At 60.1% G+C, this 53,760-nt stretch carries 64 protein-coding genes and 1 pseudogene (2 of these 65 only partly in view); 44 read left to right on the top strand and 21 right to left on the bottom strand.

Features of this window, described 5'->3' with window-relative positions; translation table 11 throughout:
• Positions 1-52, top strand: the 3' portion of a protein-coding gene (locus tag J2Z75_RS15995) for a universal stress protein (RefSeq protein ID WP_209853751.1). Its footprint begins 371 nt before the window's first position; the window shows 52 of its 423 coding nt (coding positions 372-423); its start codon lies beyond the left edge, outside the window; its stop codon occupies positions 50-52.
• Positions 53-175: 123 nt separating this feature from the next.
• Here the strand turns inward: J2Z75_RS15995 and J2Z75_RS16000 are convergent, their stop codons facing one another.
• Positions 176-1,558 carry an SEL1-like repeat protein gene (locus J2Z75_RS16000; protein ID WP_209853752.1) on the bottom strand — a complete coding sequence of 461 codons (1,383 nt, stop codon included), beginning with the start codon at positions 1,556-1,558 and terminating at the stop codon, positions 176-178.
• A 286-nt stretch (positions 1,559-1,844) separates the two neighbouring features.
• Between J2Z75_RS16000 and trhA the strand changes: the two genes are divergently transcribed.
• Entirely contained in the window at positions 1,845-2,504 is a 660-nt protein-coding gene (gene trhA, locus J2Z75_RS16005; RefSeq protein WP_209853753.1) for a PAQR family membrane homeostasis protein TrhA, read from the top strand.
• A 36-nt stretch (positions 2,505-2,540) separates the two neighbouring features.
• Here trhA and J2Z75_RS16010 read toward each other — a convergent pair whose 3' ends face one another.
• Positions 2,541-3,059, bottom strand: coding sequence for a hypothetical protein (locus J2Z75_RS16010; RefSeq protein ID WP_234937366.1), 519 nt, complete (start codon positions 3,057-3,059; stop codon positions 2,541-2,543).
• Positions 3,060-3,345: 286 nt separating this feature from the next.
• Here J2Z75_RS16010 and J2Z75_RS16015 point away from each other — a divergent pair, with 286 nt between their 5' ends.
• The 4 genes from J2Z75_RS16015 to J2Z75_RS16030 all read left to right on the top strand — a co-directional run bounded on the left by J2Z75_RS16015 (position 3,346) and on the right by J2Z75_RS16030 (position 6,528).
• Positions 3,346-3,870, top strand: coding sequence for a transporter suffix domain-containing protein (locus tag J2Z75_RS16015; protein ID WP_209853754.1), 525 nt, complete (start codon positions 3,346-3,348; stop codon positions 3,868-3,870).
• Between the two features lie 25 nt (positions 3,871-3,895).
• Positions 3,896-4,999: an HlyD family secretion protein gene (locus J2Z75_RS16020; protein ID WP_327791260.1), complete on the top strand. Its 1,104-nt coding sequence runs from the start codon at positions 3,896-3,898 to the stop codon at positions 4,997-4,999.
• On the top strand, positions 4,989-6,008 hold the full coding sequence (locus tag J2Z75_RS16025) for a DUF2955 domain-containing protein (protein WP_209853755.1): 1,020 nt from the start codon (positions 4,989-4,991) through the stop codon (positions 6,006-6,008). Before J2Z75_RS16020 ends, J2Z75_RS16025 begins: the two co-directional genes overlap by 11 nt.
• A 235-nt stretch (positions 6,009-6,243) precedes the next feature.
• Complete coding sequence (locus J2Z75_RS16030) at positions 6,244-6,528, top strand: hypothetical protein (RefSeq protein WP_209853756.1); 285 nt, start codon at positions 6,244-6,246, stop codon at positions 6,526-6,528.
• Positions 6,529-6,559: 31 nt separating this feature from the next.
• Here J2Z75_RS16030 and msrB read toward each other — a convergent pair whose 3' ends face one another.
• A complete protein-coding gene (gene msrB, locus J2Z75_RS16035) occupies positions 6,560-6,967 on the bottom strand; it encodes a peptide-methionine (R)-S-oxide reductase MsrB (RefSeq protein WP_209853757.1) in 408 nt (135 codons plus the stop codon).
• 255 nt (positions 6,968-7,222) lie between these two features.
• On the opposite strand from msrB, the gene J2Z75_RS16040 reads away from it, so the two are divergent.
• The 10 genes from J2Z75_RS16040 to J2Z75_RS16085 all read left to right on the top strand — a co-directional run bounded on the left by J2Z75_RS16040 (position 7,223) and on the right by J2Z75_RS16085 (position 15,998).
• On the top strand, positions 7,223-9,583 hold the full coding sequence (locus J2Z75_RS16040) for a putative monovalent cation/H+ antiporter subunit A (protein WP_209853758.1): 2,361 nt from the start codon (positions 7,223-7,225) through the stop codon (positions 9,581-9,583).
• Positions 9,580-9,999: a Na(+)/H(+) antiporter subunit B gene (locus J2Z75_RS16045; protein WP_209853759.1), complete on the top strand. Its 420-nt coding sequence runs from the start codon at positions 9,580-9,582 to the stop codon at positions 9,997-9,999. Before J2Z75_RS16040 ends, J2Z75_RS16045 begins: the two co-directional genes overlap by 4 nt.
• A complete protein-coding gene (locus J2Z75_RS16050) occupies positions 9,999-10,376 on the top strand; it encodes a Na+/H+ antiporter subunit C (RefSeq protein WP_209853760.1) in 378 nt (125 codons plus the stop codon). The genes J2Z75_RS16045 and J2Z75_RS16050 overlap by 1 nt, the downstream gene beginning before the upstream one ends.
• A 6-nt stretch (positions 10,377-10,382) precedes the next feature.
• Positions 10,383-11,942, top strand: coding sequence for a Na+/H+ antiporter subunit D (locus J2Z75_RS16055; protein ID WP_209853761.1), 1,560 nt, complete (start codon positions 10,383-10,385; stop codon positions 11,940-11,942).
• Positions 11,939-12,415, top strand: a complete 477-nt coding sequence (locus J2Z75_RS16060) for a Na+/H+ antiporter subunit E (RefSeq protein WP_209853762.1) — start codon at positions 11,939-11,941, stop codon at positions 12,413-12,415. The genes J2Z75_RS16055 and J2Z75_RS16060 overlap by 4 nt, the downstream gene beginning before the upstream one ends.
• A complete protein-coding gene (locus J2Z75_RS16065; RefSeq protein ID WP_209853763.1) occupies positions 12,412-12,786 on the top strand; it encodes a cation:proton antiporter in 375 nt (124 codons plus the stop codon). Before J2Z75_RS16060 ends, J2Z75_RS16065 begins: the two co-directional genes overlap by 4 nt.
• Positions 12,786-13,163: a monovalent cation/H(+) antiporter subunit G gene (mnhG, locus tag J2Z75_RS16070; protein ID WP_234937367.1), complete on the top strand. Its 378-nt coding sequence runs from the start codon at positions 12,786-12,788 to the stop codon at positions 13,161-13,163. The genes J2Z75_RS16065 and mnhG overlap by 1 nt, the downstream gene beginning before the upstream one ends.
• A 764-nt stretch (positions 13,164-13,927) precedes the next feature.
• Positions 13,928-14,362: a MucR family transcriptional regulator gene (locus J2Z75_RS16075; protein ID WP_209853764.1), complete on the top strand. Its 435-nt coding sequence runs from the start codon at positions 13,928-13,930 to the stop codon at positions 14,360-14,362.
• A 249-nt stretch (positions 14,363-14,611) separates the two neighbouring features.
• Positions 14,612-15,088: a helix-turn-helix domain-containing protein gene (locus J2Z75_RS29250; protein WP_234937368.1), complete on the top strand. Its 477-nt coding sequence runs from the start codon at positions 14,612-14,614 to the stop codon at positions 15,086-15,088.
• Positions 15,081-15,998 (top strand): DUF6456 domain-containing protein, encoded by a 918-nt coding sequence (locus J2Z75_RS16085; RefSeq protein ID WP_234937369.1) that lies wholly within the window; start codon positions 15,081-15,083, stop codon positions 15,996-15,998. The genes J2Z75_RS29250 and J2Z75_RS16085 overlap by 8 nt, the downstream gene beginning before the upstream one ends.
• Here J2Z75_RS16085 and J2Z75_RS16090 read toward each other — a convergent pair.
• The 5 genes from J2Z75_RS16090 to J2Z75_RS16110 form a co-directional block, all read right to left on the bottom strand.
• Complete coding sequence (locus tag J2Z75_RS16090; RefSeq protein WP_209853890.1) at positions 15,964-16,386, bottom strand: SufE family protein; 423 nt, start codon at positions 16,384-16,386, stop codon at positions 15,964-15,966. The genes J2Z75_RS16085 and J2Z75_RS16090 overlap by 35 nt on opposite strands.
• 648 nt (positions 16,387-17,034) lie before the next feature.
• Positions 17,035-17,412: a hypothetical protein gene (locus J2Z75_RS16095; RefSeq protein WP_209853765.1), complete on the bottom strand. Its 378-nt coding sequence runs from the start codon at positions 17,410-17,412 to the stop codon at positions 17,035-17,037.
• Positions 17,405-17,665 (bottom strand): hypothetical protein, encoded by a 261-nt coding sequence (locus J2Z75_RS16100; RefSeq protein WP_209853766.1) that lies wholly within the window; start codon positions 17,663-17,665, stop codon positions 17,405-17,407. Before J2Z75_RS16100 ends, J2Z75_RS16095 begins: the two co-directional genes overlap by 8 nt.
• A 32-nt stretch (positions 17,666-17,697) precedes the next feature.
• Complete coding sequence (locus J2Z75_RS16105) at positions 17,698-18,174, bottom strand: ribbon-helix-helix domain-containing protein (RefSeq protein WP_209853767.1); 477 nt, start codon at positions 18,172-18,174, stop codon at positions 17,698-17,700.
• 36 nt (positions 18,175-18,210) lie between these two features.
• Positions 18,211-18,645: a DUF5330 domain-containing protein gene (locus tag J2Z75_RS16110; protein WP_209853768.1), complete on the bottom strand. Its 435-nt coding sequence runs from the start codon at positions 18,643-18,645 to the stop codon at positions 18,211-18,213.
• 583 nt (positions 18,646-19,228) lie between these two features.
• Between J2Z75_RS16110 and J2Z75_RS16115 the strand changes: the two genes are divergently transcribed.
• The 3 genes from J2Z75_RS16115 to J2Z75_RS16125 all read left to right on the top strand — a co-directional run bounded on the left by J2Z75_RS16115 (position 19,229) and on the right by J2Z75_RS16125 (position 22,206).
• The gene (locus J2Z75_RS16115) at positions 19,229-20,803 is read left to right on the top strand and encodes a sensor histidine kinase (protein WP_209853891.1); all 1,575 of its coding nucleotides are present in this window, start codon (positions 19,229-19,231) and stop codon (positions 20,801-20,803) included.
• On the top strand, positions 20,775-21,764 hold the full coding sequence (locus J2Z75_RS16120; protein WP_209853769.1) for a peptidoglycan-binding domain-containing protein: 990 nt from the start codon (positions 20,775-20,777) through the stop codon (positions 21,762-21,764). Before J2Z75_RS16115 ends, J2Z75_RS16120 begins: the two co-directional genes overlap by 29 nt.
• A gap of 91 nt (positions 21,765-21,855) precedes the next feature.
• Positions 21,856-22,206 carry a DUF1491 family protein gene (locus tag J2Z75_RS16125; protein ID WP_209853770.1) on the top strand — a complete coding sequence of 117 codons (351 nt, stop codon included), beginning with the start codon at positions 21,856-21,858 and terminating at the stop codon, positions 22,204-22,206.
• 15 nt (positions 22,207-22,221) lie between these two features.
• Here the strand turns inward: J2Z75_RS16125 and J2Z75_RS16130 are convergent, their stop codons facing one another.
• Genes J2Z75_RS16130 through J2Z75_RS16140 form a run of 3 tightly spaced genes read right to left on the bottom strand, consistent with a single transcriptional unit; the run spans position 22,222 to position 24,439 of the window.
• Entirely contained in the window at positions 22,222-23,358 is a 1,137-nt protein-coding gene (locus J2Z75_RS16130) for a DUF2336 domain-containing protein (protein ID WP_209853771.1), read from the bottom strand.
• A gap of 7 nt (positions 23,359-23,365) precedes the next feature.
• Positions 23,366-23,611 carry a hypothetical protein gene (locus J2Z75_RS16135; RefSeq protein WP_209853772.1) on the bottom strand — a complete coding sequence of 82 codons (246 nt, stop codon included), beginning with the start codon at positions 23,609-23,611 and terminating at the stop codon, positions 23,366-23,368.
• Positions 23,612-23,623: 12 nt separating this feature from the next.
• Entirely contained in the window at positions 23,624-24,439 is an 816-nt protein-coding gene (locus J2Z75_RS16140; protein WP_209853773.1) for an SH3 domain-containing protein, read from the bottom strand.
• A gap of 284 nt (positions 24,440-24,723) precedes the next feature.
• On the opposite strand from J2Z75_RS16140, the gene J2Z75_RS16145 reads away from it, so the two are divergent.
• A complete protein-coding gene (locus tag J2Z75_RS16145; protein ID WP_209853774.1) occupies positions 24,724-24,999 on the top strand; it encodes a hypothetical protein in 276 nt (91 codons plus the stop codon).
• 440 nt (positions 25,000-25,439) lie between these two features.
• Positions 25,440-25,622: a hypothetical protein gene (locus J2Z75_RS16150; protein WP_209853775.1), complete on the top strand. Its 183-nt coding sequence runs from the start codon at positions 25,440-25,442 to the stop codon at positions 25,620-25,622.
• A 149-nt stretch (positions 25,623-25,771) separates the two neighbouring features.
• Here the strand turns inward: J2Z75_RS16150 and J2Z75_RS16155 are convergent, their stop codons facing one another.
• The 3 genes from J2Z75_RS16155 to J2Z75_RS16165 all read right to left on the bottom strand — a co-directional run bounded on the left by J2Z75_RS16155 (position 25,772) and on the right by J2Z75_RS16165 (position 29,287).
• Positions 25,772-26,317: a DUF1254 domain-containing protein gene (locus J2Z75_RS16155; RefSeq protein ID WP_209853776.1), complete on the bottom strand. Its 546-nt coding sequence runs from the start codon at positions 26,315-26,317 to the stop codon at positions 25,772-25,774.
• Positions 26,310-26,897 (bottom strand): DUF1214 domain-containing protein, encoded by a 588-nt coding sequence (locus tag J2Z75_RS16160; protein WP_209853777.1) that lies wholly within the window; start codon positions 26,895-26,897, stop codon positions 26,310-26,312. Before J2Z75_RS16160 ends, J2Z75_RS16155 begins: the two co-directional genes overlap by 8 nt.
• A gap of 143 nt (positions 26,898-27,040) precedes the next feature.
• Positions 27,041-29,287: a transglycosylase domain-containing protein gene (locus J2Z75_RS16165; protein WP_209853778.1), complete on the bottom strand. Its 2,247-nt coding sequence runs from the start codon at positions 29,285-29,287 to the stop codon at positions 27,041-27,043.
• Between the two features lie 149 nt (positions 29,288-29,436).
• Between J2Z75_RS16165 and J2Z75_RS16170 the strand changes: the two genes are divergently transcribed.
• Positions 29,437-29,904 carry a YcgN family cysteine cluster protein gene (locus tag J2Z75_RS16170; RefSeq protein WP_209853779.1) on the top strand — a complete coding sequence of 156 codons (468 nt, stop codon included), beginning with the start codon at positions 29,437-29,439 and terminating at the stop codon, positions 29,902-29,904.
• Between the two features lie 82 nt (positions 29,905-29,986).
• A complete protein-coding gene (locus J2Z75_RS16175; RefSeq protein ID WP_327791261.1) occupies positions 29,987-30,604 on the top strand; it encodes a LysE family translocator in 618 nt (205 codons plus the stop codon).
• A 28-nt stretch (positions 30,605-30,632) separates the two neighbouring features.
• Here the strand turns inward: J2Z75_RS16175 and J2Z75_RS16180 are convergent, their stop codons facing one another.
• Complete coding sequence (locus tag J2Z75_RS16180) at positions 30,633-30,974, bottom strand: MmcQ/YjbR family DNA-binding protein (RefSeq protein WP_209853780.1); 342 nt, start codon at positions 30,972-30,974, stop codon at positions 30,633-30,635.
• 277 nt (positions 30,975-31,251) lie between these two features.
• Between J2Z75_RS16180 and J2Z75_RS16185 the strand changes: the two genes are divergently transcribed.
• The 11 genes from J2Z75_RS16185 (at position 31,252) to J2Z75_RS16235 (ending at position 41,208) form a co-directional block, all read left to right on the top strand.
• Positions 31,252-31,863 carry a hypothetical protein gene (locus J2Z75_RS16185; RefSeq protein ID WP_209853781.1) on the top strand — a complete coding sequence of 204 codons (612 nt, stop codon included), beginning with the start codon at positions 31,252-31,254 and terminating at the stop codon, positions 31,861-31,863.
• A 163-nt stretch (positions 31,864-32,026) separates the two neighbouring features.
• The gene (locus tag J2Z75_RS16190) at positions 32,027-33,346 is read left to right on the top strand and encodes a DNA-packaging protein (protein WP_234937370.1); all 1,320 of its coding nucleotides are present in this window, start codon (positions 32,027-32,029) and stop codon (positions 33,344-33,346) included.
• A gap of 240 nt (positions 33,347-33,586) precedes the next feature.
• The gene (locus J2Z75_RS16195; RefSeq protein WP_209853782.1) at positions 33,587-34,447 is read left to right on the top strand and encodes a helix-turn-helix domain-containing protein; all 861 of its coding nucleotides are present in this window, start codon (positions 33,587-33,589) and stop codon (positions 34,445-34,447) included.
• 314 nt (positions 34,448-34,761) lie between these two features.
• Positions 34,762-35,631, top strand: coding sequence for a hypothetical protein (locus J2Z75_RS16200; RefSeq protein WP_209853783.1), 870 nt, complete (start codon positions 34,762-34,764; stop codon positions 35,629-35,631).
• A gap of 122 nt (positions 35,632-35,753) precedes the next feature.
• Positions 35,754-36,104, top strand: a complete 351-nt coding sequence (locus J2Z75_RS16205) for a hypothetical protein (protein ID WP_209853784.1) — start codon at positions 35,754-35,756, stop codon at positions 36,102-36,104.
• A gap of 30 nt (positions 36,105-36,134) precedes the next feature.
• A complete protein-coding gene (locus J2Z75_RS16210; protein WP_209853785.1) occupies positions 36,135-36,776 on the top strand; it encodes a hypothetical protein in 642 nt (213 codons plus the stop codon).
• An 8-nt stretch (positions 36,777-36,784) separates the two neighbouring features.
• Positions 36,785-37,147, top strand: coding sequence for a hypothetical protein (locus J2Z75_RS16215; protein ID WP_209853786.1), 363 nt, complete (start codon positions 36,785-36,787; stop codon positions 37,145-37,147).
• A 245-nt stretch (positions 37,148-37,392) separates the two neighbouring features.
• Positions 37,393-39,132, top strand: coding sequence for a hypothetical protein (locus J2Z75_RS16220; RefSeq protein ID WP_209853787.1), 1,740 nt, complete (start codon positions 37,393-37,395; stop codon positions 39,130-39,132).
• A 219-nt stretch (positions 39,133-39,351) separates the two neighbouring features.
• On the top strand, positions 39,352-40,077 hold the full coding sequence (locus J2Z75_RS16225; protein ID WP_209853788.1) for a hypothetical protein: 726 nt from the start codon (positions 39,352-39,354) through the stop codon (positions 40,075-40,077).
• Positions 40,074-40,655, top strand: coding sequence for a hypothetical protein (locus J2Z75_RS16230; RefSeq protein ID WP_209853789.1), 582 nt, complete (start codon positions 40,074-40,076; stop codon positions 40,653-40,655). Before J2Z75_RS16225 ends, J2Z75_RS16230 begins: the two co-directional genes overlap by 4 nt.
• A 73-nt stretch (positions 40,656-40,728) precedes the next feature.
• Positions 40,729-41,208 (top strand): hypothetical protein, encoded by a 480-nt coding sequence (locus J2Z75_RS16235; RefSeq protein ID WP_209853790.1) that lies wholly within the window; start codon positions 40,729-40,731, stop codon positions 41,206-41,208.
• Positions 41,209-41,345: 137 nt separating this feature from the next.
• Here J2Z75_RS16235 and J2Z75_RS16240 read toward each other — a convergent pair whose 3' ends face one another.
• Positions 41,346-42,092 carry a hypothetical protein gene (locus J2Z75_RS16240; protein WP_209853791.1) on the bottom strand — a complete coding sequence of 249 codons (747 nt, stop codon included), beginning with the start codon at positions 42,090-42,092 and terminating at the stop codon, positions 41,346-41,348.
• A 96-nt stretch (positions 42,093-42,188) separates the two neighbouring features.
• Between J2Z75_RS16240 and J2Z75_RS16245 the strand changes: the two genes are divergently transcribed.
• Positions 42,189-44,078, top strand: coding sequence for a DUF4209 domain-containing protein (locus J2Z75_RS16245; protein ID WP_234937371.1), 1,890 nt, complete (start codon positions 42,189-42,191; stop codon positions 44,076-44,078).
• A 543-nt stretch (positions 44,079-44,621) separates the two neighbouring features.
• On the opposite strand, the gene J2Z75_RS16250 is transcribed toward J2Z75_RS16245, so the two are convergent.
• From J2Z75_RS16250 to J2Z75_RS16265, 4 genes are all read right to left on the bottom strand, one after another.
• Entirely contained in the window at positions 44,622-45,248 is a 627-nt protein-coding gene (locus tag J2Z75_RS16250; RefSeq protein WP_209853792.1) for a type VI secretion system-associated protein TagO, read from the bottom strand.
• Positions 45,249-45,985: 737 nt separating this feature from the next.
• Positions 45,986-46,495 (bottom strand): hypothetical protein, encoded by a 510-nt coding sequence (locus J2Z75_RS16255; protein ID WP_209853793.1) that lies wholly within the window; start codon positions 46,493-46,495, stop codon positions 45,986-45,988.
• 83 nt (positions 46,496-46,578) lie between these two features.
• The gene (locus J2Z75_RS16260; RefSeq protein ID WP_209853794.1) at positions 46,579-46,941 is read right to left on the bottom strand and encodes a hypothetical protein; all 363 of its coding nucleotides are present in this window, start codon (positions 46,939-46,941) and stop codon (positions 46,579-46,581) included.
• A gap of 182 nt (positions 46,942-47,123) precedes the next feature.
• Complete coding sequence (locus J2Z75_RS16265) at positions 47,124-47,417, bottom strand: Arc family DNA-binding protein (RefSeq protein ID WP_209853795.1); 294 nt, start codon at positions 47,415-47,417, stop codon at positions 47,124-47,126.
• Positions 47,418-47,524: 107 nt separating this feature from the next.
• On the opposite strand from J2Z75_RS16265, the gene J2Z75_RS16270 reads away from it, so the two are divergent.
• The 4 genes and pseudogenes from J2Z75_RS16270 to J2Z75_RS16285 form a co-directional block, all read left to right on the top strand.
• Positions 47,525-47,704, top strand: coding sequence for an Arc family DNA-binding protein (locus J2Z75_RS16270; RefSeq protein ID WP_209853796.1), 180 nt, complete (start codon positions 47,525-47,527; stop codon positions 47,702-47,704).
• 39 nt (positions 47,705-47,743) lie between these two features.
• Positions 47,744-48,691 carry a helix-turn-helix transcriptional regulator gene (locus J2Z75_RS16275; RefSeq protein ID WP_209853797.1) on the top strand — a complete coding sequence of 316 codons (948 nt, stop codon included), beginning with the start codon at positions 47,744-47,746 and terminating at the stop codon, positions 48,689-48,691.
• Positions 48,639-49,769: a tyrosine-type recombinase/integrase gene (locus J2Z75_RS16280; RefSeq protein ID WP_209853798.1), complete on the top strand. Its 1,131-nt coding sequence runs from the start codon at positions 48,639-48,641 to the stop codon at positions 49,767-49,769. Before J2Z75_RS16275 ends, J2Z75_RS16280 begins: the two co-directional genes overlap by 53 nt.
• A 10-nt stretch (positions 49,770-49,779) precedes the next feature.
• A pseudogene (locus tag J2Z75_RS16285) lies at positions 49,780-49,914 on the top strand (DNA-packaging protein); the annotation flags it as partial.
• Positions 49,915-50,434: 520 nt separating this feature from the next.
• On the opposite strand, the gene J2Z75_RS16290 reads toward J2Z75_RS16285, so the two are convergent.
• The gene (locus J2Z75_RS16290) at positions 50,435-50,584 is read right to left on the bottom strand and encodes a hypothetical protein (protein WP_209853800.1); all 150 of its coding nucleotides are present in this window, start codon (positions 50,582-50,584) and stop codon (positions 50,435-50,437) included.
• A gap of 164 nt (positions 50,585-50,748) precedes the next feature.
• Between J2Z75_RS16290 and J2Z75_RS16295 the strand changes: the two genes are divergently transcribed.
• From J2Z75_RS16295 to J2Z75_RS16315, 5 genes are all read left to right on the top strand, one after another.
• Positions 50,749-51,369 (top strand): glycoside hydrolase family 19 protein, encoded by a 621-nt coding sequence (locus J2Z75_RS16295; RefSeq protein WP_209853801.1) that lies wholly within the window; start codon positions 50,749-50,751, stop codon positions 51,367-51,369.
• Positions 51,370-51,564: 195 nt separating this feature from the next.
• Positions 51,565-52,716 carry a phage portal protein gene (locus J2Z75_RS16300; RefSeq protein ID WP_209853802.1) on the top strand — a complete coding sequence of 384 codons (1,152 nt, stop codon included), beginning with the start codon at positions 51,565-51,567 and terminating at the stop codon, positions 52,714-52,716.
• A 56-nt stretch (positions 52,717-52,772) separates the two neighbouring features.
• Positions 52,773-53,033 carry a CopG family ribbon-helix-helix protein gene (locus J2Z75_RS16305; protein WP_209853803.1) on the top strand — a complete coding sequence of 87 codons (261 nt, stop codon included), beginning with the start codon at positions 52,773-52,775 and terminating at the stop codon, positions 53,031-53,033.
• A complete protein-coding gene (locus tag J2Z75_RS16310; protein ID WP_209853804.1) occupies positions 53,033-53,347 on the top strand; it encodes a type II toxin-antitoxin system RelE/ParE family toxin in 315 nt (104 codons plus the stop codon). Before J2Z75_RS16305 ends, J2Z75_RS16310 begins: the two co-directional genes overlap by 1 nt.
• A 234-nt stretch (positions 53,348-53,581) precedes the next feature.
• Positions 53,582-53,760: the 5' portion of a DUF6107 family protein gene (locus tag J2Z75_RS16315; RefSeq protein ID WP_209853805.1), read on the top strand. The gene runs 148 nt beyond the window's last position; the window shows 179 of its 327 coding nt (coding positions 1-179); it begins with the start codon at positions 53,582-53,584; its stop codon lies off the right edge, out of view.

A 53,760-nucleotide genomic window follows, 5' to 3' on the forward strand; every position in this document is an offset into this window, starting at 1 on the left:
CGCCAGCCGCGTCGCCAGCCATTGCAAATGCGCGGTGCTGATCGATCGGTAGGCGGAGGCCCACTGGCACGTTTGAGGCTTCGCAAATCTTGAGTTGTCGTACAGTTGCCGTTGACGCCGATACCAACCCATGTTGGCAGCCGTCGCCATCGGCAACGACTTTCCGCATCACGCTCTACCGAACCCCGAAAATCCGGTCGATCGCCGCTTGCGTCTGCGGGCCGAAGCCGCCGTCGATCGGGCCGGAATAGAGTTTCTGGTCGGCGAGACGTTTTTGCAGCGCCTTGCGGAAGGGCAGCGACCAGTTGCCGGAGTTATCGCGCATCTGGTTGCGGCTGAAGGTGGCGCCGGCCCTCAGCGCCTTTTCCATCCATTCGGCGGCAAGAACGGGATCGGCGTTTACCGAAAGGCCCTTGTCATAGAAATTGGCGACATTGTTGAGGGCGATGGAATCGCCGGCCTCCGCCGCGCGGCGATAGAAATCCATCGCCTGGTCGAAATCCTGGGTTTCGCCTTCGCCGGTCTCGTAGGCATAGCCGATATTGGTGAGCGCCGTGGCGTTGCCGCCATCGGCGGCCTTGCGATAGAGGCGCATGCCTTCCGCCACGTCCTTTTCGATCCCGATGCCGGAATAAAGCATGTAGCCGAGGCCGTTCATGGCGTCGGCATTGCCGAAATCGGCCGCTTTCCTGTACCAGTCGAGCGCCTTTACTGTATCGACAGGCCCGCCGATGCCGTTGAGGTGGAAGTTGGCGGCATTGGTCATGCCGACGGCATTGCCCGCTTCCGCCGCCCGCACATACCAGCGGCGGGCTTCCTCGACATTGCGCGGCACCGTATTGCTGGTCTCCAGCAGGAAGCCGGCGTCGTTCATGGCGCGGGCATTGCCGCCGGTGGCGCCCTTGACGTACCAGTCGAGCGCTGCGGCATCGTCCTCGGGCACCGCCCGGCCGGAATCGTAGAAATAGCCGAGATTGAACATCGCCCAGGCATTGTTGCGCTGGGCGGCATCGAGATACCAGCGCATCGCTTCCTTCTCGTCCTGCGCCACGCCCTCGCCATTGTCATAGGCATAGCCGATCGCCGCGAATGCAGCGGGATAGCCGCGCCCGGCCGCCTTGCGGTAGAGATCGAGCGCACCGGCATAGTCCTTCTGCTTTTCCCTGGCGCGGGCGGACTGGTAGATGAAGCGCAGGATATTGGGTTTCGCAGCGCGCGCCGTCTCGCAGGCGGCACGCGCGGCAGGGCCGTCGAGCGCATCGAATTCGACGGCGGTCACGGTCCTCGCCCGGTCGTGATCGAGCGGATCGGCCGCCAGCGTGTCGCAGGGATCGATGCCATTGTTGTTCGCGGCGGGCTTGACCGTTTCCAGCGTGCCGATCGAGGCACCGTCGCGGGTATTGGCAGCGGGCGGCGCCATCTGCGGCGGCGACGCATAGCCGGTGCCGGCATTCGGATCGACCTGGGCGAGGGCATTGAACGGCAAGGCGAGGGCGGCAAGCAGTGCAGCGGCGGCAAAGGCGCCCGGACAGGAGAGGCTAGGCTGTTTCGATGTCATGGCTGTCTCCGCTGCGAGCCGCGTGTCCGTGTTGCGATTATTCTCTTGAAAAGTGCTGCTTTCGCAAGTCTCCTGGGGAACAGCGGCGCTCAGGTACAGGTGTTGGGGGACAGGCGAAATGTCGATCTGTCGCAATTCTTGATCCTGGCCGCCCTGTTTCCGCTCTTAACCCTGTGTCAAATTGCCATGGCGGCCAGGCTTGCCGTAGGTCGGTGTTGACGGCAGACTGTGGTCTTGCCGGCAAGCACCGTCGAACCGGAATGAAATGGAGCGTTGAGAGGCTGTCTTGGAGATCAAGGGCATCAAATGGAATTACGATCGCTCTGAGCTGATCGCCGATGGCGTCGTCCACGGCATCGGGCTTGCCTTCGCGCTGATCGGCGTCACGGCAATGATCTTCTATGCCAGCGTCTGGAGCACGTCGGGGCAGCTGGCGGCCGCCTGGATCTACGGCGCCGGGCTGGTGGCGACACTGTCGATTTCCTTCCTCTACAATCTCTACCCCGTGTCGCAGACCAAGTGGTTCCTGCGCCGCTTCGATCATTCCTCGATCTTCGTGCTGATCGCCGCCACCTACACGCCCTTCCTGCAGCGCGGTTGGGACGACCCCTATCTGTTCGGCATGCTGATCGGCATCTGGACGATTGCCATTGTCGGCGTGCTGATCAAATGTGTCTTTCCCGGCCGCTTCGACAAGGTGGCGATCCTGCTTTATCTCGCCATGGGCTGGAGCGGCGTTTTTGCCGCCGGCCCGCTGCTGTCGCAACTGACGGAAACGACGATGATCCTCATCCTGATCGGCGGCATCATCTATTCCTGCGGCGTGATCTTCCACGTCTGGGAAAAGCTGCGCTACCAGAACGCCATCTGGCACGGCTTCGTCGTCGCCGCCGCCGCCGTCCACTATTCGGCCGTGCTGACCTGCATCAGCAGCGCCTCGACCTGATCTCCATTTTCGATCGCACGGCCTGGACGCGGCGTATCAGTTCTGCGCCGCGCCCGGTGCTGCCTGCGGTGCCTGGTTGCATCCCGCAGCCGGTTGCAGAGATTTCACCATGCGGCTGATCACGCTGTTGAACCGTTTCAGCGCATCGCGCGGATAGTCGAGATGGAAATAGGCAGCGCTGCCGTCGCAAAGTGCGATGCCGCGCACGTAGAGAATATGGGTCGACCGCGCGCCGGAATAACTCGCCCAGCCCGGCGTCACCTTGTCGTAGGTGATCTCCCAGCCTTCCTGCTTGTCCCAGCCGATGCGGTTGCGCGCCTCGGCGGCGAAGCCGTCGTCTTCGACCATGGTGCCGAAGAGCAATAGCCGGGCGTGGCCGTCATCCGAGCGGAAAGCCGCCCCGTCGCCGTTGTCGCCTTCCTGCTCGAGCGTGAAGCCCGGCGGAACGTCGGCGCTGTAGCCGAAGCGCGGGTTGGAATAGCGGGTCCAGTCGTCCGCCGCAAAGGCAGGACATGCAGAGCAAAGGCCCGCTATCAGCATCAAGGCATGTCTCAAGGCAGCTTCCCTTCCGTTCCGTCTGCGCCGGCCCGGCAAAGCGGGTCTAAGCGGGACGCCGCCGGCCGGATGTTTATTCGCCACAAGCAGCAGCAAAACATGAAAATTGGCCCCCCGCTACCCGATATCTGTCATCGTTGATCCCTGCCCGACAACAATCTCTACAATTGCATTCTTCTCGTATTCTAAAATCCTAACTTGCGGTTTATAGTTGTTTTTCATGGGGAAAAAGCGGGGAGCCGCGCTGCTCGACAAACGATCGGCGCTTCAGGGGAGGGACGAAAGAATGTCAGTTCAAATGGAAGAAAACGTCGCGCCGCAAGCACCGGCCTGGCGTTTCAAGCTCGGCATTGTCCTTGTCTGCATCGCCATAGCCATGTGGCTATGCGTGCCGATCGCAGCATGGGCGGGTGTACCGAGTACACGGATCGCTGCCATTACCGGGGTGATCTTCATCGTCAACAAGGTCTTGTTGCTGCTGGTCATCGCGGTGATGGGAAAATCCGGTTTCCAGCAGCTCAAGAGCAAGATCTTCGGCGTCTTCCGCCTTGCTCCGGACACCAGCATCGGACGGGTGCGGTACACTCTCGGCCTCGTCATGTTCTGCGTCCCGCTGATTTCGGCTTCGCTGGAACCGTATCTGGATGCGATCTGGCCGGGCCTGCGTCCGAACATCTGGCAGCTCCAGTTGCTCGGCGACGTGATGTTCCTTGCAAGTTTCTTCGTTCTCGGCGGCAATTTCTGGGACAAGATCCGCTCGCTGTTCGTCCGTGGCAGCCGTGTCGTCTATCCCGAAAATCCTGCTGCTTAAGCACCGATAGTCAAAGGAACAGACCGTGGCTTCTGACGAACCTCTCGGCGAACCCGTGCCAGCGACGCCGGCTGGCAACCCTTTGCGCAGGGTCGCGCTGATCATCGTGCTTTTGGCCCTGGTGCTTTTCGTCCTTTCGGTCTTCATGGAACGGCGGACGCCCTCGACCTCGCAGGCGCAGGTCCAGGCCTATGTCGTCGGCATCGCGCCGGAAGTGACGGGGCGTGTCGTCGAGGTCAACGTAACAGACAATTCCCCGGTGGAGCCCGATCAGGTGCTGTTCCGCATCGATTCCAGCCGCTACCAGATCGCGGTTGCGGAGGCTGAAGCAGCCCTTGCGCGCGTCGGCCAGACGATCGGCGCTTCGACGGCGCAGGTCGATGCCGTGCAGGCCCGGCTCGTGGAGGCCCAGGCCAACCGCGACAATGCCAGCGAGCAATTCGGCCGCGCCTCGGAGCTGGTGAAGCGCGGCGTCTACGCGCAGGCGAAGTTCGACGAAGCCAAGCTCGCCTTCGATCAGGCGGACGCGGCGGTGAAGGGCGCACAGGCCGATCTCGTCAGCGCGCAGGAGGAACTCGGCCCCGCCGGCAGCGACAATCCCCAGATCAAGGCGGCGCTCGCGGCACTGGAGCGGGCCCAGCTTGATCTCTTGCGCACGACCGTGCGCGCGCCATCCGCCGGCGTCGTCACCAACCTGCAGCTCTCGATCGGCAAGGTGGTCAGCGCCGGCCAGCCGGCCATGACCTTCATCGATGTCGGGACCATCTGGATCGCGGCGGCCTTCAAGGAGAACAGTCTCGAGAACGTCGCGGTCGGCAACCAGGCCCAGGTTCTGTTCGACGCCCTGCCGGGGCAACTGTTCGGCGCGAAGGTCGAAAGCGTCGGCCTGGGGGTCTCGCAGGGCAATACGGATCCCAGCACCGGCTTGCCGACGATCCGCAGCGACACCGGCTGGGGCCAGGAGCCGCAGCGCTTCCCGGTCCGGCTGATCCTGGATGAAGGACGGCCGAAAGGGGTCCGCTACGGTTCGCAGGCGACTGTCGTGATCTACACAGGGGAGAACCCGGTCACGAATGCCTGGGGCTCGCTCTGGATACGCATCATGTCGGTGCTGACCTATGTCAGTTGACAACATCCTGGCGGAACAGAAACGCAAAGGCCTGCGGCTGGCGCTCGCGGTATCGGCAGGCTTCACGCTCTCGGTTGCGACAGGGGCAATCGTGCCGTTCCTCGGGCCGCTCTTTGCCGCGCAGTTCATCCTGTCGCGTTCCCAGCCCATGCCGCTTGGCAAGACGCTGGGCATGGCTGTTCTCTTTCTCGCCACCGGCGTCTTCATGATCGTCCTGACCGCATGGTTCGGCGACCGTCCGGCGACGTTCCTCCTGCTGCTGGGCCTGATCTACTTCGCCTGCTTTCTCGCCCAGTCGAGCGGCAGGGGCGGCCCGGCGGTTTTCCTTGTCCTTGTCGTGGCGATCATCGTGCCGCTGCTCGGCATCCTCAACAAGGAGCTGGCAGCATCGATCCTGTCGATCCTCGTCCTTGGAGTCGTGAACGGCACCGTCTTGATGTGGCTGGCGCATGCGATCGTTCCGGAACCGGCATCGATAGGGCCACTGGCGCAACCGGTGAACACGGCTTCGCCCGACTATCCGCGTGCGCTGGCAAACACGGCGATCCTGCTGGCGGCTGTCACGATCTGCCTGACGAGCGACGAACTCGGCGCGGCGCTGGTCATTCCGATAACGGTGGCATCCCTGCTCGGGCAGCTCGATGTCGCCGCGAGCGGCCGGGCGGCCATTGGGCTTGTCGTCGTGAACCTGCTGGGCGGCATCATCGCATCGGTCGCCTACGCTCTTCTAACCCTTCGTCCGAACCTGTTTTCAATGTTCGTTATCATGCTGGTCGTCTGCCTGCTGCTCGGCGGACGCGCGGCAGCGCGCTCCGCCGACGCGAAGGTCTACGCAGGTGCGCTGACGACATTCCTGATCCTGTTCGGGCTCGGCGTGTCGCCACTGCCGGGCAGCGCCGCGGAATCGTTCTCCACGCGGATATCCTATGTCGCGGCCGCGATCGTTTTTACATTTTTCATGGCAGCTTTGCTCTGGCAGCGCCCGCGTGAAAAGGGCGCGACCGCCTGAAAACACGATGCGTTCGCCTTGGCAGGTTGCATGGCTGCTTCGGCCCAGCGCTTCCGTTCCTCTTTATTGCGCTTGTTGTCGAATAGGCAGAACCATTCGTCCTCCACATCCGTAGAGGGTGATCGAACGATTTATTTCAACCCATTAACGCTTTGTTGGTAATTTTGAACATTTGGCCGAAAAAGGGGCTATGCTGGATAAAACGGTGGAAAAACAACACCGGGAGGGAGAGAGCATGTCTGAGCGGAGGAATCCCGCAAATCGCAACGATGCAAGTCAATACCAGGATTCAAGTCAACGCCGGGATTATGGCGAGGACGACATGGGCGTTCCCCTGTGGAGCGAAGCGGACGAGGCGGAGGTATCGGGTCGCAACTGGTCGGTCATCCTGGTCTTCATATTCGTTCCGCTGATGGCGCTGGTCGTTCTGGCGCTCTGTCTCTACGCGCTGTTTGCCCATGTCTTCAGCACGCCGCAGGCCCCTGAGACGGTCATCGAAAGCACCAGGCAGCCGTCCTGACGCGGTTGCGAGGCCGCGCTTGCGGGCAGGATCATTCCTGCTCGAAGGTGAGGGCCACGCCGTTCATGCAGTAGCGAAGGCCCGTCGGCGGCGGACCGTCGGGAAACACGTGGCCGAGATGCGCGTCGCAATCGGCACAGCGGATTTCCGTCCGGCTCATGCCGTAGGAAATGTCGTGGTGCTTCGTCACCGCGTCATTGGAGATAGGCTCGTAGAAGCTCGGCCAGCCTGTGCCGGAATTGAATTTCGCCTGGGAGCGATAGAGGGGCCGGTTGCAGCAGACGCAGTGATAGATGCCCTTCTTGCCCAGATCGAAATCGGGGCTTGAAAAGGCGCGTTCGGTGCCGTGCTGGCGGGTGATGCGATACTGGTCCGGCGTCAATTGTGCCCGCCACTCCTCATCGGACTTCATCACTTTCAAGGTACCGGTGTCGCTCATCTGTCCCTCCCTGATGTCTACCGGAAATATAGGAAGGACCTTTGGTTCCGGCAATCGCCGTCAGGGCCGCGCGATCAAATTGCTCTATCGCGGCGGCTGGAGTCTTGGGGTCGAGACCGGGCGCGAGGCCTGTATATCCTTTCCCAACCTTGAGTTTACCCATCGCTTGGCTTATCCCAAATCTGTCTGCAACGGCACTCGTCGTTGATCGCTCGCTTTTCGCCGCTGCAACCCGTGAAAGGAACCCGCTGACCCATGAATGTCGCCGATCTGACATTTCTGGCCCTCTGCCTTCCCTTTCTGGGCGCGCTTGCAGCGCCGTTGCTCACGCGAGCGCTCGGCCACAACGCCGCCTGGGTGCTAGCCCTCATTCCTGTGGCGATTTTCGCGCATTTCGCCGGTTTTTCGGCTGACATCGCCCGCGGGGGAACCGTCACCGGCGGTTACGCCTGGGTGCCGTCCTTCAATGTCAGCTTTTCCTGGCTGGTCGACGGCCTGTCGCTGACCTTCATCCTGCTGATCTCGGGCATCGGTGCGCTGATCGTGCTCTATTCCGGCGGTTATCTCAAAGGCCATCCGCATCAGGGCCGGTTCTTCTCGTTCCTGCTGATGTTCATGGGCTCGATGCTCGGGCTGGTGGCCTCGGACAGCTTCCTGATGCTGTTCGTCTTCTGGGAGCTGACCTCGATCACCTCCTTCCTGCTGATCGGTTTCGACCACCAGCGCGAAGCCGCCCGCCGCGCTGCATTCCAGGCGCTGGTCGTCACCGGCGGCGGCGGGCTGTTCCTGCTCGCCGGCCTGATCGTGCTCTGGAACATCGCCGGCGTCACCCAGTTCTCAGGCCTGATGTCGCTCGGCCCTGTGGTTAAGGCAAGCCCGCTTTATCTCGCCGCGCTGATCCTCGTTTTGGGCGGCGCCTTCACCAAGTCGGCGCAGTTCCCGTTCCATTTCTGGCTGCCGAACGCCATGGAGGCACCGACGCCGGTCTCGGCCTATCTGCATTCGGCCACCATGGTGAAGGCCGGGGTCTACCTGTTGATGCGGCTCAACCCGGTGCTGGGCGGCACGGCCGAATGGCAGATCATCCTGCCGGTTTTCGGCGCGGCAACGCTTCTCATCGGCGCGCTTCTGGCGGTGCGCCAGACCGACCTGAAGCTGATGCTCGCCTATACGACGATGTCGTCGCTCGGCCTTCTGGTGATGCTGACCGGCTTTGGTGCACCTTATGCGATCGAGGCGGCTGTGCTGTATCTCGTGGCGCATTCGCTGTTCAAGGGCGCGCTGTTCATGGTGGCCGGCATCATCGACCACGAGACCGGGACGCGCGACGTGACGCGGCTCGGCGGCCTGCGCTCGGCGATGCCGCTGACATTTGCGATTGCGCTTGCCGCCGCCGTTTCGATGGGCGGGCTGCCGCCCTTCTTCGGGTTCCTCGCCAAAGAGGAGGTCTATGCCGCACTCTCGGCTTTCGGCCCGCGTTCGATCACCTTTGCGGCGCTCGTCATCATCGGCAACGCCCTGATGTTCGCCGTTGCCTTTGCCGTGGCGTTGATGCCGTTCGTCGGTAAACCCGTCGCGACCCCGAAACATGCGCATGAGGCGCCGCTTCTGCTCTGGCTCGGTCCCGGTCTGCTGGCGCTTGCGGGACTTGCCGCCGCCTTCCTGTCCGGCACCGTCCATGCGCTGATTTCCTCGCCCATGGCCTCGGCCATCGCCGGTGAAGCACGCACCGTTACCCTGTCGCTCGAACCGCATATCGGCGTGCCGCTGGCCTTGTCGGCGCTGACCGTCGCTGCCGGTATCGGTTTCTATCTCGGCCTTGCACGTCTTCGCGCGGGCATCGCAGCGGCTCTCGCTGCCATCGGCTGGGGGCCGGATCGCGGCTTCGACCAGGCCATCCGCGGCCTCGTTCGCCTGTCCTTTGTCGTCACACGGCGGCTGCAGAACGGCAGGCTCGACACCTATATGACCGTGACCTTCGTGATGGTGGCGATCGTCCTCATCGTGCCGCCGTTCCTGTTCGGCGAGCTGGCCCGGCCGCCGATCTTCCCGTCCATTCCGCTGCACGAGTTCGCCATCATGGCCATTGCCGTGATCGGGCTTGTCGCGGTTCTTCTGGCCAAGGACCGGCTGACGGCGATCGTCTCGCTCGGCATCCAGGGTTTCTCGGTCGCGGTCATCTTCCTGCTCTATGGGGCACCGGACCTCGCCTTCACCCAGTTCATGATCGAAACGCTGGCCGTCGTCATCCTGGCGCTGGTGATGACGCGGCTGAGGCTGTCTCCGTCCGACCACCGCCCGCTGCGCCAGACCCTGCCGGATGCGGCGATCGCGCTTGCCTGCGGGCTCGGCGCCACGCTGCTGCTGCTCAAGGTGACGGAGGGACCGTTCAACACGGCGCTCACCGATTTCTTCAACCAGTATTCGAAAACCATCGCCCATGGCGGCAATGTCGTGAACGTCATCATCGTCGATTTCCGCGGCACCGATACGCTCGGCGAAATCGCCGTGGTGATGATCGCGGGCCTCGCCGTGCTGTCGCTGGTACGGCTGCGGGCAGGCTCGATGCGGCGCATCGCCGACAATGATCCCGAAGCGGAGGAGGCCGGCCGATGAAATCGCTGATCTTGCGCACCGCCGCCCCGCCGATCGTCGGCGTCATGCTTTTGTTTTCGGTCTTCGTGCTTCTGCGCGGCCACAACGAGCCGGGCGGCGGCTTCATCGGCGGGCTGATCGCCGTTGCCGCCCTGTCGATCTACGGCATCGCCTTCGGCGTCGAAACCGTGCGCCGCGCGATCGTCTTTCATCCGCTGGCGATATCCGGCGCCGGGCTGCTGCTGGCAACGCTGTCGGGCCTCGTGTCGATGGTCTTCCATGTGCCGTTCATGTCCGGGCTCTGGGCCTATCCGGTGATCCTCGGGCAGGAGGTGCCGCTGTCGAGCGTCATGACCTTCGATATCGGCGTCTATCTGGTCGTCGTCGGCGCGGTTACATCCATCGCCCTGTCGCTCGAGGAAAGGGGGGAGGATTGATGGAACCCGTTTTCGCCGTTCTCACCGGCATCTTCCTCTCGTTCGCCGTCTATCTGCTGCTGTCGAAGTTCATCATCCGCATGCTGCTTGGCGTCGCCATCCTCGGCAATGCCGTCAACCTGCTGATCTTCACCAGCGGCCGCATCATGCGCGAGGTGCCGCCGGTGATCGGGGCAGGGCTCGACGTGCCCGCCGGGCCGACGGCCAATCCGTTGCCGCAGGCGCTGATCCTGACGGCGATCGTCATTTCCTTCTCGTTCTTCGCCTTCCTGCTGGTGCTCTCCTGGCGGGCCTATAGCGGCCTTGGAACCGACAACACCGACGCAATGCGCGTGGCCGAGCCGGACGACGTCCAGCCGCCGCCGCTCGGATATTGACATACCATGGCCGTTTCGACTTCCCCCGCAGATCTCTCCGCAGCCCTGGTTCTTCAGCCGGTGGCGGCGCTCGACTGGCTGGTGATCCTGCCGGTCGCCTGGTGCATCGGCATCGGTGCCGTGCTGATGATGGTCCGGCACAAGGGGTTCCTGCAGCCGCTGATCGCCGTCGCCGCCCTTGCCGTCCTCGTCGGCCTCGATGCCGTGCTGCTGTGGCATGTGGCGCAGAGCGGCCCGGTGACGATGGTCATGGGCCGCTGGCTGCCACCGTTTGGCATTGCCTTCACCGTCGATCTGACCGGCGCGCTGTTTGCGCTGACGGCCGCGGTCGTGGCGCTCGTGGGTGCCATCGCTGCCATCGACGACATCAATGCCAGCGGCCGTCGCTATGGCTTCTATCCCTTCCTGATGCTGCTGATGGCCGGCGTCAGCGGCGCCTTCCTGACGGGCGATATCTTCAACCTCTATGTCTGGTTCGAGGTGCTGCTGATCTCCTCCTTCGGGCTTCTGGTACTCGGCAGCGAGCGCGAGCAGATCGACGGGGCGGTGAAATACGGCTTCCTCAACCTCGTCGCCACCACGCTGTTCCTGATCGCCACCGGCTATCTCTATGGCATCTTCGGCACGCTCAACATGGCCGACATTGCCCGCAAGGCGCCGGACCTGCGCGACACCGCGCCGCTGGTGACGCTGACGGGCTTCTACATTCTTGCCTTCGCGATGAAGGCGGCGGCGTTCCCGGTGAACTTCTGGCTGCCGGCCTCCTATCACACGCCGCGCATCGTCGTCTCCGCGCTGTTTGCCGGCCTGCTCACCAAGGTCGGCATCTATGCGCTGATCCGCGTCTCCGTCATGCTGTTTCCGTTCGAGCGGGAACAACTGAGCCTCGTCATCGCCGTCGTTGCGGTACTCACCATGCTGACCGGCGCACTCGGGAGCCTGGCGCAGACCGATACCCGCCGCCTGCTCGGCTATCTCGTCATCTCCGGCATCGGCGCCATGCTGGCCGGCATTGCCATCGGCGGGGCGGACGCCATCGGCGGCGCGATCTTCTATGCGCTGCATTCCATGCTGGTGATGACGGCGCTCTATCTGGCGGCGGGTCTTGCCGCGCGTCTCGGCGGCGGCTTTTCGCTGATTAACCTCGGCGGGCTCTACCGGGATCATCCGCTGTTTACGGCGCTGTCGCTGATGCTATTCTTCGCCGTTTCCGGCCTGCCGCCGTTCTCCGGCTTCTGGCCGAAGGTGATGCTGGTCAAATCAGCCCTCGACAGCGGTGCCGGCTGGCTGGCCGGCGCGCTGCTGCTCGCCGGTTTCCTGACGATGATCGCCACCGGCCGGGTGTTCCTGCTCGCCTATTGGCGGCCGGCACAGGAAGGCAGCGCGACGGGGCAGGCGGTTTTGCCGCCCATGGCCCTGTTGCCGCTGCTGGTACTGACGACACTCAGCGTCCTCATCGGCCTCTTTCCCGAAACCCTGCTTGCCCTCATCAAGAGCGCCGCCTTGACGCTCGACGAACCGTCGGCGTATCTGAATTCCGTCTTTCCGGCGGGGAGCGCGCCATGACGTTCATTGCCGTCAACCTGATGCTGACCCTGATCTGGGCCGCCGTCTCCGGCAGCTTCACCATCCACAATCTCCTGCTCGGCTTTGCCGTCGGCGCGCTGTCGCTGTGGCTGGTGCGTGAACAGTTCCCGGCCAGCCTGCACCGGGTCCGCCCGGTGAAGCTTTTGCTGCTGGCGGCGTTGTTCTTCAAGGAGCTCATGCTCTCGGCGGTCAAGGTGGCGATCATGGTGCTGAGACCGAACATGCGGCTGAGGCCGGGTATCTTCGCTTTCCCGCTGACGCTGACGCGCGATTTCGAGATCACGCTTCTGGCCAACCTGATCACCCTGACGCCGGGCACACTGTCGGTCGATGTCTCGGAAGACCGCAAGATCCTCTACGTGCACGCGCTCGATTGTCATGATCCGGCAGCCGAAAGGCGGGCAATCTCCAGCGGTTTCGAGCGCCGTATTCGCGAGGCTTTTCCGGCATGAGCGCATCCGCCATCCTTTCCTTCTCCACGTCCTTCGCCCTGATTGCCCTGTCGCTCGGCCTTCTGCTGACGGTGGCGCGGATCCTGCGCGGGCCGACGCTGCCCGACCGGGTGCTCGGTCTCGACATGCTGGTGGCGATCGCCATCGGCTTCATCGCCGTCATCGCCATCCGCAGCGGCTACAATCTCTATATCGACATCGCCATTGCGCTCAGCCTCGTCGGCTTCCTTGCAACCGTCGCCTTTGCCCGCTTCATCCTGGCACGCGGACTGTCGCCGGAAGCGGAGAAGGGCGCAGGCGAGGCGCCACCGGCAGTGCAGAAGGCCAGGCGCGACAAGCCGGCCCGCCGCAGACACAAGGGAGCCCGGTGATGGCCACAGATATCGATATGGCCACCGCGATCGCCGTCAGTGTCCTGCTGGTGATCGGCTCGCTGTTCAGCGTGCTGGCCGCACTCGGCCTGCTGCGCTTTCCCGACCTGTACACACGCATGCATGCCGCCTCGAAGGCGGGCACGATCGGCTCCGGCCTGCTGCTGCTGGCCGCCGGCATCCATGCATTCGACACCGCCATCCTGTTGCGGGCGCTCGCCGGTTTCGCCTTCTTCGTGCTGACCGCGCCGATCTCCGCCCATCTCCTCGCCAAGGCCGCGCATCAGGCGGGCTACAAGCTGACCAATCTGTCGGTGACCGATCAGTTGCCGCAGCCAAAGCAGAAATCCGGCAATATTCATACCAAGGATCGATGATAGGAACCCACCTCCGGCCGGCTTCTCTTCGTCTCCGGCGGCGTCGAGGCTCTTGCACTATGCGAAGGCATCGTGACTGCGAACCTCTCCTGGCCGGAGACGAAGATCGAGCCGATCCTATGAATTCCTATCATCGATCCTTGGTATTAGCGGGCTGTGCCTTTAATCGAACGCATTCTGTCGCGATGCATGCGGCACTGCGAATGGATTCGGCTACCGGTTTTGCCGGATGGAACGGTCGATGTGAGCCGGCAGGATGTGCACCGTTAAGGGCTCGATGCTCCTGTCTGAGGATACATTGCCCGAAGCTGGAAGTAGACTGTCGCGGACTTCCAGCGCAGCGCAGCGTTTATCGGTAGATGTATCGTAATGTTTCTGGTAGCGCGCCGGTTCTCCCCACATTTCAAGATCAATAGGCTAAATCTCGCATAAATTATTATTGGACTTTTTCTCGATCAATGTTAATCGAGTAAAGGCAAAGTGTCCGTTTCTATATTACTTCGATCTGAAATTCCAGCATGGGTTGTGATTGTTGGTTGTTGCTTTGAGGTGCTGGGTCTCCCCGGTGCTTTGGCAACGGATTCCAGCCCCGGAATTGGGAGTATTATGAGGGTTGTCGCGGTTTTCGGTTGTGGCCGAGGGGAAATCCTTCAGGTTTGGCCTTGAATCGCGGTTTCGGACATTTTCTCAGCATGTTTTGGTTGTGTTCGCGATAAACCCATCGTGGACATGTTTGAAGAAATTCCGATAGGAGAAAGAAAGAAATGACGGATCTACCGCTTGGCTCGGCCCACGATCTTCTGGTTGAACTTACCGCAGAGATTGTCGCTGCCTATGTCAGCAATCATGTCGTCCCGGTCGCCGAACTCTCGACACTGATCGGCGATGTCCACGCTGCCTTGAACAACACCAGCAGCCCGGCTCCGGTCGCAGTCGTGATTGAGAAGCCGAAGCCGGCCGTTTCCGTCCGCAAGTCGGTCCAGGATGACCAGATCACCTGTTTGGAATGCGGCGGCACCTTCAAGTCGCTGAAGCGCCACCTGATGACACATCACAGCCTGTCGCCGGAAGACTATCGCGAGAAGTGGGACCTGCCGTCCGACTATCCGATGGTGGCCCCGGCCTATGCCGAAGCGCGCTCGCGCCTCGCCAAGGAAATGGGCCTCGGCCAGCGCCGCAAGCGCCGCGCCACCAAGTAAGGCCCTCGCTGGATTCCAGCCACGAGACACCAGAGCCGGCCCGGCGTCGTCAGGCCGGCTTTTTATTGCCCGGTGCCCGGCATCGGAATTGGTGGATGTTTTAGGAAGAGAGGAAAATATACCTATTTTCTTTCCGCGAATTCGTAAAAACAGCGAAAAAACAACGGATGATCGATGGTGTGGGCTTTCCATCATCCCCGCGTTTACACTAGGGTGTATGAATTAATTCCTATTTTAAGGAGTGAACTCATGCAAATCATCAAAACGTTGTATCTGCCTTCGTCGAGGAAACAGCCTCGGCCGCCCGTTGCCCGCGTGCCGCAGACAAAGCCCGTGCTGCCGCCCAAACCGCCATCCGTCTCCGGCAGCGTTGCCGAACCCTGGGGTCCTGTCCTGCCCGTTGCCGCCCATCTGCGCTGCCGCGTCGTACGGCAGGTGACGGCGGAGATGGTGATGCTGGTGGGGGAGCGCGTGCCGCTCAGGCGGGATCGCCGCCGGATCAGCTGCCATGTCCGCCAGATCTCCATGTATGTCTGCCATGTCGTGCTGCAGATTTCGCTCACCGACATCGGTCATTCCTTCGGCCGCGACCGCACGACCGTCGGCCACGCCTGCAACGTCGTCGAGGATCGCCGCGACGATCCGGCCTTCGACGATTTCATCGCGTCGCTGGAGCGTGTCGTCACCTCCGTCTTCGGTGCGCCGGGAGGGCGGGAGCATGCGTAACGCAGCGATCACGAGTGACGCGGCGATCACGAGTGACGCGGCGATCACAGGCGACATGGCGATCGGGCACGCGGGTGCCACCCACAAGGACATCGTCCGCCTTGTCCGCTATGTCGCGACCCATGCTCCGGTCCGGATGGAACCGGCACAGGCGGGCGTGATGTTTCGCCCTGCCGGGCACAGTCCGTCGCGGCATTTCCCGCAAGCCGCGCTTGACCGGGCCTGCTCGCTGGGTCTCCTCGTGCTTGACGCCGGCGGTGTTCGTGCAACGCCGGAGGCGCCGGCTTTCCTGCGCCGCGCTCTTCTGGCGCCGGAAGAGGCGTTTCAGGAGCAGCATCGCGACACCGAAAGCCGCACCGCCATGGTGGAGGGTGTCCGTCAGAGCGTCCGGGTCAATCCGCTGGAATCGCCGCTTGGTGTCATTGCCCGCCTGAAGGAAAAATCCGGCCAGGCCTTCCTGCCGCCCGAGGCGATTTCGGCCGGCGAGCGGCTGCACGCGGATTTCACCCGCGCGCACTTGCAGCCGCGCCTCACCATGACCTACGAGCCGCGGCTTTCGACGAAGACCAGGGGCAGCGCCGGCACCGCCGATCTCTGCGACACGGCGCTTGCCGCGCGGTTGCGGGTGGGCAGGGCGATGGAGGCGATCGGACCGGAACTTTGCGGCGTGGCGCTCGATGTGTGCTGCTTCCAGAAGGGGCTTGAAATCGTCGAGCGGGAGCGGCAATGGCCGGCGCGTTCCGCCAAGCTGATGCTGCGCACCGCGCTGATGGCACTTGCCCGCCACTATGCGCCGCCGCCGCGCGGGGCAACGCGGCAAAACCATGTCTGGGGATCGGAGGGCTACCGACCGGAGGCGGGCGATCTTGTTGTCGCTAGGCGGCCAGCTGCCGGGCGGCCTCGTCCTTGATGCGCTTGACCATCGAGCGCAGGCCGTTGGCGCGCTGGGCGGTGAGGTATTCGATCAGCCCCATCCGGTCGAACAGGTCGAGCGCATCGGTCTTGATGATATCGGAGGCGTGCTGGCCGGAAAAGATCGACAGCACGATGGCAACGAGGCCGCGCACGATATGGGCATCCGATTCGCCCTCGAAGGTGAGGATCGGGTCGCTCACGGCATTGCCGGCATGGGTGACCAGCCAGACCTGGCTGGCGCAACCCTGCACCTTGTTTTCCGATGTGCGCTGGTCTTCCGGCATTTCCGGCAGCTTGCGGCCGAGCTCGATCACATAGCTCATCCGGTCCTGCCAATCGTCCAGATAGGCGCAATTGTCGATGATCTCGGCAAGCGGGGTGATCGGCGATGTGTTGGTCTGGTCCATGGCGTTCATATAGGCGATCGGTCGGAACATGAAAACCGCAAAAAGAAAAAGCCGCGAGGGAAGCCCGCCCTAAACTGATGTGCGAGGCGCAACAGCTCAAACTGGACTGCTTCGTGGCAAATGCGCGGAGACGGGGCGATGAGAAATATCAACAGCCTTATCACCGTGCTCTTTAACAAAAAGTCGGCTGCATTCATGTCTCGAGGATAGGGGGCACCGATCCTGTAAAACGGGAAGCCCTTCAAGATGAGAAAGCTGGCAACTTGCCAAGCCCGTCGATGGCCTGCGGGAGGGGCCTTAAAGTCGGATCCAGTTCGATAGGTCGTGCCGCCACAACGTGGGCAAATCTTTTGCGTCGCGTCGGCCGGGCGTTTCAGAACTCGCTGGCAATTCAGACACGCAAATTTCGTCAGAGCTGTTTTCATGAACAGACGATAACTCAAGGCCCCGGAAAAGCCACTCCCACCCCGCACCTCAAGTGATTATATGGAACCTTCGCGGTTCCGCCGGTTGCTCCCACCGCGCCATCTGGCGTATCCAAAACCGCCGAGGCTCTAATCGCAGCCGGATGAAACTTCAGTGGCAGGTCAGCGCTTATCCATATCCATCAGCCTGCCGGTCCAGCTAAACATCACCTTTTCTAACTGCTTCTAACAAAATATTCGCGTTGCGAACTACGCTTTGCCAGCGTGGGGTTCGAACGTAGTCGGCTGTTAGTTCGTCGGGATAGTCTTCTTCGAGTGTAGCACGCAGTGAGGTCGCTAAATTCTCTAACTTTGGGGCTTCGTTCTTTGTGATGATTTTCCCTACACACGCTTCGATATTTTCAATGGCGAGAATGCCAAACAGGAATTTAACCACAAGATCGTAGTCGATGAATTCGGCGCGCACCCCATTTTCATCATATCGGTATGTCTCGAGAGTTTTATCGCTCGCAGACAAAAACTCCAGAAAATATATCAAAAGGGCTCGCCCGTCGGATTGTTTTATTTCCTCATTCATTTGCTACTCCAAAAAGACTGAACCCAGAATAAACATCGATTGGAATATGCCCGTCGACGGGATTGTTTGCTAGTCCGTCGAAATATCTATTTCCGTTCGCATCGATGCCATGTCCGCCAACGCGAACGACTACATGGCTAACGCGTTGACTGGCGTTTGCTGAAACTGGATTGGCGGCGTCGATGCGTACTCTGTTATCTGCGTTTGCTGGGTCGGTAAACTCAACCCCAACACCTTTGTCGGCTAGCTTCATGGTCCACTCGCTGGGTATCTGTGGGCCGTTTATTATTTCGGCAGCAGTTCCGTCACCAAGAAACTGGTCGCGCGATCGGGGAGCGTGCGGTGACCTAGCAGGGCATGCAGGAAGTGGACAGGATCGGTAAAGCCGAGGCTGCTTATAACCTGATCGAAGCCCCGCTTGCGGATAGCGCCAAATAGCACTGATCTGCCTGGCGGCGTGAGGCGGGGCTCGTGGCCACTATCATATTCGAGATACGGCGGACCTTTCGCCTCGTCTCCAGGCTCGACCTGGTCGAGGACTTGTCGCACCGAGTCTCGAATGAATTTCGACCGGGCATAGGTTCCAGCAACAGCATCGATGCGCTTGATGTCGTCGGGCGTGAGCGTGACGTGAAGTCGGATAACGTTGAGCGGTGGTCTTCCCCTGCTCGCGACGATGGCAGAGACGTGGTTAACAAATTTCCCACCGGTCTCGTTGATCGGGCAGGGTGAGGGATGGGCGTTCCTCACGGCGGCCGTCAATCGGCAGTTCAGGTCGTCTTCAGGAGGCAGGCAAACCTATTGGGAAAGCACTGCCTTCGGCTCGATGCGCTTTTCCGGCACGGGAATTTTGTTGAACTGCGGTTCCGCCTCGGCGGAAGCCGCCTCGGTGGTCGTCACGGCAGTTGCGGGCTCGGGCGAAGCGATGGTGCCGGTCGTGACCGTGTCGCTCGGTTCGGCGAACTGCTGGTCGAGAAACAGATAGGCGATCTTGGCGCCTTCGCGGGCTCGGTGTCCGAGTGCCACGAAGGTCTCCGTCCCCTTGACGCAGACATCCGGCTTCTCGACGCAGATGGCGCTGATATAGCCGAAGGCTTCGGTAGCGGCCGACACGGTGTCGCCGACATCGACTTTCGGCCCCTTTTCAAGCGTCGAGCTGCTCGACGGATCGAGAAAAGGCAGGAGCACCAGCACCAGCGAAAACCAGAATGTTCCCTTGATCAGAAACCACATCGTCTTGCCCATCCTTTGGTAAGGCACTCAAACCTGCGTCCGGTCTCTGCCGGGTTCGCTCCCTTGGCGCCTTGTCATCACACCTTAGACAGGGATTCGGAACATGCCTTTGCCAAAACCGCTGGCATTTGCACCGTCTTTTCATAAAATTGGAAATATCGGCATTTGAATGGCATTTATCGCGTATTTTAACGGTCGCCATTAAGGTTCAAGGCAGAGGCCGGCCGGGCAGGGCCGCAAACGCGGGACTCGCGGCTGGGTAGTGTCGCCACAAAGGTTAATATGCGGGCGAAAGCCGCATGAAATCCGCCGATTACACCCCATTAACCACAAAAGACAAAGCCGCGGCGATTTGTTCCGGAATGGGATTTTCCGGCGGTTTCGCGGGATTTGTCGCAATTTGATTTATCCTTTCATTAAGCCGCCAATGCGAAATTCGGATGCATGAAGTGATCGTCCGGGAAGGCCATGTTGGCCCGCGGACGGGAGCCTCCATATAAAGGACGGAACCATGACGGGTTCCGGAAAAAGAACGAGCGTACAGGGTTAGACGTTGAGCGTATTGCGTAACATTGCTGGCAGGATGGCGTCCCGCGTGGACGACGCCGCGCGCCTTTGGCTGCCTCGCCCGGTGGCGGGCGAGCCGAAGGCAGGCCGCGAGTTCGCCGTCGTGCGCGCCGTCGCTGCTGTCGCACTCGTTGCTTTCCCCACGGTTCCTCTCGCCCTTTCCGTTGCTCTGCCGGTTTCGCTGGCGCTGCCGGTCGGTGCCGCGCTCGTTGCCGCGACCGCGCTGATGACGGCGGTCGGCGGCATTGCCTATGCGCGCAACCGCAAGGTGGTTCCTCCTGTCGCGGGGATACAGGTTGCATCCTTCGACAACGGCGCGCGGCACTATGATTGCTTCGCAGGTCTCGTCACCATCCATGACGCCAGGGGCTCGGTCACCGCCGTTCACGGCCGCGATGCGGAATCCTATCTTGCCTGGATGCGCAATCCGGGCGGCCGCGGCTTCATCGAACAGATCCATGTTTCCGATCGCATTCTCTTCCTCCAGGCGATCGACCTTTTGCGGCAGGGCAACCGCCAGGCAACCATCGACATCCGGCTGGAACGGCCGAACGTCTTTGCCGAAGGCGATCAGTTCATCCACATGCGGTGCGAGATGACGGCGCTTGGCGAGATCGACGGAGAGCTCTCCATCCTCGTCCAGTCGAGCGACGTCTCCGAAGAGGCGCGGTTGCGCGCCGAGGCTGTCTACAAGACCCGGCTGGCCGAATCGGCCAACGACGCCAAAACCCGGTTCCTCGCCGCCGTCAGCCACGAGCTGCGCACGCCGCTCAATGCCATTCTCGGTTTCTCCGACATTCTGTCGGGCGAGTATTTCGGCAAGCTCGAAAACGACCGCCAGCGTGAATATGTCTCGTTGATCAACCAGTCGGGCGCTCATCTCCTGTCCGTCGTCAACACCATGCTCGATATGAGCAAGATCGAGGCCGGCCGTTACGAGCTGATACCCGAGCCGTTCCGGGTGGCCGATGTGGTCAATGCCTGCGAGGCGATGCTCGGCCTGCAGGCCCGCGAAAAGGGCGTGCAGCTGACGAGCCGGATCATGCGCAATGTCGGCGAGGTCAATGCCGACCAGCGCGCCATCCAGCAGATCCTGATCAACCTGGTCGGCAATGCCATCAAGTTCACCGACCGCGGCGGCCTTGTGACCATCGATGCGGAAGTGGCAGGCAGCGATCTCAACCTGATCGTCAGCGATACCGGCATCGGCATTCCGGAAAACAGGCTAACGACGCTTGGTCAGCCTTTCGTGCAGATCCAGAACGACTATACCCGCAAATACGAGGGCACGGGGCTCGGCCTGTCGCTGGTCAAGGGGCTGGTGGCGCTGCATGGCGGCCGGTTCGAGATCCGCAGCAGGGCCGGCGAGGGAACCGTCATCACCGTGACGATCCCGCTCGACGGCTCGGGCATCCGCGCTGCCGGCGAGCAGGAATCAGTGGAACAGACAATGGTGGAGTTTCCGCCGCGCCTGAAGGAGCGTACGCGGGAGAAGACGAACGACAAGGCCTTTCCGGAGACGAGCCGGACGGATGCCGATGGAATGAACGGGGGCGCTGGTCATGACGGCTCGCAAGCGAAAACAGCCTGAGAAGAAAAAGAAAGCGCAGCGCGGCCCGGGCCTTGTGACGGTTGGCCTTGCGATGCGCGGCCTGACCTTCGCCGGCCGCCTGGCGTCGCGCAATCCGCGCGCCTTCGGCGGTTCGGTGGCTTTTGCCATCGTCTTCAGCTTCGTCGCGGCCAATGCCATGTGGTATCAGCCGGGCGTGCATCCCTCGCCGTTCCTGCGCACCCGCCTGCCGTTTACCCTTCCGCAATCCACCAAAATCGGCACTGGCGACGAGGCGGACGGCCTTTCGCCGCGCAAGGTGACGACCTTCGTCATCCAGCGCGAGGATGAGGGGACGGAAACGGCGAGCATGGAGCAGCCGAAAGCGGAACCGACGCCGGAGACTGCCCAAAGCACGCCGGTGGCGACGCCCGTGACGGGCTCCGTGCTGGTGACGAATATCCAGAAGGAGCTTTCGCTGCGGGGGCTCTATGATGGTCCCGCCGACGGCAAGACCGGCCCGAAGACATCCGCCGCGATCCTGCGCTTTGAAAAACAGACGGGCCGTCCGGAGACGGGATCGGCGAGCGATACGCTGCTTGCCGCCCTGCAGGAGACCACCCTACAGGAGACCGGCGGGCAGGAAATCAAGGCCCAGCAGGTCAAAGCCAAGTCGCTGGCCGCGGCAAAACCCGCCGAGCGGCCGTATGAAAACGTCAAGGGCGGAAAGGGCGAACTCGACCCGGTGGCCGCCGCGATCCGCAACGCGGAGATCGATCCGCAATATATTCCGAAAGTCGATATTCCCGCCTCCAGCGAACTGGTGATGAACATCCAGAAGGGGCTGAGCAACCTTGCCTATAGCGACGTGTCGGTCGATGGCGTGGCGGGCGAGCAGACCCGATCGGCCATCCGCCATTTCGAAAAGCACTACCGCCTGCCCGAAACCGGCCAGCCGAGCGACAAGGTGCTGAAGAAGATGAAGGAAATCGGCGCGCTCTGAGTTTTTCGCGCCCGTTTTCCTCAACGGCAGCCACGGAGGACTTGGACAAGAGGCATTTGCACCCCGGCCTCGCCCGGTGTATCAGCCGTCCATGCGCCTGAAATCCGAAATTTTCGTTTCCGCTCTCGTGCGCCGGGTCTTTGGCCTTGGCGGTTACGCGGCCGTTCTGCGCAAGGGCGCCGAGCAGGCCGGCGCCATCTTCATTCGCCAGCGGTCGCGTCTCGGCACCGAAACGCTCTATGGGCCGGCGCCGCAGAGTTTCTTCGATGAGGATACGATCCCCGGCCGGCTGTTCGAGATCCGGCTTGAAGGCGTCGAAGGCGAGGCGGTCGATCAGGCGATTGCCCGCGAAATCCGTTTCGATCCGGATTGCTGGGTGGTGGAGATCGAGGTGGATTCGCGCGGCGATCTGTTCGATATCGCCACCGAAAAGGGCAGCTGAGCCTTATACCCAGTCTTAGTGACCGCGGCCGAAAGCCCGTTTCTGCTGGATGTCCTTTGCGCTGCGTGCGGCCTCGGGCCGGGCAGCCGTCTGGCGTGGATCCGCTCCGCGGTCCGGAGCCAGGTAGGATTGGTGTTCAGGCGTGCCGGCCGTTTCTTGCTGTTCCGTGTGCAGCCAGGATTGAACGCGGGCGCGGCTCGTTTCCGGGGTGAGGGAGGCAAGCAGCGCATCGCCGCGCGTGGCGCCGCCCAGGCGTTCCGTCAAATCCGGATAGAGCGCCGAAAGCACGAAAAGGCTGTCGGCCGGCTGCATGTCCAGCGCTGTCAGCGCGATGGCCAGCTGCTGACCGGAGATGTCGAGCAGGATACGCTCGCCGAGTTCGGGGCTGGAGGACAAGGCGGCGGCAAGGCTGGCGGCGAAGAGATTGGCCTCGCCGGAGCGGGCAAAGCGGACCAGCAGGGCTTCATGCAGTGTATTGATGGGCTCGATGATCGGGTCTGCCGGCGGAGCCTGTCTGGTCGTGCGTGCCAGCGCCTTGATATCGCTGCGCAGTTTTTCCTCGCGCAGAAGTTTCGCCGTGGTCATTTCCAGGGCGGTGGCTTCGGGTGGCCGCTGTTCCGCCACGGCAGCGACGGGTCCGGCAGTCTTTGCCGGCGCGACGGCCGTCTGGCGGCGTTCGACAAGCGCGTCGACGATGTGGACGGAGAGATTGTCGCGGCGGGCGATCGCCGTGGCGTGCGCCGGCCCCTGCGCGCGAATGATTTGCAGCAGCGTCGCATCGGTGATCGAGGCCGAGCGGGTGAGGAAAATCGCGGCGATGGAAATCGGCGCGTTGCCGATCTGGAGTGCCACGGATTGCGGAACATGCTGGCACTGGGAGAGGGCGGCTGCGGCCTGGCGCCGGGCTTCATCGCTGGAGGCGGAAAACAGCGGCTCGAACAGTTCGGAAAATTGCTTGAGGTCGGTTCTGCGGGGATGGCGCAGACCTTCGAAACCGGTCACGGTCGCCATCAGGACGACGTCCTTCAACCGCCCTGTCTGCGGCCTTTCCAACTCACGAAACCGGTCCGCCACGGATACACCCACTCGTACGCAAAACGCCACATTCCCGATTTCGGACACCCGGGTTGCGCCGTGCGTCCGAAGAGGCATCGAAATTTCAGGCAAAATCGGCCGGCACATCTTCAAACGTCATTGACGGCGCCACGATCAATGACGCTAAAGCGCTGAAAACATTGGCATCGACGATGGTGATGTCGACCCTGCCGATCATGGCTGAATGATAGGGTGAGAGTACGGCGACATGGTTAACATTCCGTTTACCGTGCGGGACGGGAGCCGTTCCTTTCCGGCAAAAGCCGCCGACATGGAAACGGGCGGCATTGCGCCGCCCGTCGTCAAGCATCCTGAGATGAACCTAGTTGCAGCTCACGTCGTCTGGACGGCAACGGCGACGCAGGTTGGGATCCCGGTTTCCGTCGCGGTTGCGACCCGCGTTCGAACGATCATTGTCACGTCGTTCGATCCGCCTGTTGTCGTTGTTCCGGTCTCGATCGCGATTTGGGCGCTCGATCCGCTGATCATTGCCACGCGTGCGGCGTTCGATGCGTTCACGATCCCTGTCGCGCCGGTTGCTCAGGTCGTTGCGGAACTGCCGATCATTGTCGTCGCGCCGCCGCTCGATGCGCTCCCTGTCCCGGTCACGCCTCGGACGTTCGATGACGATACCGTCATCATTGTTGCGGCGCGGGCGGTCGAAGGTGTTGTAGTCGCGGCGCGGGCGGCGATCAGGTGTAACACGATCCCGGTCGCGGTCGCGGCGATAGTAGTCGCGCTGACCATAGAAGTCGCGGTTGCGATAGTTGCGATCCCAATAGTTTCCAAGTTCGAACGTCACCAGGGGAATGCCGAGCGAACCGTAATAATCCGGCTCCACGTAGACGCGGCGCTGCTGGTACTCCGCCTGGACGTAGCGACCGGCAACCCAGCCGCGGCCGCTGTAGAAGGAAACGTCGCACCAGGGAATGTCGGCAAGGCAACCATGAATCTCGACCGGTGTGCCGACCGGGATGACGGTGACCGCCGGATAGCGCGTGCTTGGGCCTGACCGCATGTTGACATTGGCAGTGGCAAAGCCTTCCGCGGCTTGCGCGGCAACCGGCAGCAGAAACGCCGCGGCTGCGGCGATCGCCATCAAGGCTGATTTCAGTGAATATCGTCGCGGTATCGTCATGAGTTCTTCTTCCCTATCCATCCGGCGCTTCTTGGCGTTCGTGCCTTATCATGCACACACCGTTGTTTTTGTGTCTTTTTTGAGATGGTGCGGCGTTTGAGGCACGGGTGGTTCATATAGAAGAACGCGCGAGCGGCCTTGTTCGTTCCGCATGCGGGCCGACCCGGCATTGCAATAGAAAACCGAGCCAAAAATATGGTTCGTGACGTCGATCCATGGGCGCGCCCGGGGAACCAAAGGCGGGTTGGTGCGTTGAAAGGGCATTGGAAAAAGGAGCCCTGAAGATGGTCGAAAAATTTGCAGCTGTGTCGAATGAAGCCGATGTCGAAGCAAGCACGGCAAGAGTGGATCTCGATAACCAGATCGCCGAACTGCGGGCCGAGATCGCCCGACTGACTGAGTCCGTTTCGGCCATTGGCACAAGTGCCAAGGCAGTCGTGGCGTCCGAAGCCGAAGTGCTCACCGAAAGGCTGCGGGATCGCATTCGCGACGAACCCGTTTCGACATTGCTGGCAATTGCCGGCGTATCCTTCGTGATCGGCCTGCTCGCGCGGCGCTGATCTTGAGACCTGGAGCGTTTGAAGATGAAACGCTCTAGCGCTTGTTCCATTTGGAACTGCGCAGGCGTGGTGCTCATCTATAGTCGTTTTTGCAAGCGGGAGGTTTTGTCCGGTGCTACCGTATCGGGCAAATCAGGTTAAATCAGCAGCAATGGCGATTTCAATCGCCAGGATTGGGGTTTTGACCGTTAAGGAGCTATTAACTATCGTATGGCTCAATCGGGCAGCAGGGCGCAGACCACTCGACGCCCCGGCAGTTCTGGCCAAGAATGGCCTGCTTGCAAGAATGGCATGAGATCTGGGGTGTCCCGGAAGAAGGAGCAAACGAGAAAGGCGCAGATGTTCAGGGCAAAAAACTCTGGAGCGCGCCAGCCCGCAAAACGGGCAGGGTGAAATCAGTACGGTAGTTCATCCGTCTCAACCACGTTTTGGAGACGAGCATGGCAGAGGTTATCAGACTAGAGGACCGTCTTGTGCGGGCACCGCCAAAACCCTCGATGGGGGCCGTTGTGCCGGGCAAAGCCGTGATCCTGTTGTTTACCGGCATCCGCTACGAGCGGCTGGACGGCCATCCGGGCGGCGCGCCGGTCAAACCCGCCGAAGGCAAAGCCAAGAAGCACTGACAGCTTTATCGACCGGGGTTGCGCCGTGGCCTGTCCGGAAGAACGCCTCCACCTGACAAGGCCTTATGGCCGACAAGCAGCGATGATGACGGCAGCCATGCTGTCGCGCGGGAATCACAACGCTTTCGTGTCATTTGGGGTGATCGGGATCACCGGCGGAAGGGTTCGCAGCTCGATTCCGCCAGGAAATTGCGGACGGTCTCTTCAAAACTATCCATCGGTGCCAGCGCGCGCAGGACGGCATAGCCTTCCTCGTCCGGCATTTCCACCAGGATCGACTGGGCAAGGCTCTCGGGCGGCGTCTTTCTGAGGTCGACGAGCTGGATCGGCGTGGCCATGACCAGATCGAGATTGCCGTTCACCGCCGTATGGTCGTTCATGCTGAAAATCTCGTTGGAATTCGCGTCATAGATCGACAGGGACCAGAACGGTATGGCGCCCTTTGCAACGAAGCGCGCGGGACCGGCGGTGACCGAGAAGCCGCAGACGGCGACCCGCAGGTACGGATCGTCATTGGCAAGGCCGGTCGGCCCCGGCTCGCTGGTCAGCGGAAAGAAGCTGTCCATTTCGTACAGGCCCAGCACCCGGCTGTAGGCGTCCTTGCCGGTAAACTGCGGCAAGGCCAGAATGATGACGATGTGCAGCAGAGCCGCGCCGACCAGACCGACGAGGATGGCGAAGAGAACGCTACGCATCCGGGCATTCCGTCTTGACGACCTTCGGCATGGTGAGATCGATGAGGCCGGAGGAACCGGCGGTCGGAGTATCGAGCAGGGTCAGTACCAGCTTGAAGGCGCCGATGCGGCGAAGCGCCAGCCAGTTGTCGGGCTGGGCCACCGGCGAGACATGGATGACGAAGGAACTGTCCGGCTGGCGCAGCACCGTCCAGGCATTGGTCGCTGTCGGCAGTGCCAGGTCGGCCTTCATCGGCTGATCGTTGGCGTTGGTGGCGTAGAGCGTCCAGAAGCGGGCGGGCGGGGTGATGCCGACAATATCGTAAGAGCAGCCGGACGAGAGCTTTTCACCGGCGCTGTCCGTGGCCGCGGTGAACTGCAGCCCTTCCGCCCCACCGTACAGCAGCTTGCCCGCCCGCGCCCGGTGCGCCTTGGCATAGGGATCGGTGTTTTCCGTCTGCGCCTCGGGAAAGGCCACCCACGGACCAAGCGCGATCGCACCGAAGCCGACCGTCGCCTTCAGGGCAGACACGGTCGAGACGATGCCGACGCCGAAGGTGACGAACAGGGCAAGGGCGACGAGGAGGGGGATGCGGAACAAGGGGACTACCGGGGATTTATGGGGATGTGTGGGACAGAGGTGAGTTTCGAGAATGCCGCAGCATACCCCCTCTGTCACTCCGTGACAGAGGGGGTATGCTGGGCGAGGGGCCAGCTATTGCATTCACGCCACGAGGAAACACATCACCGTCCCGCATCCCGGCCTCCCTTGACGATATTACCGGTCGGTTGCGGATCGATTTCGGCCACTTTGCCAGGTGGCTCGGCCGGGACTTTCAGCGGTGGCGCGGTATCGAACTTTTCGCCGATCGACTTCAACAGCCGGGTGACATCGGAAGACAGCGAGCGGGGGCGGATGAGCGGCGGCAGGGCGTTTTCGTCGCCGGGCTTGGCGGCGGCGGTCTCGGCCTCCTTCTTCTTCGCGTCAGGGCCGGGAAGCGGGTTTTCGATGCCCGGGATGGCCCGGTGCTCGATGCCCTGTTCGGCATAGTCCATCAGGCGCTTGAAGGTCATCGCCGGTAGCGAGCCGCCGGTCATGTTGTTGGTCGAGGTATAGTCGTCGTTTCCGAACCAGACGGCGGTGGTGTAATCGCCGGTATAGCCGATGAACCAGGCGTCGCGATAGGCCTGCGTCGTGCCGGTCTTGCCGCCGACGACGATGCCGTTGTCGAGCGCGGCCTTGCGCGCGGTGCCGATGATCGGGATCTGGGTCAGCATGTAGTTCATCTTGGCATTGGCCTGCTCGCTGACGACACGCTTGGCCGGTGGTTCGTCGCGATTGAAATCATAGAGGATATCGCCGTCGTAATTGAGGATCTGGCTGATGCCGTGGCGGCGCGATTGCAGGCCGCCGGCGGGGAAGACCGCGTAGGCCGTCGCCTGATCGAGAACGGTGACTTCCGAGGTGCCGAGCGGCATGGTCTTGTCGGTACGAACAGGGGTTTCGACGCCCATCTTCTTCGCAGTCTCGGCGATGATCTCGGTGCCGAGTTCGTCCTTGGCGAGGCGGACGGGGACGGTGTTGATCGACTTGGCAATCGCGGTCAGCAGCGTGACGCGGCCGGAATAGCTGCGGCCGTAATTCTGCGGCGACCAGCCGCGCCAGGTGACCGGCGCGTCGCTGATGGTCGATTCCGGCTTGAAGCCTTTTTCCATCGCCGCCGTATAGGTGTAGATCTTGAAGGAGGAGCCCGGCTGGCGCAGCGCCTTGGTGGCGCGGTTGAACTGGCTTTCGCCGTAATCCCTGCCGCCGACCATGGCGCGCACGGCGCCGCCGTTCTCGACCATCACCATGGCGCCCTGCTTGACGTGATAGCTCTCGCCATATTGCCTAAGGCTGGATTCGACGGATTCCTCCGCCGCCTGCTGAAGCCCCATGTCGATGGTGGTGCGAACGACCAGCGAATGCTGGGCAAAGGGCGTGGCGATGCGCCTGGTTTCGTCGAAGGCCCAATCGAGGAAGAAATCCGGGGCGCTGACTTCGGCGCGATCGATCACCTTCGCCGGGTTGAGCCGGGCGGCGATCACCTGGCCCTCGGTCATCAGCCCGCCCTGGACGAGATTGGTCAGCACCTCGTTGGCGCGGGCGCGGGCGGCCGGCAGGTTGACATGCGGCGCGTAGCGGGCAGGAGCCTTGAACAGGCCGGCCAGCATGGCGCTTTCGGCAAGGTTGATGTCGGTGATGTTCTTGCCGAAATAGAACTGCGAGGCGGCTGCTGCCCCGAACGTACCGCCGCCCATATAGGCGCGGTCGAGGTAAAGGCGCAGGATTTCCTTCTTCGACAGGTTGCTTTCCAGCCAGACGGCAAGGAAGGCTTCCTTGATCTTGCGCTCGATGGTGCGTTCGTTCGACAGGAATAGGTTTTTCGCCAACTGCTGGGTCAGCGTCGAGCCGCCCTGGACGACGCCGCCGGCGCGGGCATTGATGGTCATGGCGCGGAAAAGGCCGAGGAAATCGATGCCGTAGTGATCGAAGAAACGGCGGTCTTCGGTCGCCAGAACCGCCTTGATCAGCGTGTCCGGCAGTTCGTCGATCGGCACCGAATCTTCGTGGATGATGCCGCGATGGCCGATCTCGTTGCCGTAGCGATCAAGGAACGTCACGGCAAAATCGCTCTGCGCCCGCCAGTTGCCCTTGGTTTCTTCAAAGGCCGGAAGCGCCAGCGCCAGCATCAGCACGGAACCGGCTGTGCCCCAGGTCATGCATTCGCCAAGCACCTCGAACAGCGCCTTCTTCCAGCCGCGCATCCGGAAGCGGCGGAAGAAGATGGTGATGTCCTCCCACCAGACGCCGAGGCGGAAGCCGGCGTTCCAGACGGTCGAATCGATGAAGGAATCGATGCGCAGCAGGATATGGCGCTTGCGCGGACGATCATCCTGCGGGACGGCGTTATCCTCTCTTAGGCTGTCGTCTTGGCTTGGGTCCTGCAACTTTGTCGTGTCCTGCTGGCTTCACGTCCCGGCCAATACTTGCATGGGCCGGGTTTCTATTCTACGCCGATATCGGTAATGAGCCTTAAAAATCCGGCAATCTTTTGTAAAATTGTCGCCAAAATCCAACGGATGGAAGAAAAAAGCGCATGGGCGAACAGCCCTTCTGGAAGACGAAATCGCTGACCGAGATGACCAACGCCGAGTGGGAAAGCCTCTGCGACGGCTGTGGGCTCTGTTGTCTCAACAAGCTGGAAGACTGGGACACGGGCGAGATCGCCTGGACCAGCGTCGGTTGCACGTTGCTGGACGGCGAGACCTGCCGGTGCAAGGACTATCCGAACCGGCAGGCAACGGTGCCGGACTGCATCCAGCTGACGCCGCACGAGGTGGAGACGCTGACCTGGCTGCCGCCGACCTGCGGCTACCGGCTGGTGCGCGACGGGCTCGATCTCTACTGGTGGCATCCGCTGGTGTCCGGCGATCCGGAAACGGTACACCAGGCGGGCATTTCCGTGCGCGGCCGCACGGTGTCGGAGGACACGATCGATGTCGAGGATCTGGAGGATTATCTGGTGACATGGCCGCTGACCGTAGGAGAACGCGGCGAGCGGTAAGTGTGATCTCTGTGCCGTGAGCGCGGAGAAACCGTTTGGCTCCTTTGTCTTCGGCCCTATAGTCTCGGGCATGGTCGAGCCCGTGTCCTTTTTCCCCGTCAATCTGCTGCCGTTCATCCTGACGGTGCTTGTGATCGAGATCACCCCGGGTCCGAACATGACATGGCTTGCGGTCATTTCGGCGCTGGACGGGCGCCGGGCAGGGTTTGCCGCCGTCGCCGGCATCGCGCTGGGGCTTTCCGTCATCGGCGTGGCCGGCGCTCTCGGGGCTGCGGCTCTCATCCAGTCCTCACCCGCGCTGTATGAAACCCTGCGATGGGCAGGGGTCGCCTTTCTGTTTTATCTCGCCGCGGAAGGGTGGTTTTCCGCGGGCCGGCCGCAGGAGACGCAGACGGGCAGCTATCGCGGCTATTTCCTGCGCGGGCTATTGACGAACCTGCTCAATCCCAAGGCTCTTTTGTTCTATATCGCCGTGCTGCCATCCTTCGTGGCGCCGGCACAACCGGTCATGCATCAGACTTTGACATTGACCGCAGTCTATGTCGCGGTGGCCACCCTCATTCATGCGCTGATTGCCCTGACCGCGGCGCGTCTTGAGCCGGTGCTCAACGACCCGCGCCGCGAACGCCTGGCGCGGCGGGGCTTGTCGGCTCTTCTGGCAGTGGTTGCCGTATGGTTTGCGCTGACGACGGCGCAGTAGCGGCGATGATTGATTTCGCGGCATTCGATCAGGCGGCGGAGGTTTTCGCAGCATTCGTCAGGGGTTTCGGCGCGACGTTGCGCCAGGCGGTTTCCATCACGTGGTCGATGATATCCTCGTCGGCATCGGCGAAATAGACAGATGTCCAGCCCTTGAGGCCCCAGCCGCCGGGAACGGCGGCGCAGACGCCGGGCTCGGTTTCGAGGAACAGCCTCTGCTGGTCGGGCGTGAACTTGACAACGGCGCGGCCGGCTTCCGGAAGGGACATGAAGATGCGGTTGCCGACGCGAAAATCGCGCTTGCCGAAATGGGCGCTTTCAACCGCACCTGGCAGGCTCATTGCCCGCCTTTCCAAGTCTTCGGTTCTCATGGGGTAAAGTGTAGCATGCATCCGCCAATGCGCAAATTTGAGAAAATTATCCTACTAGGAAAATAATCCTTGACGCCGTGACGGTGGTTTGATAGGGTTATGGCACAGTCGGAAAACTGGGTGAGGCGGGATGCTTCGCCTCTCTTGCGGTTTGAGCATTTCGGCGGGCGCAGGCCCTCATCCGGCCCTACGAGCCACCTTCTCCCCGGGGGGAGAAGAGAGAGCAAGCCGCTTTGCTCGGTTTCAGGTCCGGCTGCTGATTTCAAAGGACATTGTGATGACGTCTGATCTGGATTTCGATCCGGAGCTCTTTGGCCTATGGCCGAAGGCGCCGGTCTATGACGGGCGGCTGTCGGGCGAGGCGGATGCCGCGCTTCAGGATATTGCCCGGCGGGTGATCCTCGAGACCAAGGCGGTTTCGCCGCTGGACGATCTGCAGGACATGTTGAACGGCATGACGCGGGAATTGCGCGAGCAGATGGACCAGTTCCGGCTGCTCAGGCGCGTGGCCGGCGAGAAGGCGGAGGCTTCGGGCGAGGAGATCGACCGCAAGGCAATCCAGGCGGATGCGAAAGCCAGCATCGAGGCGATGTCGGTGATCGTGCGGACGCTGGAGAAGATCGACAGCCTGCAGAGGACGATTGCGCATGACCGGCAGGCACAGGCAGAAGCCACCTTCGACGAGGACAGCTATAAGGCCTTCGTTGCCGAAATCGATCAGCGTGTCGAGCAGCGCGCCAAGGAACTCGCTGCCCGACATATCGCCGATGGCGATGGCAACGGCGAGCCCGGCGGTGCCGGTGGCGACCATGCGCCGGGAGCTCCGCGTGGATCGCCGGAAAATCAAGGCCGAACTGCGCCACTTGGAAAAGAGGACACTCAAACATGAGGCCCGGATAGGACGGTTCAACACAATCCGCGCCAAAATTGCGAAGGCAACAAATGCTGTAGTGGCGCAGATCGATGGCACCCATCCTACTACACCCGGGCTGCCGTTGTCCCTCTCGCAAACCGGAGATTCCGACGAAGTGGCCGGAATGCAGGAAACACAAATGCTGCTCGAAGATCAAGCGGCACAGGTTCATACGGCAATGCCGGATGAACGGCCCGGAGAAACCGGGCAGAACCTGGATGTCCACGGCGGTGAAGATGGCCCGATCCAGGGCGATTTGATTGCGGGTGAGCGTGATCATCTTCGGTATTGTTGCAACGCAGCCTTTTATTCTCGGGACTGGAACCAAATCGGTCGCGACGAGCAAAAACCACCCGAAGGCGACTGGCGGGTTTGGTTGCTGATGGGCGGGCGCGGGTCCGGCAAGACGCGGGCGGGCGCCGAATGGGTGCATGGGCTGGCGTCGGGCAAGGACGCAAGGCCCGGCTTGCGGATCGCGCTGGTGGCAGAGACGCTGGGCGATGCGCGCGAGGTGATGATCGACGGGGTTTCCGGCATCTGCCGGATCGCCCGGCAGGCGCGGCCGGATTTCGAGGCGTCACGCCGGCGTCTGGTCTGGCCGAACGGCACGGTGGCGCAGATCTTTTCCTCGGAGGATCCCGAAAGCCTGCGCGGACCGCAATTCGACTATGCCTGGTGCGACGAGCTGGGCAAATGGAAACACGGGCAGGAGACGTGGGACATGCTGCAGTTTGCCCTGCGGCTCGGCGACGATCCGCGGGCACTGGTAACGACGACACCGCGGCCGGTGCCGGTACTGAAGGCGCTGATCGCCGATCCCGGCACGCGGACGCTACGGATCCGGACAGCGGACAATATTGCAAATCTGGCACCAGGGTTTCTTTCGGCGATGGCCGGCCGTTACGGCGGCACGCGGCTCGGGCGGCAGGAACTCGACGGCGAGATGATCGAGGACCGCGAGGATGCGCTCTGGTCGCGTGCCTGCATCGAGGCGCTGAAGCTGCGCGACGCCGGGCCGCTCGGCCGGATCGTCGTGGCAGTCGATCCGCCCGCCGGCGGGGGCCGAGAATCCTGTTGTGGTATCATTGTGGCCGGCCTCGACCGGGCGGGACGCGGCGTGGTTCTGGCCGATTGTTCGGTGGAGGGCGCGAGCCCGGCCGGATGGGCAAACGCTGTCGTTCGCGCCTTCAGGCGGTTTAATGCCGACCGGATCGTCGCCGAGGTCAACCAGGGCGGCGACATGGTGTCTGCCGTGCTGCGCGGCATCGATGCGCAGCTGCCGGTGACGGCGGTGAGGGCTTCACGCGGAAAATGGCTGCGGGCGGAACCGGTGGCGGCACTCTACGAGCAGGGGCGGGTGGTGCATGCGGGATCGTTTCCGGCGCTCGAAGACCAGATGTGCGAAAGTATCGCCATCCCTAAAAGCGCAACCTTCCCAGAGCGTTACGTTTTGCAATGAGTTTCCAGAAAAGCATGAACATGCCCGGAACATTGCGCCCGACTGTAAAACCATAACCGCGAACGAAAGCGAGGCGGCGCTTCCCACTCCGGTTGAGATTGCCGGTAGATGGCTTGCCCGCAATCGTGATGCCGTTTCGGGTCCGCTGCTGCCGTTCCTTCGTCGCCGTTTCGACCTGACCAGCCTACAGGCGATCGAGGCGGCCAAGCGGGCGCATCAGATCGAGTACGGCGGTGCGTGATGGCCGAGCAGGCTCGCGGGAAAAACGGAATTCAAAAGCACGACATAGCAATCGCGCAAAAAGCGTTGAATATAGCCGCTGGCCTCTCCAGCGCGGACAAGGCGGTCGCATCTGCGATTTTGGATCACTACAACAGAGCCACCGGACAATGTGATCCGAGCCTTGGTCGTCTCGCGACCCTACTCGGCTTTGATGAGAAAACGGTACGGCGTGCGACCGAGTTTTTGTGCAGTGAGAAGTGGCAGCTTTTCAAAAAAGATAGCCACGGTGGCCGTTCGTTCCGTGCCAGTTACAGCCCTCAGTGGGCCAAATTTCGTGCGATCGTAGCGGATTGGGATCAACGAATGCGGTCGATCTGCGAGCCTCAAATGAAACGGAGGGCGCGGACAAAATTGTCCGCAGACCCTGGGCGAAAATGTCCAGACACCCAGGACAAAAATGTCCAGCAAACCAATCTTAGTAACCCATCTTATAAACCCATCTCTCTCAACGAGACGCCAGAGCAAGGCACGGACGATCAAGAAGCCCAAGGCGTGGGGACGCTTTTTAATGGGCTTTTGAAAGGGAAGGATGAGAGGGCAGTTAATCGAAACTTCCTATCGAAGGAGAGGGGCGAAACCGCAGGTTGTTCGCACCGCGAGGCGGGCTTGGCGAATGCTTCTGACCGTGTGAATGATTGGATCAATCGTCTGGATGACAACGGGGCGTCAACATGGGCATGGCTCGCTGATGCCGATGGTGTGTTGGATGCGGCCATCCAGGCGGAGATGCGAAAGCGCGGGGCAGGCTCGCAGTTCATCCTCAGCGCTATGCGCAGCTATCGCTTAAACCATTCAGCGGAGCGCGGCCATGTCCACTGACAGACCGGCAGGAGTGGCATCGAATAGTTGCGATCGCCTGGGGCGGAAATGTTTCTTACGGACGAGGGCGAATTATCATCCCCGCAGCGAAAAGGAGAGAACTGCTAGGAGGCCGCATGCAGTTTTGCCTGCCCGCGATGCTGCGGGTCCTTCTGGCGAAATCGCATCCCACGAGGCAGTTCGTACCCTGGTGCTTTCGACTGTGTAGGTCTGCGGACCACTTGCTGTTTGGGTTATTGTTGTTGTTCCTCAATGTGTCGCGGTGACAGGCGGTTCTCGCTAAACGAAGTCTGACCGAAACGGAGAATGCTGAGATGACGCCGTTAGAAAACTGGGAAGAGCTGAAGGCGATGGCGAAACAGGACAGGCAGCGTGAGCGGGAAAGCATCGCAGCGCGCCTTGAGGCGGGCGAGGAAATCGATCTGCTGGAAGCGATATCGTATTTCGAGATCCGCCGAAAGGATGGTCTCTGGCCGCTTGCCGACCTTCGCGCCGTGGGCAGGATAGGCGACGAGGCCGAACCTCCAACCGAGATACCCGGTTCGGCCTGGCTGCACCTTCGCTGGTCGGTCGAGAACGGTGATTTTGTTGTCGTCACGACAACGGGCAAGAAGATTTTCGACCTCCGCTTTTGCGCACGGGAGCTGGGTATCGTTGCGCCTCGGGAGGCGGATGGCGCCGGTAACTCCGGCGCCGATCAGGAAGCCGCGCCGGCGCCAGCCGAGCGCGTTGTCACCGCTTCGGAAGAACCGTCTGTCGTGTTGCAGCGCATTGTCAAAACAAAGCGGCCTGAAGGCAGCCACTGGGAGATCGACGCGTATAAAACCGAATTTGCGAAGGCCGGAATAACGGTCATTCGGGGGAAGCACGACCGTCTCTCCGGTGTCAAAATCTGCGATGATGGGCGAATTGAACGTGCCGGCGGATCGATCTATTTGACCAACGCGCTGTTGGTGACACGCTTCGCGCTGGCGAAGTCCGATGGGTTCCTCTCGAATTGCCGCTCAAAGCGCGATGTCGCTCGCGCGCTCTATCGATGGCTTGATGTCGATCATCCGAACATCCTCGGCGTTCGGGTTGAAACACCCGACGATCTGAAAACGATCGACGGTCTCGCCGATCTCTTGCGGCGCCATTTTAGGGATTTTCTGGCCCAGGTGTCCGGCGGCGGATCGGCCGGCTAACGCCTGTCGAGACCGACCGCCGAACTACCAATTTCACTACCGATTTCATTTTCTGCATCGAAATCGGTACTCGCACCGTGGCAAGCCTTTCTCATCACCGAACCGGAAGGAAGGCCGCAGAGATGACCAATTTGAAAGCAACCGATCACCCCGCCGACGATGGCCGCAGTCCGCTGCTGGCGACCGACGCAACCAACCCCGCTGAGGCACGCTGGAAAGCGGAATGGGAGGGCTCGGCGAATCTGCAGGAAGAGTATCCGACCGCCGGCGGTTACGTCGCCACCATGAAACGCCAGGCCATAAATGTGGGAATTGCTGCCGTACACGCTGGCCGCGCCACCGCGACGCCCGTCAAGGCTTCCCCGGAGACCGAAGCGCGCTGGAAGGCAGATTGGGAAGCCTCGGCGAAGCTGCAGGCAGAATACCCGACTGTGGGTTCCTACGTCGCCATCATGAAGCGCCAGGCCCGCTGAGGCCGCTCCCCAGAAAGGAAGCGAAATCACATGACCAACTCGAAAACCAATGCTGAAACCATTCTCGACACTGTGCGCCGTGCGCTGGCAAAAGCTGTCACGGCCGATGCTATTCTCGCGGCCGGCGAACCGATCCCGGATCTCATCATCGAGATCGAGACCGCACGCGATGCCCTCGATGACGATATCGCGGCGGAAGCGGAGTCCATCGACCGTTCCCGCAGCAACAAGCTTCGCGCGGAGCGTTCTGCCCTCGGCGACCTGTTGAGCGACGCCGAGTATTTGGAACGCCGCATCGACGAAAAGCACAAGGGCGTGCTGAAGGCGGAGACGGACGCCGCGATGCGTGCCAAGCAGACCTCCGCCCTGAAAAAGCAGGCCCAGGCGCAGGCCGCGCTTGCCGCGCTTGCCGAACCCTTGAGGGCTGTTGTCTCCGGCGTCACGGATTACCAGTGCCTCGCCGCCGAGATCGATGGCCTGAACAACGAGTTGCGGGGCTCCGACCGTCACGAACTCTGCGTCCGTCCGCCGCTCCATGCTGTTGCGAAACCCAACGAGGCCCTGGGGGAGATCTTCGATTTCGTCCGTGTCGGCAAGTTCAACTCCCGGCACGGCGAGCCGAACCTCATTGACATTGCCGATCGCCTGAAAACCCTCAAGGCAGGAAAGTGAGGCCCAGCATGAGCAGACGTTTCGGCCAGAGCAGGAATTTGACGCCCGACTCGTTGTTCGGAAAAGGCCTGACGGCCTGGTTCCAGGAATGGGATGCAAGCGAGGAATTGCGCTTCCAGTTTCCGGGCTGGGGTGACTACGCCTACCCTCGCTTGCGCGCGCACTGGGATGCATCGCCAAATGTCCAGCGCCACTTTGATGGCGACCGGTGGGCTTTCCTTACTGCCGCTAAGGCGGACGCCAGCGCATCGCTGACGGTGGCTATGAAAAAATCTGACATCGATGCCCGCGAGGCGATGGAACAGTCCCGTGCCGACGTGAAACGCGGCGGCATTGGCCAGTACGCCCGCAACCTTTTCGGCCGGGACTGAGCAAACTCTAGAAGTCTACCAGCGCGCCTTTACTGACGGTCGAAAAGCCAGACCCATAACGGAAAACCGATCTCCCCGCGCTGTGCCTGGATAGGGGTCAAGGTTGGTAAGGCTAATTTCTCACTCTCGCGGTCCGCCCGCACCCTGATCGCCAAGTTGGCGACGAGCATTCAAGTCGCCAACTTGGCGACTTGAAACAGCAACCGGGCCGAACGGCTCTTCAACGATCGCTTAAGGAGCTCGCAATGCGCGATATGGAATTCAACATCAGGGCAAACGACAAGACAAAGCCTGCCTTCGATGCCGCCGGCCGCAATGCCAAGGCCTTCAACGGCGAGCTGGATATGGCAACACGCGGGTATAACATGGCCGCCAACGCAGCCCGCCTGTTTGCCGCCGGGTTCACACTGACGGCGGTGGCGGATTTCGGGCGCACGGTTCGCGGCGTGATTACCGATGCTGCCGATCTGGTCGACCTGGCGGACAAGGTCGGCGTTGCCACGGGCGATCTGCAGCGGATGGTGTTTGGCTTCAGTCAGGCCGGCGTCGCCGCATCCGATATCGATCAGATCCTCACTCAGTGGTCAAAGCGGATCGGTGAGGCGCACACGAAAGGCGGTCAGCTCGCCGATATCTTCAAGGCAAACGGCGTCTCTCTCACGGATAGCGAAGGCCGGCTGCGCTCATCCGTGGACCTGATGCGCGATTACGCCGAACTGGTCGCAAACGCTGGCAGTGAGCAGGAGCAGATGACCCTATCCACGTTAGGGTTCGGCCGGGCGGGTGGCGCAATGGTTCTGGTGCTGAAGGATGGCAAGGACGGTTGGGATCAGATGATGCGCTCGATCAACAAGGCAGGCGGCGCCTTGGAAGATGACATCCTCCGGCAAGCGGCGGAGATCGACGACGACTTCAATCAGATGTGGCAGACGTTCGAAACCGGCGCGAAACGCGCAACCTTGAACGCTGTCGGATGGCTCGCCAACCTCCAGAAGGAATTGGCAGCCTACAGTCAGGCCCGGAATGCCGCGCTTGCAGGGCAGAATATGGGCGAACTGGGCGCCAAATTGCTCTCTTCTGAAGAGTCTGTTCGCACCCCAACAGGTGATCGCCCTGATCCTTGGGGGGATAGGTTCGGTGGCGACTGGGGAAACCAGCCTCCGGCAGATGATGCCCTGGCGCGGGAAATTCGCTCACGTTACAGCAAGAAAACCGTGATTACGGGTGGTGACGAGGACGAAGAGACGCGGGCTCGCGGTGCTTCGACCAAGGCTATTGAGGAGCAGAAAAGCGCCTATGAACGCCTGATGGAGCGCCTGAAGGAAGAACAAGACGTACTGGGGTTGTCTGGTATTGCGCTCCGGATCAAGACAGAGCAGCAGCGCGCCAATGTGGATGCGAGTAGCGATCAAGGCCGCGCAATAGCGAAGGTGGTAACCGCGATCGAAACCCAGCAGGCGGCGTATGAAAGCGCGGCGGAAGCCAGCGAATTTTTCAACGATGCACTGAAAGACGGCTTTTCGGATCTGATTCCCGAAATCGAAACCGGCAACCAGGCGCTCGATCGTTTTCTCAATACGCTCATAGAAGCCAGCGCCTCGGCGCTGCTTTTCGGGAGCGGCCCGCTGTCCGGCTTGTTTGGCGGCGGCAAGGGCCTGTTCGGCGGTTTTGGCGGGGGGCGCGCAATTGGCGGGACCGTCGATCCATGGAGCGATTATCTTGTCGGAGAGAATGGGCCGGAAATCATGCGCATCGGTTCGCGAGGCGGACGGGTGGGTAGCGTCGATGCGGCGGGATCGGGGGTGGGCGGTGCGATCAAGGTCGATGTCGGCGTCTCTGTCGATGACGAGGGGAACCTCAAGGCCTATGTCAAAAGCGTCGCGCAGCAGGAAGGATCGTCCGCCGCGCGTGCTGCCGTCACGGATTATGACAAGGCGATGCCCGGCCGGGTGCAGCAGATCAACCGCAATCCGAGGCGGCGCTGATGGCGGTCACCTGCACGTATGCTCTGGCCAAGGCTCAATGACGTCTCGCTTGCGAAACCACCTACAACCAGGGCGGTGATGATGAATGGTCTTTCGCATGGACAAAGGTTGATATCGAGCCCGCGAACGACCTTTGACCTCTCCTTCGACGTAATCTTTACCATTGCGTTGTATTCATCCTCATCATAAAACAAACGCGTTTCCGTCCAGTGGTGTTTCATGTTTGATAAAGCCAGGTCCATCCAAATTGCATGGTTCCTTCCCTTCGAGCCACCGGCACCCGCTGAACTATTTGACGCCATTACTGGTCAGGAACCCGACGCGTTCCAAAAAGTTTCGCCACCCAATGCGCCTTTCCCGATAATCACCCAAGTGGTTAACCGCGGAAATGTCCAGCATCGTGTGCAGAGCCACATCGGAAGAGTTGACTACTTCATTGAAGCAATTGCCACTGAACAGCCAGTTGGAATGCTGGACGCACCGCTAGTGCATTTGGCACAAGCTCTAAGCCGTATAGCATTAATCGGCGAAACTCTCGGCGAAGTCACGCGTGTAGCGATCATTTTGAACCTGTGCGAAAAAGTAGGCTCGTTTCAAGAGAGTGCAGCAATTTTCAACAAGCTGTTTTCAAATCACATTACCTTGACTGATGACCGTGATTTGATGTTCCAAACTAGCCGCCGCACAGGCGATTCCACGGGGTATTTCAACAGACTATTGCGGTGGAGCACAGAGTATTTTTCGTTCCAGCAAATAGTCAACGGCGTACCTGCAGCGGGCATGTCTCTTGTTGAGTCTTATTACGTAAACTATATGATCGATGTGAATACCGTCCCTGCCGAGAACGTCATATTTCAGCCATCGGAACATAGCGAACTATTTGCTAGGGTCGCAGCTATTGCAGACGGGCTGACATCATTGGGACGAATTGAGGATTTGCAATGAGCGCCGCAGCCACCAGACGTTTCTCCGACGGATCGAGCGGAACGGATTACTTCAAAAGTCACGAAGACCTGTTTCCGCACGATGGTTTTGAGAAGTTTTTGATCGGCCCGATTTCCGTCATATCCACTGCTGGCGACGTGAACCCAAGAGCGTGCTGGGTTCGGTCGACTAACGCCGTTTTTGAGGTTATCTCGCTCGATTCTACTGAGGAAAAGTACAACGCTTTATTTGAAGCATTGAACCTCATGCGCTCAATGGATGAGGACGAGTCCATGTTCATCGATGCAGACACGCATCGAAATGCGTGTAGCGTCCTAAGTCTTTTGAGCTACCGCAAGGTGGCCCCCCCGAAAGTTTACTCGCACGGTGGTGACGCTGTCGTTTTTACCTGGGTTATCGCAGGTCAGTCGTATCAACTCACGGTGAGCAATGGGACTGCTACACTGGGGAAGCGCGTCAAGGGTCAAGGAGCAATTCTGCTTGGGCATGTCCATCTGGCGACGCATGGTATCGTCGATATTATTCCGTTTCTTCAGGTGCGCAGTGATAGAACCGGGACAAACCCTACCCGCCGGTGACGACGTAGCAAGATGCGTCATCCACCCCCGTCATCTTCATCCCAAAAATAATGTCTTTGACAGCAAGTATTTGTTGGATGTGAAAGCCCCGAAGGGCTCGCGTGACTACAGATCTTCAGTCGCTTGGCTGACAAAATTGCCATCGACCGAAGCTGTTCACAACTACGGCTGCAACAGTGCAGCCATTTCAAATAGAAAAAAGATAGAGGCAGGAAAAAGCGTCACGCCGACCAAAGATGCGGCGCATTACATTGGATTTTACAAGTTCAGCGTTGGCAGCGCTCTTAAACACGAAAATGCTGCCTATCAGGTTTTCGTCGAATACTGGCCTGAAGAAGGTCAGGACGAACACTGTAATCTGGTTTTGGTGGAGAAGCCCGACCTTCCCAAGAAAGTGCAGGAACTTAAGAGCTTTCACCGAACCAATATCATCGAAGGCATATGGGCCGCTATGGAAGGCCCTGATCGCTATGTCTGCGCTTGCGACATCGATCACAGCAAATTTCTTTCTGACCTCTACCTCCCGCCCGCCGGCACCCAAGAAGCTGCGTAGCTACCGCCTCCGTCCCAAGGGGGCAGCTCAGACCGAGTAGGGCAAATTAATCGTAACCCCCGAAAAAGGGGATAAGTTCTGAACAGGCTGGCCTTGCTACCTCGGGCGATGTCAGCTCGTAAACCGAGTACTCTGCGTTAGGCTACTGGTTCCGGAAGCTTTAGGAATTTGATAGATCCGAAGTGTTGCTTTGATGCTGTGCCGATCCGCTTCTGCACAGCATCCACGATCCCGATAAGCTCAGGTATATAACCGGTCATGAACCGCAGATGCTCGTTCATGTGGGCGATCATTGTCTCTCCAATAACGTCGCCTTCAACGTGCTTGATAAACATCATTCCATCGACCAGGTAGAAGCGGTCTTTAACGTGATCATCGTACCCAGCCTTTATTTGGTTGTAGCGACTGACGTGGTCCTGCAATGCAAGATGATTTCCGAAAAGAGTGCCTGCGTTTTCCAGAAGAATTCGATCACGAAGGAGGAAAAGAGCGTGGGCGTCCGCCGCCTGGTAATCAGGAGTGGTGGGCGTAAAGTGCAGTCGAGATATCATCTGCCAGAGCTGCGTCGCGCCGACTTGCTGCGCCAGGCGGGATTGAGCTTCGCTGAAAATTGAGTGCAGATTTTCCAAATCGGCTCTGACCAGCGTTGTTTTTGCGACAACCATGATGATTTGCGATTGATGCTCCGATTTCTGCTGCCGGCCGAGAACCAACACTTCCCCGACGATTGTGGCGGCACCCCCGGCAATGGCCCCGAGTATTGCAGACCCGAATGCGATGGCCGTTTCTCGATTAACATAGGCTTCATACCAGGCGGCTGGCGGGCGCTGAAGTAATCCGCTGAAGACATCAACGGCCCAATTTATCAAAGAAAAATCAGTCATGAACGATCTCCATTATCTACCTCTTAGAATTGCGAATCCCCAGTGCTTTGGTGTTAGCTTAAACTGTGGATTGAGGAGAGTGTGATGGAAAGAGAGATGACTGACGCAGACCTTGAGCCCGTGTCTCAAGAGCACGTGCAAAAAAACCTTCCATTCTGGCTTACGGCGACACTCGATGACATTCAGGCCGTTGCTTTCGAGACGCCGATCGGCGATTGCGATTCCAGCGATTGCGGCGTGCTAAGTACGGAGTTTTCCAAGGCTACTGATGCATGTAAACAGCGAAATGACCCAGCATCAGAACCGGATGCGAGGGTGTTCGCAATGCTGCAGGCCGTGACTAACTTTCATTTCAGGCCAACTGACCGAAACGCTCCCTTCGGCCCGATGATGATCATGGGAGATCGACGATCCGCAATGCCCGAGGATTTTAGAGGCGATCCTATCGCCGTTCTTTCTTACGCGGCGGCGAATAGCAAAAACCCTGTCTTGCGTGCTCGACTGGCAGACGTTTGCTGGTTGCTTGAGCGTAAGCGGTTCCAGCTCGGCCGGATTGCAATATCCGCCTATCTCGATGTTTTAAAGGGCCTTGCAGAGGGGGAATTGAAAGAGCGCTTCGGTCGCGATGAACCATTATTGGGTTTGGCGGCGCGGGATGTTCTCCGCCGCGCCCTGTCAATAGCCAGACCGATCGGATGGGAATCCGAAGAAGCGGTGGCCGCGCGGACGCTACTTGTCGATATACGGACCTTGGCAGCAACGCAGGGCAACCCAGTGCCTGCTCACTGGTTCTTCGAGATGGACCTTGACTTTGGCATATCCGACGCAAGCACCATTGCCGGCGCAATTGAAGCCTACTTGCTTAGCGGTTTAGTTGAGCCCGGATCGCATATTATTGTGGAACTGTGGCGCCTGGCGGCCCGTGCTTTCCACAGCGCGAAAGACGAGCAAGGCAAGTATCGCTGCGCGACTGCGGCGGCCGAGGCGTTAGTCGATGAGGCGTTGAAACACAGTTCAGCAATGCTGGGCTCTCATTGGCTAAGCGAGGCTATCTCCGAATATCATGGCATCCCTGGAAAAAAAGACCGGCGCACTGAGCTCAGACACAAACTTATCGATGTTCAATCCGGTATCGCGGATGAGATGTCATCTTTTTCGCAGCCCATGGATTTGAGCGAGATAGCTGCGGAAGTTGAACAGCAGCTCGACGGCCTCGATCTTCTCGATGCCCTGATGATTTTCGCCGATTTAGAGCAATCGCCAACACCAGAGAAACTTTCGGAAGACGCTCGAAGGTCGATCAGCGAACATCCGCTTGCCGCTCTCATGGGGGCATCCTTTCACGATGAAGACGGAAAGGTAATTCACAAATCACCTGGCGGCGGTTTTGGGGATGGCGATAATCTCGGCGCTGTCCGCACAGCCATCGCACAACAAGAGAGCATCCGTCGAAGCATTCACGCTGCTGGGCAGGTGCTTGTTGCACGTCGATACATCGTAGAGAGATTTTACGTTGGAGAGGACACATTCCATGCTCTCCTCCGCCACAGCCCATTTGTGCCCCATGATGTCTTAGCAACCTACAGCAGAGGCTTTGCGCGGTTTTTTGCCGGCGACAACCTCACCGCACTTTATATTCTCACGCCCGTGTTGGAAAACTCACTTAAGCATATCCTGAAACTCAATGGACATGACGTTTCCACATTCGACGATGCGCGACAGGTGCAAGAAGACCGCACGATTTCGGCCTTGTTTGACCAGATGCGCCCGGAACTGGAGCAGTCGTTTGGTGACGCACTCATCGCGGACATCGACAACGTGTTTTTATCAAAGCCTGGACCGAGCCTTCGTCACGGCGTTGCACATGGATTTTTGAACGATAGCAGCCCGTTTGGCACTGATGCGATCTATGCCATCTGGCTCATATTTCGCCTATGCTGTGTTCCAATATTCCCCCAGCGCGAACAGATCATTCTTCCAACATGAGCCGCGCTTTGGATTCTACCGCACGTCCATACCTAATTCAAAAGAGCGTTTAGCTTTACAAATGCCGATTCAAATCGCTGCTTAGTGCCGTCAGATGCACCTCGGGCGGCGGCGATCTCAGCGGCTACCGCCACATCCGGGTATATCCTTCGTCATCGCGCCAATTTCCTGAGAAACAGCCGATTGTCGATGCGGTTGCGAGGGGCGGTCGATAGCGAAGGCGCGCGGGCAGCGCGACCAGTTCGACGTTCTTGCCAAACTGCTGCCCGATCGCCCGTTCACGTCAAGCTGGATGCCAGGTCGCGATTGGCGAGGGACGCCCTTTCAGCCGCTGTATGATCGCGCGGCACAACGGGATCACCAAACCTCGGCCTTGATGTTCGGTCTCATGGTATGGGAAGCCTTCGAACGGCACTTATATGTGTGGTATACCGGCAAGTTTGAAAAAGACGGCGTGCCAATAATGGACGAACGTATTTTCAGCCTCAACCCTAAAGAGATTAGCGGACTACGGGCAAAGAAAAAGGTCGGCCAAACCAACGTTCACCATTTACAATACTCTCGGATCTTTGCGATGGGCGCGCCGACATCGGCCAGATCGAACTCAGCGTCGACGCGGTCATTGTCCTGGATACGTACGGCCAAGCGCGTCCGATCTTTCAGCAATTTCATAAACGGGATTGCTTCAGCTCCGGACCACAGACCAACCGCCTTGTAGTTTGTGGATCTGTTCCAGCGCGACGTTTCCGCCTTATCCTCCCCGACACGCACCGTCACTGTGGGGTTTTCGCTGATCATGAACATGCTAGTGGTGAAAATTACGCTCGTCGTATTTTCTGAACAGCGAAGAAGAAGAAACATTTCAGCTGTCCCGACACCGGACGTCGAAACGTCCTTCGGCGTCAATCCCGCAGTGTAGACGACACTGTCATCTAAGGGAGACTTCTCCTCTTTGATTTGCCAAGGTGAGGCGGACGAAACTGCTGGACCCGCTTCTGCCTCTTTTGTCGGTGCAGTTATCGTGGCATCCCTCGGAAATAGCTTATCAAAGCAGGTTAGCCGCTGAAGCGAATCCTCGATTAGGGAGCATGCCTTGGCGTCTTGTTGTGCGAAAGCCGGAGCGACCGACAAAACGAGAAAGCTTGTCGCCACCGCAAATCCAATATTCATTGATTCCCCCCATGCATCCCAGGCGAGAAAACTGACATGATGCACGTGGGAGTCAAGACGCAAGCAATCACGCTTGGCGAGAGCGCGCTCCCCGCTGCAGTGTTCAACAGTTGGTTTGAGAGGAAGGCGGCTTAGGATTTCCGCCCTCAAGGAGGGCGGGGGGTAGGCGGGGATGGCGGGCGGCATCATCCGATCGAATGGCGAGACCAACCGGTTGACTCGAAAGCACTCGTGCGGTTCTGCCCCACAGACTGAAAATCATTTCATCCGCGCCATTCGCGCCGGCGGTACGATGGGCTTCCGATCAACAAGGACGTCTGAAATGAGTGCTTACGACGTAGTCGACGCAGTCGCCAAGTTTCTGGCTCACCCCTTTGTGCTGATGGTCGCCTCCCTGCTTTTGGGGTGGTGGCTGAGGCGACTAAGGCCGAGGCGGTGACGGCCGGCTCCGCTGCATTGTTTTCAGGTTACCCGCCGGACGAGGCGAAAGTATTCCAGACGAGAATGCTTTTAGCGGCTAAAAACATTCCTGGCAGGAAGGTTTTTGGGAGACGGATCTGCAAATATGCGGAGCCGCAAAAATGTCCCCACATGAGGACATTTTTCAAAAGCGTTCCCGAGTGGAACGCTTTCATGGGCGTTTGGTTTGGTGCTACTCACCTTCAAATGGTTCAGCTCGGCCGGCATCTTCGATCAGGATAATTGATCAAGTCGCCAATCTGCCGCTCCGTGCCACGCTATCCCCCAGCAACTGGTGGTTCTCCGCCGTAGCTTTTTCTAAGTTCGTTCCGGTCGTGGAACCATTCAATTGGAGTTCTCACCCGCTTCTCGGGCATCATCATGTATGCCTCGCATAGCGCCGGATACGTTGTGAAGAATTCTACAATCTTGGTTGAGCACTTGAAAATGCCGTCCGGCGCCTGAGCGGCTTGCGGATTTTGAGTGTTGTATATCGTGGTCCAGTATTGGAGTTTAATCGCTGTTTTCCGGATCTCCTGGAGGTAGTCATTTACGTCGCTTCCGAAGAGGAATTTCGAATTGTTGATCGCAAGCTGAAGTTCGAAGAGTTGGTTGTTTTCGACCTTACCGGCGGCCATGATCGGTCGGACAGCTTCGATAACGTCATTGTATGCTTTGAAGCGCCGATCGAAGAGGTCTAGGACGAATTTCTGCCGGGCAACAAACCACTGCATAGATGCGATGCAGACAGCAACGGTTGCGAGAAGCACAGTAAACCAGGCTGTCATCAAAACCTCAAAATTGGCGTTGGCATCGTATGGGTTCGACACTTGTCGGTCGTGGATCGGCGAGGGCGTTTCGCTGCAATCATCTAAAACGAGTTTGCCAGGACATAGCATCCTGTAGCAAACGCCACGATTGCGAGCAAAACGGCAATCAAGCCAGCGAGCATCCAAAGATCAGCGGTGCGCAAATGCTTGCTTTCGAGAGCGCTTTCACGCTCGCTTTTATCGACATAACGCGTCGATAGAAATCCGAAAACCCACGTCAGCGCAGCAAGTATGGTACCCAGCGCCCAAATCATGAGGGCCTGACGAACTCCGGTGCTCAATCCCTTTTCCAGCAAGCCAGAGGCTTGGCTGAGCACCGCGACGGCTGCACCGCCGTTCAGGATGAAAGCGGCATTGATGGCTTGCTTGGCATACTCCTGAGAGATTTCGCGATAGTCGGCCATTTGCTGTTAACCCGTTTTCAGGAATAAATGCCTCGGGAACACGTCGCGCGCCTTCGCAGCCATTCCGGGCGATTTCCAGACTGACGCTTCGAGCCACTGGCCACAAGGGTGTCCTTTGTCAATCAGCCGCCGAAGAAGAGCCTGACTACCACAGCCAATGTGACAGTCAGATCGTCATTGACCTATTTTTTCGTCAGCTCTTCCAGGCTCGGAAGCTGGTCGATCTTTTTCTCAAGGCTTTCCATCCTGGCTAAAAGCTCTTTCATCGGCACTGTAACGGTTCCGAGGCTTACAGTTTTGGTGTCGTAGTTCATGGCCTCTTCGTCGTCATCCAACGAACGCTCCAGTCTAGCGATTATCTCAGCATTCATTGAGCGACCGTTTTTCTCAGCGAACCGCTTTACTCTGTCTCTCATATCATCGGGAAACCGAAGCATAAACTGATCGGACCCTCTGCTAGCAACCCTTCCAGCCATGGCAAACTTCCCCTAAAAAATGATATCACGAGCATATGTTTTGACTTGACGCAATAGTATGCTGGGCATATCAATATGTCGGTGATATCATTTTGGAAGGCTAAATCATGTCCACCGTGGGAAAAGCTTCTTATCAATTTGCGCTGCGTATGCCGGATAATTTGCGGGACAAAATCAGGGAAACCGCAAATGAAAATATGCGGTCCATAAACTCGGAAATAGTTTTCCAGTTGGAGCGCATTTTTTCAAAATCATCTGAAACAGAAAAAGCCGACGTCCAGGCCTGAGAACCGACGTCGGCTTTTGTGCACCAGAAAGGAATTCAAATGCACAACGAGATTACAGTAAATCCAGCACATGATGCAACACCTGCTTTCACGCGCCGCGCGGTTATCATGGGGGCTGCAGCGGCGATCGGAGCGCCTGCTGCCATGGCAGCCCCTCAGCCTGCCGATGACGTGCTGGCATGGTTGATCGATGCGCACGACGAACTGAAGGCCGCTCTCTGCAACATAGAGGACGGAATAAAAGCGCTCTACGGGCGCGCGGATCGGCCTGCATGGCCCGATGTCAAATTGTCGGAAATCGACACATCGCTTTATGCGGTGAACTGGTACCGCACGCGGCTCGACTCACTCAACGATATCGATCGGTTCTTTCTGGAGTTTCCAGACATGCGCTGGTTTGACGATAAGCGGGCCGCAGTTCATTCTGAAAATCACACGAAAGCGCGGTCGCTTTTCATCGAACGCAAGGCGAAAACGACAGCCTGGAATGAGGCGACCGGATTGCGCGCGCTCTGGGACAAGCAGACCGAACTGCTGGAAATGATGTACCCGCTTGACGTTCAGATTGTCGCCTTCCAGTGCACGACCTACGGCGAAGTGGTTGCCAAGGTCAGCTGGATCGAGCGGGAGTTCGGCGACGAAATCTCCCAGGAGCATGCCGTGCGTATCTTGCGCTCGCTGGCTGGGATCAACGCCGGCGCAGGGGGGGGGCTGCTGATGGGGCAGGCAATTATTCATTCGAGGCCGCCCACCTATCTCTCTTGCGCCTCGCTGGCACGGGAACTGGATATGTCGGAAACGACGGTCCGGGATTTTGTAGAAAAGGGCATACTGCCTCGCCCGATCAAAATGAGCGGTGGCGTGGTGCGTTGGCGTTGGGGCGATGTGCAGTCGGCGCTGGGCGGCGTTGCGGCTGCCGGCGCAACGAACACGGATGACCCCTACATGGTGGGGGCTGTGCATGCCACGTCGTCACCAAAAAGCTAACATCAGCCTGCCCAAAAGCGTCCATCGCATCGTGTCGCGCGGCAAGGAATACTTCTATTTTCAGAAGGGACGGGGCACCGAAAATCCCGGTTCCCGCATCGCTCTCCCGAAAGATCCCCACAGCCCGGAATTCTGGGCTGCGATCCAGCAGCTGCGCGGCGCCTCGATCTCTATGCCGGCCGACACTTTTTCCGCTGTTCTCGATGAATGGATACTGCAGCTTCGGGCGTCTGGCGAGCTCACCGATGGCACGATTTCGTTTTACGAGCAGTCTTCACAGATTGCCCGGAAGGCTTGGGGCGCTCTTTCGCCACGCGGTCTCAAGCCGCTGCATGTCCAAGCTGTCATGAACGGCCTATCTGGCAAGCCCGGTGCGGCAAACAATTTCCTGTCCACAATGCGCAGTTTTTCGAAATGGGCAAGGTTGAACGAACATATAGATGCCAACCTGACTGAAGGCATCACGCCGCGCAAATCGGAGAATGGCCACAAGCCGTGGACTGTCGCGCAGATCGAGGCCGCCAAGGAAAAGCTGAGCGGCGTCGTTCGGCGCGGCGTTATCCTGTACCTCTACACCGGCATGCGTGGCAGCGACGCCGTCCGCGTAGGGCCGGAACATATCGATGAAGGCGGCTTCGCGCTCACGACACAAAAGAAGAAGCGGGCTGTCTATTGCCCGATCCTCCCTGAGCTGGAGGAGGAGATGAAGAGTTGGGATATGTCCCCGCCTGGACCCTTTCTGCAGCAAGAGGGCCGCAAAGCCGGCAACAAATACACGCGAAAACTCTTCTCACGGCACTTTGCTGAACAGCGCGACCAGATCCCCGAGCTTGCCGGCGTCACGTTGCACGGGCTTCGGTGCACAGCCGTCATTCGCCTTCGGCGGGCTGGCCTCTCGATCGGACAGATCGGTGACATCGTCGGGATGTCGATGGCGACGATCGAGCGCTACTGCCGTTTCGTCGACAAGAAGGCGAGCGGAAAGGCAGCTCTTGCTGCGCTCATAAAAAGCGAAAAAAAGCCCCCGACTGTAAAACGCCGCAAAACGGTAAAACAGAAACCAAGCGATATCATATAGATAGGGCTAGAAAGATGAAATGTGCGATTTCGGGCCGGACGGATTGTCTTCGGGCCGTTCGCCGGACCGGCTGGATGCGCTGGTCTGGGCGCTGACGGCGCTGATGCTGGAGGGCGGCGGCGAGCCGAGGGTCAGGGGGATTTGAGGGATTGCCGATTGGGTATTGCCTGCACCGGGGTCTTGCTCTGTACCCTCAAGGGAAGAGAAGCGGCCTTTAGACTGCAGGCGTTGGCGGCATTCTCCCTGTTCTCCCCAGCGGGGAGAAGTGCCGAGTGAAACGAGGCGATGAGGGGGGCGGCAAACTCGGAGCCAGCGGCCCCCTCATCCGGCCCTGCGGGCCACCTTCTCCCCGACGGGGAGAAGAGGGAACCAGCTGAAAATTCGCGCACAATAAACCTGCCCTCAAAGGGCAGTGTTATGGCGACATCCGCGCCGGGGCTGGGGCCTATTTGCGAGGCGCTGATACCGATGGCTTCGGTGCTGTCGATGCGGTTTCGCGGATCTGGCGCCATTCGTTTTCGAGGCGTTCGAACTGGGCCTGGGAGATTTGCTGGGTCGGCATGGGCGATCCTTTCATTGATTTCGGCAACGACCGTCAACGCGGATGGAGCTGGAAGGTTCCACCTATGACTGTACGCTGGCGGGTGAAAAATCCGGATAAGGCGTCAGCGCTTGTCGTCGTCGGTCTGGGACGGTTTTGGTGCGGACGAGGCGCTTGCGCGCATCTGCTGCCACTCGTTCTCGAACCGGTCGAGGATATGCTGCGGTACCGTCGAACGGGCCGTGTCGGCCTGTATCTTGCTCTGGGCGTTCATTCGATCCTCCTCGATGAATGGGCACTGTCATATTTCTGTGTTCAGTTTCCACATCCCAAAGACAAAGTAAATCAGGGCATTAAACAGTTTAAACGATTTAAATTGGTTAAATCGATTTAGAGTCACGACATTTTTCGGGTGTTGTGGACAGAAGCGGAGCGCGGATGACATTCGATCGGGCCATCTTCTTCAAAGCGGTACGTGCATCACTTTTCGACGGCATCCTGACACAGGGCCAGGTCGACGGGATGGCGGCGATTCTCGATCGCTGGGCGCTGATGCCGGCAACGGCGGACAGGCGCTGGCTTGCCTATATGCTGGCGACCGCGCATCACGAGACGGGCCGGACGATGCAGCCGGTGCGCGAAACCTTTGCGGCGAGCGACGACCGGGCGATCGCCATTCTCGATGCCGCCCTGCGTCGGGGCAGGATGCCGTCCGTGTCGGTGCCCTACTGGCGGCGGGATGCCGAGGGAAAGAGCTGGCTGGGGCGCGGGCTGGTGCAGCTGACGCACAGGGCGAACTACGAAAAGATGGCGAAGGCGACAGGGATCGATCTGGTCGCCCGTCCGGAACGGGCGATGGAGCTCGCCGTTGCCGTCGACATTCTCTTCAAGGGCATGGAAAGCGGCGCGTTCACCGGCAAGAGGCTCGGGGACTATTTTTCCGCCGCCAAGGAAGACTGGACGGGTGCGCGGCGGATCATCAACGGGCGCGACAGGGCTGCACTGGTGGCCGGCTACGGCAAGCGGTATCTCGCGGCGAGCCGGCTAGCCTCCGGGTGAACCGACAGGATCAAGCATCTTTTCCCGGAATTGCCCCTCACCCTAACCCTCTCCCCGCAAGCAGGGAAAGGGGACGACAGAGGATTGCCGCATATCCCTTCTCCCCGTCAAACGGGGAGAAGGTGGCCGGTAGGCCGGATGAGGGGCCGATGTCGACGCATTTGCTGACCGCAGACAATCAAGGGACGTGATCTGATGAAAAATCCATTTCGTCTGCCGTGGCGGCGCCCGGCGGAGAGCGACGCTGTGCGCGAAACCAAGGCGGCCTCCGGTTTCATCGCGATTGCGCACGAGGGCCGGGCGCACTGGACCGGCCGGTCCTATTCGGCACTGGCGCGCGAGGGATTCATGCGCAACCCGGTGGCGCACCGGGCGGTGAGGCTGATTTCGGAAGCCGCGGCAAGCGTGCCGCTGCTGGTCTATGAGGGGACGGAGGAGCGCAGCGAGCATCCGGTCTTGACGTTGCTTTCGCGGCCGAACGGGCGCATGGCGGGCATCGATTTCCTGGAGACGCTCTATGGTCATCTGCTGCTCTCGGGCAATGCCTATGTCGATGCGGCTGAGATCGGCGGCGAGGTGCGGGAACTGCATCTGTTGCGGCCGGACCGTATCCGCATCCTCGAAGGGCGGGACGGCTGGCCGGAGGCTTATGAATACCGGGTTGGCAGCCTGGTGCGGCGGATTACGGCGGGCGAGGAGGGGCTCTTGCATCTGCGGCTGTTTCATCCGCTCGACGACCATCTCGGCTTTCCGCCGCTGGCGGCAGCGCAGATGGCGCTCGATCTCTCCAATGCGGCAGCGACCTGGAACAAGGCGCTGCTCGACAATTCGGCCCGGCCCTCCGGCGCGCTCGTCTATCAGCCGAAGGAGGGCGGCAATCTTTCGGCCGACCAGTACGACCGGCTCAAGACGGAGCTGGACGAGGGCTATTCCGGGCCGATGCGGGCAGGGCGTCCGCTGCTGCTCGAAGGCGGGCTCGACTGGAAGGCAATGGGGCTTTCGCCCAAGGACATGGATTTCGTCGAGGCAAAGAACGGTGCTGCGCGCGACATCGCGCTCGCCTTCGGCGTGCCGCCGATGCTGATCGGCATTCCCGGCGACAACACCTATGCCAACTACCAGGAGGCCAACCGAGCCTTCTACCGCCTGACCGTTCTGCCGATGCTCTTTCGCACCGCCGCCGCACTGTCCGGTTGGCTGTCGGGGCGGTTCGGCGAGACGCTGAAGCTGGTGCCGGATCTCGATCAGGTCATCGGGCTGACCGGCGAACGCAGCGAGGTCTGGGCGCGGATGAAGGAGGCGGATTTCCTCACCGACGAGGAGAAGCGGCAGGCGGTGGGCTATTGAGGGACCGGGCCGTTGCTGGTATTTTGTTATACGGCGTATAACAAAAGGATGTGATGATGGCCAAACCTGTTCTCTCCGATCCGATCGCGCTGCGTGTTCCGGTGGATGTGCTGGCTGCTATCGAGGCCATTGCCAAGACGGCGGAACGATCCCGCAGTTGGGTGATGGTTCGGGCGATGCGGTATTATCTTCTCAACGAAGGCGCAGACATTCTGGAGATTGAGCAAGGGCTGCAGGATGCCAGAGATGGCAGGCTGCACGATCTGGATGCTGTTCTGAGCGAACTCGACCGGCTTGCTGAAGACGACGCTGCCTGATGAAGGTTCGCTTTTCCGACCGGGCTTTGGCCTATCTCAGATCGGAGCAGGCTTATCTGGCCCGTTTCGACAGGAGGGCGGCGCGGGCAACGGCCCGGCAGATCAGGAAGGCCGCAGAGATCATCGCAGAATATCCTCAGGCCGGGCAGAGCGTTCCGATGCTGCCAAGTGTGCGGCGTTATGTGTCCGCACCCTACATTATCGACTATATCGAGACCGGCGGCGGGATCGTTGTCCTCGCCATTCGGCACGGCCGGCAAAGCCCCCGTGTTCCAGATCAGGATGATGCGCTTCCCGACACGTTCGAAACGTAACGAACGCAGGATTTTCAACGGCTTGGCCGCACAACGTGACAACGGATGCGCGCGGCGTTGAATCAATATCTGAAGCTGTTGAATCAACGCAGCAGGATTCAGACGCAACCGATTCAAAAGATTCACAGAATTATCCCGCCTGACGCAACGTCAGGCCGTGCCTCACCTTGCGGCCGATGACGACGGCTGCGGGATGCTTGTGCAATTCCAACAATAGCATCAAGGGCTTAACAAATGGCTGATTTTGGCAATGACCCCGGCCTTTGGGCTGCCAAGGGTATCGGATCGGCGGCAGGTGCTGCCGTATCGCTGGTCTACATGCTGCCCAGGGGCAAGCGCGAGGCGGGTTCCCGCTTCTTCACCGGCCTGATCTGCGGTCTGATCTTCGGCGGCCCGACGGGTCTCTGGATCGT

Source organism: Rhizobium herbae (genome assembly GCF_017873135.1).
In the GTDB taxonomy this organism is placed as follows: Bacteria; Pseudomonadota; Alphaproteobacteria; order Rhizobiales; family Rhizobiaceae; genus Pararhizobium; species Pararhizobium herbae.

Excerpts from the sequence above, each read along its gene's own strand:
- J2Z75_RS16000 (WP_209853752.1), bottom strand. The coding sequence starts at position 1,558 with ATGACATCGAAACAGCCTAGCCTCTCCTGTCCGGGCGCCTTTGCCGCC.
- J2Z75_RS16015 (WP_209853754.1), top strand. The coding sequence starts at position 3,346 with ATGTCAGTTCAAATGGAAGAAAACGTCGCGCCGCAAGCACCGGCCTGG.
- J2Z75_RS16025 (WP_209853755.1), top strand. The coding sequence starts at position 4,989 with ATGTCAGTTGACAACATCCTGGCGGAACAGAAACGCAAAGGCCTGCGG.
- J2Z75_RS16030 (WP_209853756.1), top strand. The coding sequence starts at position 6,244 with ATGTCTGAGCGGAGGAATCCCGCAAATCGCAACGATGCAAGTCAATAC.
- msrB (WP_209853757.1), bottom strand. The coding sequence starts at position 6,967 with ATGAGCGACACCGGTACCTTGAAAGTGATGAAGTCCGATGAGGAGTGG.
- J2Z75_RS16040 (WP_209853758.1), top strand. The coding sequence starts at position 7,223 with ATGAATGTCGCCGATCTGACATTTCTGGCCCTCTGCCTTCCCTTTCTG.
- J2Z75_RS16045 (WP_209853759.1), top strand. The coding sequence starts at position 9,580 with ATGAAATCGCTGATCTTGCGCACCGCCGCCCCGCCGATCGTCGGCGTC.
- J2Z75_RS16050 (WP_209853760.1), top strand. The coding sequence starts at position 9,999 with ATGGAACCCGTTTTCGCCGTTCTCACCGGCATCTTCCTCTCGTTCGCC.
- J2Z75_RS16055 (WP_209853761.1), top strand. The coding sequence starts at position 10,383 with ATGGCCGTTTCGACTTCCCCCGCAGATCTCTCCGCAGCCCTGGTTCTT.
- J2Z75_RS16060 (WP_209853762.1), top strand. The coding sequence starts at position 11,939 with ATGACGTTCATTGCCGTCAACCTGATGCTGACCCTGATCTGGGCCGCC.
- J2Z75_RS16065 (WP_209853763.1), top strand. The coding sequence starts at position 12,412 with ATGAGCGCATCCGCCATCCTTTCCTTCTCCACGTCCTTCGCCCTGATT.
- mnhG (WP_234937367.1), top strand. The coding sequence starts at position 12,786 with ATGGCCACAGATATCGATATGGCCACCGCGATCGCCGTCAGTGTCCTG.
- J2Z75_RS16075 (WP_209853764.1), top strand. The coding sequence starts at position 13,928 with ATGACGGATCTACCGCTTGGCTCGGCCCACGATCTTCTGGTTGAACTT.
- J2Z75_RS29250 (WP_234937368.1), top strand. The coding sequence starts at position 14,612 with ATGCAAATCATCAAAACGTTGTATCTGCCTTCGTCGAGGAAACAGCCT.
- J2Z75_RS16085 (WP_234937369.1), top strand. The coding sequence starts at position 15,081 with ATGCGTAACGCAGCGATCACGAGTGACGCGGCGATCACGAGTGACGCG.
- J2Z75_RS16095 (WP_209853765.1), bottom strand. The coding sequence starts at position 17,412 with ATGAATGAGGAAATAAAACAATCCGACGGGCGAGCCCTTTTGATATAT.
- J2Z75_RS16100 (WP_209853766.1), bottom strand. The coding sequence starts at position 17,665 with ATGAAGCTAGCCGACAAAGGTGTTGGGGTTGAGTTTACCGACCCAGCA.
- J2Z75_RS16110 (WP_209853768.1), bottom strand. The coding sequence starts at position 18,645 with ATGTGGTTTCTGATCAAGGGAACATTCTGGTTTTCGCTGGTGCTGGTG.
- J2Z75_RS16115 (WP_209853891.1), top strand. The coding sequence starts at position 19,229 with ATGGCGTCCCGCGTGGACGACGCCGCGCGCCTTTGGCTGCCTCGCCCG.
- J2Z75_RS16120 (WP_209853769.1), top strand. The coding sequence starts at position 20,775 with ATGACGGCTCGCAAGCGAAAACAGCCTGAGAAGAAAAAGAAAGCGCAG.
- J2Z75_RS16125 (WP_209853770.1), top strand. The coding sequence starts at position 21,856 with ATGCGCCTGAAATCCGAAATTTTCGTTTCCGCTCTCGTGCGCCGGGTC.
- J2Z75_RS16130 (WP_209853771.1), bottom strand. The coding sequence starts at position 23,358 with ATGCCTCTTCGGACGCACGGCGCAACCCGGGTGTCCGAAATCGGGAAT.
- J2Z75_RS16135 (WP_209853772.1), bottom strand. The coding sequence starts at position 23,611 with ATGCTTGACGACGGGCGGCGCAATGCCGCCCGTTTCCATGTCGGCGGC.
- J2Z75_RS16140 (WP_209853773.1), bottom strand. The coding sequence starts at position 24,439 with ATGACGATACCGCGACGATATTCACTGAAATCAGCCTTGATGGCGATC.
- J2Z75_RS16145 (WP_209853774.1), top strand. The coding sequence starts at position 24,724 with ATGGTCGAAAAATTTGCAGCTGTGTCGAATGAAGCCGATGTCGAAGCA.
- J2Z75_RS16150 (WP_209853775.1), top strand. The coding sequence starts at position 25,440 with ATGGCAGAGGTTATCAGACTAGAGGACCGTCTTGTGCGGGCACCGCCA.
- J2Z75_RS16155 (WP_209853776.1), bottom strand. The coding sequence starts at position 26,317 with ATGCGTAGCGTTCTCTTCGCCATCCTCGTCGGTCTGGTCGGCGCGGCT.
- J2Z75_RS16170 (WP_209853779.1), top strand. The coding sequence starts at position 29,437 with ATGGGCGAACAGCCCTTCTGGAAGACGAAATCGCTGACCGAGATGACC.
- J2Z75_RS16180 (WP_209853780.1), bottom strand. The coding sequence starts at position 30,974 with ATGAGAACCGAAGACTTGGAAAGGCGGGCAATGAGCCTGCCAGGTGCG.
- J2Z75_RS16185 (WP_209853781.1), top strand. The coding sequence starts at position 31,252 with ATGACGTCTGATCTGGATTTCGATCCGGAGCTCTTTGGCCTATGGCCG.
- J2Z75_RS16190 (WP_234937370.1), top strand. The coding sequence starts at position 32,027 with ATGCTGCTCGAAGATCAAGCGGCACAGGTTCATACGGCAATGCCGGAT.
- J2Z75_RS16195 (WP_209853782.1), top strand. The coding sequence starts at position 33,587 with ATGGCCGAGCAGGCTCGCGGGAAAAACGGAATTCAAAAGCACGACATA.
- J2Z75_RS16200 (WP_209853783.1), top strand. The coding sequence starts at position 34,762 with ATGACGCCGTTAGAAAACTGGGAAGAGCTGAAGGCGATGGCGAAACAG.
- J2Z75_RS16205 (WP_209853784.1), top strand. The coding sequence starts at position 35,754 with ATGACCAATTTGAAAGCAACCGATCACCCCGCCGACGATGGCCGCAGT.
- J2Z75_RS16210 (WP_209853785.1), top strand. The coding sequence starts at position 36,135 with ATGACCAACTCGAAAACCAATGCTGAAACCATTCTCGACACTGTGCGC.
- J2Z75_RS16215 (WP_209853786.1), top strand. The coding sequence starts at position 36,785 with ATGAGCAGACGTTTCGGCCAGAGCAGGAATTTGACGCCCGACTCGTTG.
- J2Z75_RS16220 (WP_209853787.1), top strand. The coding sequence starts at position 37,393 with ATGCGCGATATGGAATTCAACATCAGGGCAAACGACAAGACAAAGCCT.
- J2Z75_RS16225 (WP_209853788.1), top strand. The coding sequence starts at position 39,352 with ATGTTTGATAAAGCCAGGTCCATCCAAATTGCATGGTTCCTTCCCTTC.
- J2Z75_RS16230 (WP_209853789.1), top strand. The coding sequence starts at position 40,074 with ATGAGCGCCGCAGCCACCAGACGTTTCTCCGACGGATCGAGCGGAACG.
- J2Z75_RS16240 (WP_209853791.1), bottom strand. The coding sequence starts at position 42,092 with ATGACTGATTTTTCTTTGATAAATTGGGCCGTTGATGTCTTCAGCGGA.
- J2Z75_RS16245 (WP_234937371.1), top strand. The coding sequence starts at position 42,189 with ATGACTGACGCAGACCTTGAGCCCGTGTCTCAAGAGCACGTGCAAAAA.
- J2Z75_RS16250 (WP_209853792.1), bottom strand. The coding sequence starts at position 45,248 with ATGAATATTGGATTTGCGGTGGCGACAAGCTTTCTCGTTTTGTCGGTC.
- J2Z75_RS16255 (WP_209853793.1), bottom strand. The coding sequence starts at position 46,495 with ATGACAGCCTGGTTTACTGTGCTTCTCGCAACCGTTGCTGTCTGCATC.
- J2Z75_RS16260 (WP_209853794.1), bottom strand. The coding sequence starts at position 46,941 with ATGGCCGACTATCGCGAAATCTCTCAGGAGTATGCCAAGCAAGCCATC.
- J2Z75_RS16265 (WP_209853795.1), bottom strand. The coding sequence starts at position 47,417 with ATGGCTGGAAGGGTTGCTAGCAGAGGGTCCGATCAGTTTATGCTTCGG.
- J2Z75_RS16270 (WP_209853796.1), top strand. The coding sequence starts at position 47,525 with ATGTCCACCGTGGGAAAAGCTTCTTATCAATTTGCGCTGCGTATGCCG.
- J2Z75_RS16275 (WP_209853797.1), top strand. The coding sequence starts at position 47,744 with ATGCACAACGAGATTACAGTAAATCCAGCACATGATGCAACACCTGCT.
- J2Z75_RS16280 (WP_209853798.1), top strand. The coding sequence starts at position 48,639 with ATGACCCCTACATGGTGGGGGCTGTGCATGCCACGTCGTCACCAAAAA.
- J2Z75_RS16290 (WP_209853800.1), bottom strand. The coding sequence starts at position 50,584 with ATGAACGCCCAGAGCAAGATACAGGCCGACACGGCCCGTTCGACGGTA.
- J2Z75_RS16295 (WP_209853801.1), top strand. The coding sequence starts at position 50,749 with ATGACATTCGATCGGGCCATCTTCTTCAAAGCGGTACGTGCATCACTT.
- J2Z75_RS16300 (WP_209853802.1), top strand. The coding sequence starts at position 51,565 with ATGAAAAATCCATTTCGTCTGCCGTGGCGGCGCCCGGCGGAGAGCGAC.
- J2Z75_RS16305 (WP_209853803.1), top strand. The coding sequence starts at position 52,773 with ATGGCCAAACCTGTTCTCTCCGATCCGATCGCGCTGCGTGTTCCGGTG.
- J2Z75_RS16310 (WP_209853804.1), top strand. The coding sequence starts at position 53,033 with ATGAAGGTTCGCTTTTCCGACCGGGCTTTGGCCTATCTCAGATCGGAG.